We start from the raw sequence: 57671 nt of genomic DNA on the forward strand, positions 1-57671 counted from the left end.
ACCCTTGTCGCCGACGCCAGCTTCACGTGCTTCCTTGGCCAGATTTTCGACCCACTGGCCGAGATCGGTTTCGCATTCGGGCTTGGGCATGTTCACGGCAGTTTCAGCCGGAGCCGCAGGTGCCGGAGACGCACTGGCGGTCTGCGCATGCGACACAGCGGTCGAAGCGAGCAGGGCGGCTGTCATGATGGAAGCAACAAACTTCATCGGTAACTCACACTATTTTGCAGGGCACAGGCTTGCCCTTCCGGGAATTGTTAAAGCTATTGCCCCAACAAGACCCGGAAATGAAGCAAAACTTGGTGCGATCAGCCAAACAGGCCCGTCTTAACGGCCCTTGTTGCTTTCCAGCCACTTTTTCCATGTGGCGGCGTCGCCCGCGAAGACATTGATATCCGCGTCGCCCTTGATGCCCGGAATGCTGCCCGTGCCGGTATATTGCCAGAAAGTCCACGGATGCGGGCCGTATTTTTCGTCCGGGTGGCCCGCGACCGAACGCAGCCAGAACGGATAGTCTGGAAGCTGGCGCAGGTCGTTATCGTCGAAGAAATCTACGGTCGTGTAGATGATCGGACGCTTGCCGTAATGCTTTTCGAGCGCTGAAAGGAAGATGCGCATTTCCTTGCGCACAACCGCCGCATTGGGCCGCAATTTGCAGGTCGGCGATTGCGGGTTCCATTCCATGTCGAGAACGGGCGGCAGCGCGGACGGGTCGCGCGGCACGTTCTGAATATACCAGCGCGCCTGTTCGATGGCCGGACGGCAGAAATAATAGAAATGATAGGCGCTGCGGGGAATGCCCGCCTCGCGTGTGCCATTCCAGTGTTGGGCAAAGCGGTGGTCCAGACGGTCGCCGCCTTCCGTCGCTTTGATAAAGGCAAAGGAAATGCCGCTGGCGCGGACCGCGCTCCAGTCCACACTGGTCTGGTATTTCGAAACGTCAGTGCCGTGGATCGGATAGTGCCAGGGCGTCTTGCCGGTCCAGTCATGCGGATCGCGGTCGCCGAAGCGCGGCGCCTTCACCGATCCCGATGGAGGTGGGATGCGGGCGACCGTGCCGTTCTTTTTCACATCGGAAAAATCGTAATCCACTGTCGTACAGGCCGAAAGCAGAAAAACGCCCATGCAGGAGGCAAAGCAGGGGCCAAGAAAATTGCGGCTGGCCAGACGGCTCATGAGACGTTTCATGCAGGGTTTCCGGTGTCGCGAATCAGTCCCTACAACGGTTACGCGATCGGCACCCGGTCGTCACCAGCCTGTGGCGTTGTTGCTCCTAATTTTATGCAAAAGCCCGGATGACGGCGATCCACGCAAAGCCGCGATAAAGCACGCGGCGTTCCACTGTGAGGCCGCGTTCGGCAGCAAGCCGTTCGCACACGGCGAACATGTCCTGACGCGGCGTGACATGAAACCAGTCGAGCCATTTATAGAGCCCGCGCTTGAACCATCGGGGCAGGCGACTTTGATCGCCGAAATCGACGATATGCAACTCGCCTTGTGGCGCCAGATGGCGAATGCTCTCGCGGATGACCGATTGCCATTGCGGGATCATCGATATGGCATAGGAAATGAAGATACGGTCGAAGCCTGTTTGATGGAAAAGCTGTTCGGGATCGAACTGCGCCGCATCGGCGCGTTCCAGCCGGGTGCGGCTTTCGATGCCCGCACGTTTGGCGGCACTGCGGGCCGTTTCCAGCATTTCTGCTGAAATATCGATGCCATAGAGTTTTGCATCGGGGTAGTGTTCGGCCGTCTTGACGAGGTTGCGGCCCGTGCCGCAACCGATTTCCAGAACGCTGCCGCCTTCCGGCACATTGAGCGTCGCGATCATCTGGTCGCGGCCCAGCAGGTAATATTTGCGGGTCGCATCATAAAAGTGGCGCTGGCGGCGATAGACCCGGTCCATCAGCCGCGCATGACTTGCGCCCTGACTGTTGCCCTGCCTGCCTTCAGTATTTTGCAGCATGTCACGCGTCCTTCAGGACATAAAGGTGAAAGCCGCCATAAATCGACGAGCGGTCGCGGTCATGCAATGCGCGGGATTCGTCTTCGCGGTATTCCCAGTGGTCGAGAATTTCCGGCGCGACGCGACCGGGCAGCAGGCTCGGCTCGGCGGCAGTGCGGAAAATCACGCGAGCGCCCGGTGCGGCAGTGCGTGTGATTTCGCTCCAGACGGCATTGAGCTGGTTGTCGTTCATCCAGTCCTGCGCGTCGAGAAGAATGTAGCGGTCCACCGAACCGGCGGGCTTGGCGGCGAGGAAATCGGTATAGTTGGCGTTCTGCACCGTCATGCGGTCGGCGCGCGCGCGAACCGTTTCGAAATTGGCGCGCGACAGATAAGGCGGCAGCGGGCCGGTTTCTTCGTTGCCGCTATAGCCGCGTCCGAAAGCCTGCCAGGCAAAGTAGTTCTCCGTCAGCGGAAAGCCGCAGGCGAGCTTTTCAAGGCGGCGGCGCAGCACCTCGGCCATATTGCCGTTTCCGGCGGTGGCCAGCGCATCATATTGCTGGGGCGGAATGCCAAGACCGAACAGCGAGGATTTGCGTGCGGTTGCCCAGCGCACCATGCGTTTTTCGAACAAGGGCGCAAGTGCGGTGTCGAAGAAGCTGCGCTGTTCTTCCATGCTGCGCGATTTAAGAATATCGCGCGGATCAATGCCATAGAGCCGCGCCACGCGATGGCCCATGCCGATGAATACGCCGAGCAGGCCGTGACGGTAAAGATCGCGCCAGAAGATGGAAATGCGCTGGCGACCGTTCCACTTGCGCTTTTCCCAGTAAGCGCGGCTTTCGGCATCAAGATGCGGACGCACGAAGCGCTTATAGGCAGCCAGATTGGTCTTGTCGTCAGCCTTGCCATAGAAGCGGTAAAAGGCGCTGTAATCTGGCAGGTTCTTGAGCGCTGCAAGCTTCAGCCGGTTAAACGCGACATGAGCTTCGTTGAGATCGACGGCCTCGACGCGGGCCGGATCGGCGGTGAGGTAGGAAAGCGCGTTGCAACCGCCAGACGCGATGGTGACGATGCGATGGCCGGGCTGGATGGCGAGGGCTGCCATGTCCACATCCGGATCTTCCCAGATTTGCGGATAGACCAGCCCCTTAAAGAGCCAGGCAAACAATCGTTCCGAAAAACCTGCGCGGGAAAGCGCATGGTTCTGGGTTACTGCACGCTTCAGAATAGTACCGTCGGCTGATTGGTCGGCCATGAATTCCCCTTTGGGACGAATCCCGTGCTTGGTTTCAAAAAAGTTAAACACTGGGCATGACATCGCTGTGACATGGGGGATTGACGGATTAATGCGGGATTAAGTGTCTGCAATATTGGCGTTTTATTACGGACAGTAAGACTAATTGAGAGAACCTTTCCTTTGGTCTGCCGTTTTCTTCTGTGACGGTGGGTATCGACAGGAGTTCTGTGCCTGATCCAACCGCAAAAGTGCCCGACCGGTAAGGAGCCGGATGGACACGAAGAAAGCAATGAAAAGAGCAGAGGGGTGTCTGCGCAAACTGCGCCATGCTCAACAGGGATGAGCTCGGATCGAGCAACCCACGCTAGGAAGGAGAGCCAAAATGAAGAAGTTTCTGATTACATCTGTTGCCGCTGTATCGCTTCTGGGCCTTGCCGCCTGCAACGACAAGAAGGATGACGGCGCAAGCAACGCTCCGGCACCGGCCCCGACGACGCCGGCCGCACCTTCGAACAATGATACGAACACCACGCCTGCAACACCGGCTCCGGCAAATCCGGGCACGGGTACGGGCGGTACTGCGCCTGCTAATTAAGCTCGGGTGCTATTTTGTATCAATAAAGCGCGGGCAAGTTACGGCTGGTGAGCTGTCATAGACCCGTGTGGTAAACGTCATACGAATGGCGATCCGGGAAACTGGATCGCCATTTGTCCCAGAAGGAAGTGTAATGCATGAACGATCCCGCGGCATTTTACGGGAAAGACGGCGCGCAAGCGATTTCCGTGTTTAAACGCAGGCTGTCTTCGGTTATGGCTTTGGTCATGAACCGTAACACCCTGTTTTTCGTTGCCGCCATTGTTCTGGTTGCGCTTGCTGCTTGCGGCAAGGGCAATGAGGAAAAGGCTGCCGCACCGGCGCAGGACGGCGCTGCTGTTTCCCAGCCTGCCGCACCAGCGGAAGGCGCATCGGAGAAAAAGGGGCCGGATCTCGTCAAGGCACTGCGCGAGAACGCCGGTTTGACCACACCCGAGGAACAGGCAGCTGCCATCGAACGCGCCCGTACTAATGCCGAATCTGCCGCAAAGGCTGTCGGGCAAAATGCCGAGCAGGCCCAGGCCGCCGGAGAAGCTGCCGCCGCGACGGCACAACGCTCCTTCAATGAACGCCAGAACGCCGTTCAATCCAATTAATTGGGAACAGCGTTCTCCTTTTTTGGTTTACACCATAACAGTTCAGGGCATTTCTTATCACAGACCGGTGATAAGCGCATATAAATCATTGTTTTTTCGACTTCGCTTCATGCAGGCGGTTTCCAGCCGCGACGGAATTTTGTAGAAAAGCCCCATGTCGATTTGGGTTCGCATCGGTGAGTTTGTGGCGTCAGTGACGTCGAACGCCATTACAGGCGTTATCGAGGCTGTGCGCACCGTTTTTGAAGGCGATGCCGATACGCGCAGGCGGGTGGCCTTCTCGATTGCCATGATCGCGCTCTCCGCAAAAATGGCGAAGGCCGACGGCGTGGTCACGCAGGACGAGATACGCGCTTTCCAGGATATTTTTGCGGTGCCGCAGGAAGAAACCGCGCATGTCGCCCGGCTTTACGATCTGGCCAAGCAGGATGTGGCGGGTTTCGAAAGCTATGCGCGCCAGCTGGCCGGACTTTGTCAGGAAGGCCAGACCGAGTGCCATCTTCTGGAAGATATTCTCGACGGACTGTTTCATATCGCCAAGGCGGATGGCTATGTCCATGAAAAGGAATTGGCATTTCTAACCGAAGTCGCCGGTATTTTCGGCTTTGACGAAGTTGCCTTCGACCGCATCGCGATCCGGCATGTGCAGCGTGGCGAGGGCGATCCTTATGCTATTCTGGGTCTTGAACGCGGGGTGTCGTTCGATACTGCGCGCAGCCGCTACCGTTCGCTGGTCAAGCAGCACCATCCCGACCGGCTGGTTGCCGAAGGTTTGCCGCTCGAATTTATTGCTATTGCCAATGCGCGCCTTGCTGCCATAAACGCGGCTTGGGCGAGCATAGAAAAGCATTTGGAGGCTGCGTGATGCAGACGTCGAGCGACGCAACCGGATTTCAGGATGAGGAATTGGCGGAACTGGCGCTGGAAAAGCCCGATTTTCCCGATGCCACGCTCGATCCTTCGCCCAATTTCGGCCCGCGCCGTGACGGCAAGACGCCGGTTTTTCTGATCCAGCATTATACCGGCCTTGCGACCGCGCAGGAGGCGATCGACATTCTGAAATCGCCCGAAATGCAGGTCTCGGCTCACTATCTCGTTCTAGAGGACGGGAAGGTGTTGCAGATGGTTTCGGAAAAGGCCCGCGCCTGGCATGCGGGCAAGAGCTTCTGGAAGGGCGAGACCGACATCAATTCGGCCTCTATCGGCATCGAAATCGTCAATCCGGGCGTTCTGCAAGACTATCCGCCGTTTAAGGATGCGCAGATCGAGGCGGTGATCCGCCTTAGCCGCGATATTTGTGAACGCCACGCTATTGCGCCGGAGAACGTGCTGGCGCATTCGGACATCGCACCGGCGCGCAAGACCGATCCCGGCCAAAGCTTTCCGTGGAAACGTCTGCATGAGGCGGGTGTCGGGCATTATGTGGAGCCGACGCCGATCCGCGGCGGACGGTTTTTGGCGCGGGGCGAACAGGGGCAGCCGGTGGAGGCTTTGCAGTCCATGCTGGCGCTCTACGGCTATGGAATTGAGATCACCGGTATCTTCGATGAAGCCACGGAAATCGTGGTTAAGGCATTTCAGCGTCACTTTCGGCCACAAAATGTAGACGGTGTGGCCGATGTTTCTACCATAGATACCCTCTACAGGCTGATTTTTTCCCTGCAAAATGTTACCGCCTGAGCAAGCAGTATCCATCGGGCGACTTTCGCAATTTAATTAGAATTTCGTTCAAAATTTCAAAAATTTAGCCGAATCACCTTTTAGACCTCGCTTAAGTGAGGGGGCGTCGACTCACGTCCGATTGAGTCGGTTTTGTTACAACCTGTAAGACGATTTTACTTTTGCAACCAATCTTCGGCTGCATTTCCCCTTCAGATCATCGATCAATCCCAGCGGAAATGGGCCTTGAGAGCTCATACCGGACGGGACCCGAATAAACGGATCGTCTCCCCCCAAGACGGGCGGTCCCCCATAAGAAACGTTCCAAGACGGTAGGTTATGAAAGTAAAATTTGTTATTGTTAGCGCCCTTGTTGGCGCGATGAGTTCGTTTGGCCTGAATCCGGCGCTTAGCGCCCCTGCAAGTGAACCAACCAACCTCGCAGCACTTCTCAAGGCGCGTCAGCAGAACAAAGTTGCTGAGGCCGACAAGGCGAAGCCTTCGGTCAAAAAGGCGTCCGTCATCACCAACCGCGCAGCCCCCGCAGGCAAGGGTTCGCGTTCCGGTTCGTCCAAGTCCGGCGGCGCCAGCCGTTCGGTCAAGAGCGGCAGCGGCTACTCACAGATCATCAACCGCTACGCTTCCACTTATGGCGTACCGTCCTCGCTCGCTCATGCGGTCGTGCGTCACGAAAGCAATTTCCAGCCGAATGTGCGCGGTGCTGCAGGCGAAATTGGCCTGATGCAGATCAAGCTCTCGACGGCGCGCGCCATGGGCTATTCCGGCTCGGCCAAGGGGCTTTATGAGCCTGCCACGAACATCCAGTACGGCATGAAATACCTCGCCATGGCCCAGAAGCTTGGCGGCGGCAGCACCTGCGGCACGATCCTGAAATACAATGCCGGTCATGGCGCAAAGCGCATGAACCCGATCTCTGCGAAATATTGCAGCTCGGTGAAGGCATATATGGCCGGACTTTAAGCATCGCTTTTGGAGTTCGCTCCAGAATTTGCGTCGGCGGTTGCGTAGAGTTTCAAGCCGTTTGATGTGAACGAAAAGCCGGTAGCGGTTTTGCTACCGGCTTTTTTGTTGCTTTTTCGGGCAGAAGCGAATTTATACGCGGTGTCAGTCGGTCGGGCAGCCGCGCTTGTCATATGCCGAAAGGCGGCAGGTGAGGAAAGTCCGGGCTCCAGGGAAACACGGTGCCGGGTAACGCCCGGCGGGGGTGACCCCAGGGATAGTGCCACAGAAAGTAAACCGCCTCGTCTTCCGTATCGTTGTGCAGAAGCTGCAACGACAGGGATGACGAGGTAAGGGTGAAAGGGTGGGGTAAGAGCCCACCGCGTCTGCAGCAATGCAGACGGCACGGTAAACCCCACCGGGAGCAAAACCGAATAGGGACGGCGCGCCGGTTCGCAAGGACCGGCAATCGGTTTCCGGATCAGTCGTCCGGGTGGGTTGCAAGAGGCGGGTGGCAACATCCGTCCCAGATGAATGGCTGCCACGTCGGGCGAAAGCCCGGCCATACAGAACCCGGCTTACAGACCGGCTGACACTTCTTCGATAGCGAAAAAGCCCGGCTTTGAGCCGGGCTTTTTGCTTGTGCGCAGTTGCTTGGGAGGCGTTGCGCGGATCCTTCATTTTAACGCGCATCTTTTCCGAAAACCGTTTCACACTTTTCGGGATGCGCTGGATTAATCAGATCGGTACGCCGGTGAAGAAGTCATAGATGAGCTTCAGGTTCAAAACGACGATGATAATGGCAGTGATGGCGGCCAGAAGCGTGACCCAGCGCGGCGCGACCAGCGAGCCCATCTTCTTCTTTTCCGCTGTGAACATGACGAGCGGAATGACCGCGAAGGGCAATTGCAGGCTGAGTACAACTTGCGACAGGATCAGGAGTTCCGTAGTGCCCTGAGAACCGTACATGATTGTCACGGCGGCGGCGGGCACAATGGCCACAAAGCGGGTGATGGCGCGGCGCAGCCACGGCTTCAACCGGATACGGATAAAGCCTTCCATGACGATCTGCCCCGCCATGGTGGCGGTTATGGTCGAATTCAGGCCGCAGCACAGAAGCGCGATGGCAAAAAGCGTGGGGGCCAGCGATGATCCGAGCAGCGGGTTGAGCAGGGCATGCGCCTTGTCGAGGTCTTCCACGCCGGTATTGCCGGTCGCATTGAAGCTGGCTGCGGCGAGGATCAGGATCGATGCATTGACCAGCAGCGCGAATGTCAGCGCGATGGTGGAATCAAGCGTCGAATAGCGGATGGCTTCGCGCTTTTCAGCGGTCGTATGCCCATAGTCGCGGGTCTGCACGATGCCCGAATGCAGATAGAGATTATGCGGCATGACCGTCGCGCCGATAATGCCGAGCGCTATATAAAGCATGTCCGGGTTCCGGATGATCTCGACCGTTGGCGCAAATCCGAGAATGACCTCGTTCCATTTCGGCTGCGCCATCAGGATCTGGATCAGGAAACAGAGCGCGATGACGGCCAGAAGCGTCATGATGAGAGCTTCGACGCGGCGGAAGCCCTTATTTTGCAGATAGAGCACCAGAAGCACGTCGGCGGCGGTGATAATGACACCGAGTTCGAGCGGAATGCCGAACAGAAGGTTGAGGCCGATGGCTGTGCCAATGACTTCGGCAAGATCGGTGGCGCAGATCGCCAGTTCCGCCAGCAGCCAGAGCGGCCAAGCGAGAAAACGGGGATAGGCGTCGCGGCAGGCCTGCGCCAGATCGCGGCCAGTCGCGATTGCGAGCCGTGTGCAGAGCGCCTGCAACAAAACGGCCATCAGGTTGGACAGCAGCACGACCGACAGCAGCGCATAGCCGAAGCGGGAACCACCGGCGAGCGAGGTCGCCCAGTTGCCAGGGTCCATATAGCCGACGGCGACCAGATAGCCGGGGCCGACAAAGGCCATGGCCCTGCGAAAGCGCGAACCGGAGCGGTTGACCGCCACGGAGCGATGAACATCGGACATTGAGGCTTCGCCGCGATCCCGCCGCCAGCCTTCAAAAGTGACGTCATGACCTTCGGAGGGGCCCGCTCCATGGGGTGTCATGCTAAATACCTTTATTACCAATATGCACTTGCAAACTATTTGCATTTAATAATGGCAGACGGGTGGCGCGTCAATAGGGGGAGGAGGGAGGGCAGTAGGGGAATAGGGGAATAGGGGAATAGGGTAGGAACTCGTAGCCCCGAAAAAAACGCTTGCGCTGAAGAAGCGCCCGCGATCCTCTTCCCTTACTCCCCTCAATATTCCTGTGCGCTCATGTAAAGGATAACGCTTCATTAAGCTTAATATCCGATAACTGACGAACGAATCCGTCATGACGACAAATGGTCGGAATCCGCAGACAGAAAACAGGATAGCGGGGGCAACTCCCGGGAAAGGATCGGAATGATGGCGAGCCTCGGCGGAGACAAATCTCAAGCCGAAGGGGCTGAAGTCCGTCACGTTCCGGTGTTGATCTCCGAGGTGATTGACGCTCTCAAGCCCAAGCCCGGCGAAGTCATCGTCGACGGCACCTTTGGGGCAGGCGGCTACACCCGTCGCATATTGGACGAGGGCGCCGAAGTGATCGCGATCGACCGCGATCCGACGGCCATCGAAGCCGGACGCGCCATCGAAAAGCAGTTTCCAGGGCGTCTGCATCTGGTGGAAAGCCGGTTTTCGGCACTGGATTCCGCCGTTGCGCAAGTGAAGGGAGCAGGCAGCAAAGTGGATGGCGTTGTGCTCGATATCGGTGTTTCGTCGATGCAGATCGATGAAGCCGAGCGCGGCTTCTCCTTCCAGAAGGACGGGCCGCTCGACATGCGCATGTCCAGCAAAGGTCCCAGCGCTGCCGATGTTGTTAATCGCCTGAAGATGGGCGATCTGGCGCGCATTTTCAATTTCCTCGGTGAGGAGCGTCATGCAGGGCGCATCGCGCGGATGATCGAGAAGCGCCGCGAGGCGCAGCCGTTCACCCGCACGCTTGATCTCGCCAATGCGATTGAAACGCTGGTCGGTCGTAATCCCAAAGTGCCTATCCATCCTGCGACGCGCGTGTTTCAGGCATTGCGCATCTACGTAAATGATGAGTTGGGTGAACTGGCCCGCGCATTGCTGGCAGCCGAACAGGTTTTAAAGCCCGGCGGTCGGCTGGTGGTGGTGACGTTCCATTCGCTCGAAGACCGCATGGTGAAGCGCTATTTCGCGGATCGTGCAGGCGGCAGTGCGGGTTCACGGCATATGCCCGAAACCCATGTGCGCCATCCAAGTTTCACGCCCGCCGTCAAGGGCGCTGTCGGGCCGACGCCGGAAGAAGAAGCCCGCAATCCACGTGCGCGCTCGGCGAAGCTGCGCGCAGGAGTGCGGACTGATAATCCGTCGCTTGAAGATGATCTTTCGCTGTTCGGGCTTCCCAAACTGCCTGAAACGCATGAACTAAGCCGGAGTTGAACGAGTGCTGCGTACTTTTGATCTCATCATGATTGCGGCGATGTTGGTGGCAGCGGCTGTCACCTACACCATCAAGTATGACGCGGAAAAGCAGATCGCGGTCATTGCCAAGCTGACGCGTCAGATCAATTCCGAGCGCGACACGATCACGCTGCTGCGCGCCGACTGGGCGCTCATGACCCAGCCGGGCCGTCTGCAAAGCCTGACGGGCGTTTATGAAAAAGAACTGAACCTGCAGCCCATCGTGGCCGAGCAGCTCATTTTGAGCGCCGGTGACATTCCGGAGCGTCCGTTGGACGACATTCAGAAAATCATCTCCGGCACCGATGAACTGGTGGCAAGCGGCGTCCTCGAACAGGACAAGATCACGACCGGCAGCGTCAAGAAGAGCGGGGCAAAGCACTGATCATGCGGCTGAAACTCGGTCTTTCAAAAAAGAAAAAGCAGGATATGATGGACGGCATGGAGCCGGTCGGCGATGAAAAGCTGGCTGGCAACATGGCTTTTGTCGGGTCGCGTAAAAAGCACGGCAATCGTGCGCGCAACCGTTTGTGGATGGCGATTGCCTGCTTCGTCGGCATTTATGGCGTGATTGGCGGCAAGCTCGTCTATTTCGGCATGATCGGCGGTGAGGACGAAGATGCTTCCGGTCCAGCCGTGCAGCAGCTTGCCTCGCGCCCGGATATTCTGGATCGCAACGGCGAAATTCTCGCGACCGATATCAACACCGCTTCGCTCTACGCCGAACCGCGCAAGATCGTCGATCCCGACGAAACCATCGAAATGCTCTCCACGGTGCTACCCGATCTCGATTGGGAGGCGACCTATAAGCGCCTCAAGAGCGGCGCGGGCTTTGTCTGGGTCAAGCGCGGCCTGACGCCGAAGCAGCAGAGCCAGATCATGGCGCTGGGCGTTCCGGGCATCGGTTTCCGCACCGAAAAGCGCCGCTTCTATCCGGGCGGTCCTACCGCATCCCACATTCTCGGTCTGGTCAATGTCGATAATCAGGGCATTGCCGGTATGGAAAAATATATCGACAGCCAGGGCCTGACCGATCTCCGTCTTGCCGGTCTTGCGACCGGTCAGTCGCTGGAGCCGGTGCGCCTGTCCATCGATATTCGCGTGCAGCACATCATGCGCGACGTTCTGGTCAAGGCCATGGAGCGTTATCGCGCCATTGCCGCCGGCGCCGTTGTTCTCAACATTAAGACCGGCGAAGTCATCGCCATGGCCTCGGTACCGGATTTCGATCCGAACAACCCGGTCAATGCGCTCGACAAGGATCGTTTGAACCGCATGTCGGCGGGCACCTATGAAATGGGCTCGACCATCAAGACCTTCACGACGGCGATGGCGCTCGATTCCGGCAAGTTCACCTTGCAGTCGAAGCTCGATGCGACGCGTCCGCTGGTGTTTGGTCGCCAGACCATCCGCGACTTCCACGGCAAGGGCCGCTGGCTGACGCTGCCGGAAGTCTTCATCTATTCGTCGAATATCGGTTCCGGTCGCGAAGCCGATGCCGTCGGCATCGAAGGCCACCGCGCCTTCCTCAAGAAGATGGGTCTTCTTGACCGCATGCAGACGGAATTGCCGGAAGTGGCGCGTCCCGTTGAGCCGCGCGTCTGGAAGAAGGTCCATTCGATGACCATCTCGTTCGGTCACGGCATGATGACGACCCCGTTGCAGACTGCGGTGGGTGCGGCAGCGTTGATGAACGGTGGCAAGCTGTTCAACCCGACCTTCCTGATGCGTTCTCAGGCTGAGACCGTCGCGCTGGGAGAGAAGCAGGTCGTTCATCCACAAGTTTCTGCTGATATGCGTTATCTCTACCGCCTCAATGCCACGGCGCCGGGCGGTTCGGGCAAGCGCGCAGCCGTTCCGGGCTATCGTGTCGGTGGAAAGACGGGTACGGCTGAAAAGGTGGTTCACGGTCGCTATTCGAAGGATTCGCGCTTTAACGCCTTCCTTGCCGCGTTTCCGATCGAAGATCCGGCCTATGTGGTGCTGACCATCATTGACGAGCCGAAGCCGGAACAGGGCAAATTCGGCGCGACCGCGGGCTTCAATGCTGCGCCGATGGTCTATGAAATCATCAGTCGCTCGGCATCCTTCCTCGGGGTCAAACCGAACTTCGAACTGGATGCGCTACCGGCAACTGTTAGCAATGTAAGCGGCGGGCCTGATTTAAAACAGGAATTGCCGCCAGCAATGGTTTCCAACGAATACGACTGATTCGTGTGGTGCAGCTTCAGGCCGCGAGGCCACTTTGGGTACGACGCAACGGAATTTGGATTTGATTGCCATGAAACTGAAGGAAATCGCTCTTTTTAAGGAACTGGCCTCCGGCAATGACGGTGAGGTTGAAATCACGGGCGTTACCTCGGATTCCCGCAAGGTCGAACGCGGTTTTCTCTTCGCCGCGCTGAAAGGCGTGAAGGCGGATGGAGCGGCATTCGCTGCGGATGCGATCAAACGCGGCGCTGCCGCCGTCATCGCCGCCAAGGATGCAACCATCGCCGATGCGGGCGTGCCAGTCTTGCATGTAGACGATCCGCGTCATGCGCTGGCCACCGCTGCGGCGCAGTTCTATGGCAAGCAGCCTGAAATCATGGTTGCCGTTACGGGCACGAGCGGCAAAACCTCCGTTGCTTCCTTCACGCGTCAGATATGGGCCTATGCGGGCTTCCCTGCTGCAAACATCGGCACGACCGGCGTGTTTTCGCCGACCCGCAGCGACTATAATTCGCTGACGACGCCCGATCCGGTGGAGTTGCAGCGCGTTCTGACCGAACTTGCCGATGAAGGCGTGACCCATGCCGCGATGGAAGCTTCTTCGCACGGGCTGGACCAGCGCCGTCTCGACGGCGTGAAACTCGCCGCTGGCGCCTTTACCAATCTTGGCCGCGACCATATGGATTATCACGCGACCATCGAAGAATATCTCGGCGCGAAAATGCGCCTGTTCGATACGCTGCTGCCGAAGGGCGCGCCGGCGATCATCTTTTCGGACGATCATTTCTCGCAACAGGCCATCGATGCGGCGACCGCTGCCGGTTGCGATGTGAAGACCGTTGGCCGCAAGGGCAGTTTCATCAATCTGAAGCGCGTCGAGCATGAGCGATTCCGCCAGCATGTGGAAGTGCGCATCGGCGACGAAATCTTTGAAATTGAGCTGCCGCTGGCCGGTGATTTCCAGGTGGCGAATGCGCTGGTCGCAGCCGGTCTCGCTATGGTTACGGGCGTGCCCGCTGCCGCCGCCATGCGCGCGCTGGAACGCCTGAAGGGCGCACCGGGCCGTCTCGATCTGGTGGGTGCGACCGAAGACGGCGCACCGGCCTATGTCGATTATGCGCATAAGCCGGAAGCGCTTGAAAATGTTCTGACTTCGGTTCGCCCATTCACCACGGGCCGCGTGATTGTCGTGTTCGGTTGCGGCGGTGACCGTGACAAGGGCAAGCGCCCGATCATGGGCGAAATCGCCTCGCGTCTTGCCGATGTGGTGATCGTCACGGACGACAATCCGCGTTCGGAAGTGCCGGCGCAGATTCGCTCCGAGATCATGGCCGCGGCAACCGGAGCGACCGAAATCGGCGATCGCCGCGAAGCGATCTTCACGGCTGTGTCCATGATGATGCCGGGCGACACGCTGGTGGTTGCGGGCAAGGGACATGAGGAAGGCCAGATCGTTGGCAACATCACCTTGCCGTTCTCCGATCATGCGGAAGTCGCAGCCGCACTGGCTGCCCGTCTTGAGGAGCGTCAGGGATGAAAGACTGGCTGTGGTCATCGGCTGATATGGTTGAGGCCATGGGAGGCAGGCCCTTCGGCAAGCTCCCTAAAGGCATCACCGGCATTTCCATCGACAGCCGCACGCTGAAGCCCGGCGAGGCTTTTTTCGCCATCAAGGGCGACCTGTTCGACGGCCACGACTTTGCCACGGCGGCAATGGCGGCTGGCGCAGGTCTTCTGGTGGTGGCTGAGCATCGCCTGCCTGCTTTCGGCAATCTGAAAGTGCCGATGATCGTCGTGGAAGACGTGCTCGAAGCGCTGACCAAGCTGGGCATTGCATCGCGTGCGCGCTCGAAGGCCCAGATCATCGCGGTGACGGGTTCGGTCGGCAAGACGACGACCAAGGAAGCGCTGCGCCATGTCCTGTCCGGCGTTGGCAAGGTTCATGCCTCGGTCGCATCCTTCAACAATCATTGGGGCGTGCCGCTGACGCTCGCCCGCATGCCAGCCGATACCGATTACGGTGTGTTCGAAATCGGCATGAATCATCATGACGAAATTCGTCCGCTGGTGAAGATGGTGCGCCCGCATGTGGCCTTGATCACGCTAATCGCGCCCGCGCATCTTGGCCATTTCGCCAATCTGGAAGAAATTGCGGTCGCCAAGGCCGAGATTTTCGAAGGCATCGTACCGGGCGGTTATGCGTTGCTCAACCGTGACGACAAGCGTTTCAAGCAGCTGGAAGAACTGGCGGAGAAAGCTGGCGTCGAGCATATTTCAACCTTTGGCGAAAATGCGCGCGCCGATTATCGCCTGCGTGAAGTCAAGCTGCACCCGACATGCTCCTGCATGACGGTGAAGATCGGCAATCACGAAGCCGTCGTGAAGGTCAGCATACCGGGCCGTCATATCGTGCAGAACATGCTTGCCGTCCTTGGCGCTTGCGATCTCGTCGGCGCCGATCTCGCCAAGGTGACGATGGCGATGGCGACCCTTTCAGCAGAAGGCGGGCGCGGCGCACAGCATGTGCTGCAACATCCCGATGGCGGCACATTCACGCTGATCGACGAAAGTTATAATGCCAATCCGACCTCCATGCGTGCGGCGCTGGCATTGCTCCAGTCGTCCAAGCCGGAAGGTCCTAAGGGACGGCGCATCGCCGTTCTCGGCGACATGCTGGAACTCGGTCGTCAGTCGGGCAAGCTGCATGCCGACCTCGCGCGTCCGATCGTGGATGCCGAAGTCAGTTCACTTTTTATCGGTGGCCCTGAAATGTCGGTGCTTAAAAACGCCTTGCCGGTTGAAATTCACACCGAATACAGGCAGAGCACCGATGAATTACTGCCGCTGGTGATAAAGGCGGTCCGTCCCGGCGATGTCGTCATGGTGAAATCGTCCAAGGGAATCGGCTTCTCCAAAATCGTCAAGGCTTTCACTGCCCAGTTTCCGCCGGTCGAGCCGGCGGAATAGGCGATGGTCGAGGGAATTTTCTCCACATGCTGATGCTTCTCACCTTCTTCGCTGAACACATGACACCGCTCAACGTGTTCCGCTACATCACCTTCCGCACTGGCGGCGCGATGATTACCTCGGCGCTGATCGTGTTCCTGTTCGGCCCGACGATCATCAACTCGTTGCGCGTGCGTCAGGGGAAGGGGCAGCCGATCCGCGCCGACGGCCCGCAGACCCATTTCAAGAAAGCCGGTACGCCCACCATGGGCGGTCTGATGATCATGACCGGCATTCTGATTTCGTGCATGTTGTGGGCCAATCTCTCCAGCGTCTATGTCTGGGTGGTGCTGCTGGTCACCGTGGGCTTCGGCGCCATCGGTTTCTATGACGACTATCTCAAGGTGACGAAGCAGTCCGACAAGGGCTTTTCCGGCAAGGCGCGTCTGGGCATCGAGTTCCTGATCGCAGCGATTGCCGCTTTCGTCATCATGCGCGCAGGGCAGGAGCCTTTCTCCTCCTCGCTGACCTTCCCATTCGCCAAGCAGTTCGTCATCAATCTGAGTTGGTTCTTCATTCCCTTCGCCGCCTTCGTGATGGTCGGCGCGGGCAATGCCGTGAACCTGACAGACGGTCTCGACGGTCTGGCTATCGTGCCGGTCATGGTTGCCGCTGCTTCCTTCGGCTTCATCGCCTATCTTTCCGGTAATGCGATCTTTGCAGACTATCTGCAAATCCATTTCGTGCCGGGCACGGGTGAACTTGCCGTGGTGTTAGGCGCGGTGATCGGTGCAGGCCTTGGCTTCCTGTGGTTCAATGCGCCGCCTGCCGCTATCTTCATGGGCGATACGGGTTCGCTGGCGCTGGGCGGCATGCTCGGCACCGTGGCCGTTGCGACCAAGCATGAAATCGTGCTCGCCATCATCGGCGGTCTGTTCGTCATGGAAGCGCTTTCGGTCATCATTCAGGTTGGCTCTTTCAAGCTGACCGGCAAGCGCGTCTTCCTCATGGCGCCAATTCACCACCATTTTGAAAAGAAGGGCTGGACCGAAAGCCAGGTCGTGATCCGGTTCTGGATCATCGCCATCATTCTCGCAATGATCGGCCTTTCCACCCTCAAGCTCAGATAGTCACAAGACCAGTATCGACAGGCAAGAAGAATGATCCCGATCACCGCCCTTAAAGACAAGACCGTCGCCCTCTTCGGACTGGGCGGGTCGGGCATCGCCACAGCCAAGGCCATCGTGGCCGGAGGGGCGAAGATCATTGCCTGGGACGATAATCCCGACAGTGTCGCGCGCGCGCAAGGCACAGGCATTGCAACCGGCGATCTGAGGCAGGCGGACTGGTCGCAGTTCGCCGCCTTTGTGCTTTCGCCGGGTGTTCCGCTGACCCATCCGAAGCCCCATTGGACGGTCGATCTTGCCCATGCGGCAGGCGTCGAAATTATCGGCGATGTGGAGCTTTTCGTGCGCGAGCGCAATCATATCGCACCCGATTGCCCGTTCATCGCCATTACCGGCACCAACGGCAAATCGACCACCACCGCGCTGATCGCCCATATCATCAAGGCGTCGGGCCGCGACATGCAACTCGGCGGCAATATCGGCACGGCAATCCTCACGCTGGACTCGCCAGCGGCCAACCGTTTCTATGTGGTTGAATGCTCGTCCTACCAGATCGATCTGGCACCCTCGCTGAATCCGACTGCCGGAATTTTGCTGAACCTGACGCCGGATCACCTCGACCGTCACGGCACGATGGAAAACTATGCGGCCATCAAGGCGCGGCTGGTTGCGGCCAGCGGCACCGCGATTATCGGCGTTGATGATCTTTACTGCACGGCGATTGCTGAAAATCTGGCGGCGAACGGCGTCAATGTTGCGCGGATTTCCAAGGAAAAGCACCTCGACAACGGCTATTTCGCTGATGGTCCGACCTTGATTCATGCCACCGATGGCAAGGATGAGGAACTGGCCTCGCTCGCCGGGATCGGTTCGCTGCGCGGCGCGCATAATGCACAGAACGCGCTCGCAGCCGTGGCGGCCTGCCTCGCTGTCGGCCTGTCGCTCGATGAAATTCGCGCCGGTCTGAAAAGCTTTCCGGGTCTGGCGCACCGCATGGAGCAGGTGGGGCGGCGCGGCAAGGTGCTGTTCGTCAATGATTCCAAGGCGACCAATGCCGATGCGACCGCACCGGCGCTGTCGTCCTTTCCGCAGAACATCTACTGGATCGCTGGCGGCGTGCCGAAAGCAGGCGGTATCGAGTCGCTCGGCGGGTTCTTCCCGCGTATCGCCAAGGCCTATCTGATCGGCGAAGCGGCGGCGCAGTTTGCTGCGACGCTGGGCGACAGCGTGCCGTTCGAAATTTCCGATACGCTGGCCGTGGCCGTCGATCATGCCGCGCGCGATGCGGGCAATGATGCAGCCGCAGAGCCGGTGGTGCTGCTTTCGCCAGCCTGCGCCAGCTTCGATCAGTTCCAGAATTTTGAAAAACGCGGCGATGCCTTCCGCAGCGCCGTATTGGCCCTTCCCGGTATCATGCCAATTGGAGGAGAAAGCTGATGGTAAGCCGTGTCGATCGCGGTCCTGTCGCCAACTGGTGGTGGACAATAGACCGCTTCTTTCTCGTAGCCTGTCTTGCCCTGATGGGGCTTGGTATTCTTCTGTCCTTTGCGGCAAGCCCGGCTGTGGCTTCGCGCATTGGTCTCGACAGTTTTCATTTCGTCGAGCGTCAGACCATCTTCATGATCCCCGCGGTTATCGTCATGGTGGGCGTGTCGTTCTTTTCGCCACGGCAGATCAGGCGTTTCGCACTGATCCTGCTCGCCATTTCCATGGTGCTGATGGTTGCGGCGCTCTTCTTCGGTATCGAAGTCAAGGGTGCGCGCCGCTGGGTCAATCTGGCGGGTATTTCCATCCAGCCATCCGAATTCATGAAGCCCGCTTTCGTGGTCGTCTGCGCATGGCTCTTCTCCGAGCGCGAACGTGGCGGCGACATGCCGGGCTATTTCCTCGCCATGATGCTGTTCTGCACGGTTGCCGGTCTTCTGGTGTTGCAGCCCGATCTGGGCCAGACCATGCTGACCACCGGCACATGGGGCGCGATGTTCTTCCTCGCGGGCTTGCCGATGTTCTGGATTCTGGTTCTGGGCGGGCTTGCGGTTTGCGGCGGCTTTAGCGCTTATTTCGTGTTCGACCACGTGGCCGGTCGTATCAACCGCTTCATGACGGGCGAGGGCGATACGTTCCAGGTCGATGCCGGACGCGAAGCCATTCTGCGCGGCGGCTGGTTCGGGCAGGGGCCGGGTGAAGGCACCGTCAAGCGCATCATTCCCGACAGCCACACCGACTTCATCTTCTCCGTGGCTGCGGAAGAATATGGCATCATCCTGTGCATGATCATCATGCTGCTATTTGCCTTCATCGTGGTGCGTGGGCTTTCCATTGCGCTCAAGGAACGCGATGCGTTTACGCGTCTTGCCGTGTCTGGCATCGTCATCCTGTTCGGCTTCCAGTCGATCATCAACATGGCGGTGAACCTGCACCTGATGCCCGCAAAAGGCATGACGCTGCCGTTCATTTCCTATGGCGGCTCGTCGCTGGTGGCGATTGCCATCACCATGGGCATTTTGCTGGCGCTCACCCGTCGCCGCCCGGAAGCGCGCATGACGCACACGGTTGGGCATATCGGGTCAAATCGGGGCGAACGCATTCCGGCGCTGTGAGGGATTGATGGCTAAAGGTGTTATCGTATTGGCCGCCGGGGGAACGGGCGGCCATCTTTTTCCGGCGGAAGCGCTGGCGCATGAATTGAAGTCTCGCGGCTGGGATGTACATCTGGCGACCGATGCCCGGGCGCAGCGTTTTGCAGGCGCTTTCGATGAAAGCCATGTGCATGTGATCCGTTCTGCGACCATTGCGGGCCGCAATCCGATTGCGCTGCTCAAAACATTCTGGTCGCTGTGGCAGGGCAATCTCGATTCACGCAAATTGTTCCGCCGCTTGAAGCCGCAGCTTGTCGCTGGTTTCGGCGGTTACCCGACCTTGCCGCCGCTTTATGCGGCCAGCAATATGCATATTCCGACGCTGGTGCATGAACAGAACGCCGTGATGGGCCGCGCCAACAAAGGCCTTGCGGGGCGCGTCAAGGCGATTGCAGGCGGGTTTCTGCCGGAAACAGGCGGTGCCTTTGCCGACAAAACGGTCACGACCGGCAATCCGGTGCGCCCGCCTGTGTTGGCGGCAGCCGCCACGCCTTACAAGCAAGCCAAGCCGGACGAGCGGTTTCGTCTTTTGGTTTTCGGCGGCAGTCAGGGTGCGCAGTTCTTCTCAAACGCGATACCGGCTGCTGTTGCTCTTCTGCCCGAGAAGGAACGCGCGCGACTTCTGATCACCCAGCAGGCGCGCAAGGAAGACGAAGCTTCCGTGCGCGAGGCCTACAAGAAGCTTGGCATTCCAGCCGATGTGGCCCCGTTCTTCAACGATATGCCGGCACGCATGGCGGATGCGCATTTCGTAATTTCGCGCTCCGGCGCATCGACGGTTTCGGAAATAACGGTGATCGGTCGTCCGGCCATTCTGGTGCCATTCCCCCATGCGCTTGATCACGATCAGGCGGCCAATGCCGAAGCACTTAGCCGTGCAGGCGGCGGCGAGGTCGTGCGACAGGCTGAGCTTTCGCCTGAACGCCTCGCGCAAATCCTGCAATCGGCGATGAATGAGCCGGAAAGGCTCGAAAATCAGGCAAAAGCTGCAAAAAGCGTCGGCAAGCCGGATGCTGCGCGGTTGCTTGCCGATCTGGCAGAGGCTATTGCAACTGGCAAATCAGTTCACGAATTCAAAGAAGGAACTCGGCCATGAAAATGCCGCTGAACATCGGGCTCGTCCATTTCATCGGAATTGGCGGCATCGGCATGAGTGGCATCGCCGAGGTGCTGCATAATCTCGGATACAAGGTCCAAGGCTCGGATCAGTCGGACAGCGCCAATGTGCAGCGTCTGCGCGAGAAGGGCATCGAGGTTTTCGTCGGCCACAAGGCAGAGAATCTCGGCGATGCGGAAGTCATCGTCGTTTCGACCGCAATCAAGAAGACCAACCCGGAATTGGCCGCTGCCCGCGAAAAGCTGCTGCCCATCGTGCGCCGCGCTGAAATGCTGGCCGAACTGATGCGCTTCCGCCGCGCTGTTGCCATTGGCGGCACGCATGGCAAGACGACCACCACTTCCATGGTGGCAGCGCTTCTGGATGCAGGGCATCTCGACCCGACGGTCATCAATGGCGGCATCATCAACGCCTATGGCACGAATGCCCGCATGGGTGACGGCGACTGGATGGTGGTGGAAGCCGACGAAAGCGACGGCACCTTCCTCAAGCTGCCCGCCGATATCGCGGTCGTGACCAATATCGATCCGGAACATCTCGACCATTACGGCAACTTCGACAATGTGCGCGCCGCTTTCGCGCAGTTCGTCGAGAATGTGCCGTTCTACGGTTTTGGCGTCATGTGCCTCGATCATCCGGAAGTGCAGGCGCTTGTCGGCCGCATCGAGGATCGTCGCATCATCACCTATGGCCAGAACCCGCAGGCGGAGGTGCGTTTTGTCAATCAGCGCATGGAAGGCGCTGCGAACCTGTTCGACGTGGTGATCCGTTCGCGCAAGGGCGATGCCGTCGAGATCAAGGATCTGCGCCTTCCGATGCCGGGCCTGCACAATGTTTCCAACGCCACGGCGGCGATCGCGGTCGCGCATGAACTGGGCATTTCCGCTGACGATATTCGTCGCGGCCTTGGTTCATTCGGTGGCGTGAAGCGCCGCTTCACCCATACGGGTTCGTGGAACGGCGTCGAGATTTTCGACGATTATGGCCATCACCCAGTGGAAATCCGCGCGGTGCTGAAAGCCGCACGCGACGCAACAACTCAGGCAGGTGGTCGCGTGATCGCCATTGTGCAGCCACACCGCTACACCCGCCTGCACAGCCTGTTCGACGAATTTGCCGCATGCTTCAACGATGCCGACACGGTCATCGTCACGCCGGTCTATACGGCGGGCGAAGACCCTATCGAAGGCGTGAACTCCGAAACGCTTGTCAGCCGCATCAAGACGGCGGGCCATCGCGATGCGCGCTACGCCAGCGGGCCGGAAGCTCTGGCCCCGCTCGTTGCCTCCATCGCGCAGCCGGGCGACTTTGTCGTCTGCCTCGGCGCGGGCAACATCACGCAATGGGCCTATGCGCTGCCCAAGGAACTCGCCGAACAGGGTAAGAAGTAATGGACTATCACCCGATGGAAAGCGGCGAGGCGCTTCTGAAGAAGCTTGACGGCAAGCTGTCGGGCCTGCGCGGGCGTCTGACGCCCGATACGGGCATGGACAAGATCACCTGGTTTCGTGCCGGTGGACCGGCACAGGTTCTGTTCCAGCCCGCCGACGAGGAAGACCTGTCGAATTTCCTGAAGGCAGTGCCGGAAGAAATACCGATCCTCGTGGTTGGTATCGGTTCCAATCTGCTCGTGCGTGACGGGGGCGTTCCCGGCTTTGTCGTCAGGCTTTCCGCAAAGGGGTTTGGCGAGGTCGAGCGCGTTTCCGAAACGCAGCTCAGGGCAGGCACAGCGACGCCAGACAAGCGCGTGGCAGCGGCGGCGCTGGAAGCGGGCCTTTCGGGCTTCCATTTCTACCACGGCATTCCTGGTGGCATCGGCGGGGCGTTACGCATGAATGCGGGCGCCAATGGTGTGGAAACGCGCGAGCGCGTTGTGGAAGTTCGCGCACTCGACCGTAAGGGCGAACTGCATGTGCTTTCGAATGCCGATATGGGCTATGCCTATCGCCATTCTTCGGTATCGCCGGAGCTGATCTTCACCTCGGCGCTGTTCGAGGGCGCTCCGGGTGACCGCGAGGATATCCAGCGCGCCATGGACGAGGTGCAGCACCACCGTGAGACGGTGCAGCCTGTGCGCGAAAAAACTGGCGGCTCAACTTTCAAGAATCCTGAAGGCACGTCTGCCTGGAAGGAAATCGACAAGGCGGGCTGCCGTGGATTGCGTATCGGCGGTGCCCAGATGTCGGAGATGCACTGCAATTTCATGATCAATACCGGCACTGCGACCGGGCATGATCTGGAGACTTTGGGCGAGACAGTTCGCGCAAAAGTTTTTGAGTCGTCAGGGATTCGCCTCCACTGGGAGATCAAGCGTCTCGGTTTGTTCCGCGACGGCGAGCGCGTAGAAGAGTTTCTCGGCAAAGTTTAATAAAAAAATTGCCCGGATTTTCTGCCTGAAATTCCGGGCTTTTTTGCCTTCGCAAGCGACGCGTAAGGTTCGTCCCTTTTGATAGGGTCTTGTCACGGAATCAATCCTCTGATTCTTTATGGTTAACCACACAGTGATTTGATTCGGCAGGATTTTCCTGCCGTGGACGTCTGCGGCCCGCGCCGCTGGGCTACTCGGACTCTGTTCTTGATTCACCGCGCAGGGGATTGCGCAGAGGGGATGCTTAACATGACGGGAAAACACGTCGCCGTTTTGATGGGTGGGTTCTCCTCCGAGCGTCCTGTCAGCCTGTCGTCCGGCGCGGCCTGTTCGGCGACCCTGGAAAAGCGCGGCTACCGTGTGACCCGCATCGATGTGGATCGCAATGTCGCCAGTGTTCTCGCCGAGCTGAAGCCTGATGTCGCCTTCAATGCGCTGCACGGCCCATTCGGTGAGGATGGCGCCATTCAGGGCATCCTCGAATATCTCCAGATTCCCTACACCCATTCCGGCGTTCTCGCTTCCGCGCTCGCCATGGATAAGGATCGCGCCAAGAAGGTTGCTGCGGCGGCTGGCGTGGCCGTCGCGCCGTCGCGTCTGATGAACCGTTTCGATGTCGGTTCCGAACATCCGATGGAGCCGCCTTATGTGGTCAAGCCGGTGCGTGAAGGTTCAAGCTTTGGCGTTGTGATCGTCAAGGAAGACCAGACCCATCCGCCGCAAATCATCGGCTCTGCGGACTGGAAATATGGCGACGAAGTTCTGGTTGAAAGCTACATCGCTGGCCGCGAATTGACCTGCGCCGTGATGGGCGACCGCGCCATGGATGTCTGCGAGATCGTTCCGGTCGGTCATCAGTTCTACGATTATGATTCAAAATATGTTGCAGGCGCATCAACTCACGTGTGCCCGGCAAAAATTTTACCAAATATTTACCAAAAAATACAAACAATGGCCCTTACGGCGCATCGGGCAATCGGGTGTCGGGGCGTAAGCCGGTCGGACTTCCGTTTCGATGATCGTTTTTCAGAAGAAGGCGAAGTTATCTGGTTGGAAGTTAACACCCAGCCGGGGATGACGCCCACCTCGCTCGTGCCTGATATCGCCAAAGCGGCTGGTATCTCTTTCGGTGAATTGTTGAGTTGGATGGTGGAGGACGCGTCTTGTTTGCGTTGAACGGCAGAAATGATGGATATAGGCGCTCGGGCGCGATGCGAGACGCATCGGCGATGAATGTCGCATTCGTCCTGCCGCGCTTTCTGCGCAAGCCGTTTCGCTTCGCTGCCCGTCTGTTTCAGGGCAATGTCAGCATTCCACGTCATGCCGGAACCATTGGCATGCTGGGCTTCCTCGGCGCCACCGGCATTTACGGCATGGTTGTTGGCGGTCACTCGCAGGATGTGGTGAAGGCTACGGCCTCGACGCTCGGTTTCGCCATCGAGGATGTCAAGGTCGTCGGCAATCACGAGACCTCCGATATCGATATTCTTGGGCAGCTTAACCTTGATGGCGAAACTTCGCTGGTCGGCCTGAACGCTGAAGAAGCGCGCGCCGCCATCGCACAGCTGCCATGGGTGCAGAGCGCCGAAGTGCGCAAGGTTTATCCGGGTACGGTTCAGGTTGCGTTGCATGAACGTCAGGCCTTCGCCATCTGGCAGAACGACAAGGAATTGTCGCTGATCGATGCCGAAGGCGACACCATCGTGCCTTTCCGCGCCGGGCGTTACAACACGCTGCCGCTTGTGGTTGGCGACGGCGCTGAAAAGGTCGTTAAGGGCTTTGTCGACGAGGTCGCAAACTATCCGGCGCTGGCTGGCAAGGTTCGCGCTTATATCCGCGTCGCTGACCGTCGCTGGGACCTTCTTCTGGACAATGGCGTGCGCATCATGCTCCCGGCGGAAGATCCGCTGAAAGCGCTCGCACAAATCCAGAAACTCGATGAGGAAAAGCAACTTCTCACCCGCGATATCATGGCGGTCGATCTTCGTCTGGATGATCGTGTGACCGTTCAGCTGACGGCAAGCGGTATGGAACAGCGCCAGAAGTTCCTGGCGGAGCGTAAGAAAGAATTGGCCCGCACGGGGAAGCGCGTATGAGTATTCTGGGCGGTAAGGGATCATCTCAAGGCGGAACTGCAGGGCGCAAAGTGCGCCTGCTCACGGTTCTGGATGTTGGCTCAAGCAAGGTGTCCTGCGTCATCGCAAGGTTGCGTCCGCATGAAGGCGGCGCGCTTCTGCCAGGCCGCACGCACCGCATGGAAGTGCTGGGTATCGGTCATCAGCGTTCGCGTGGCGTGAAATCCGGCGTGATCATCGATCTCGATGCCGCCGAACAATCCATCCGTCTCGCCGTCGATGCCGCAGAGCGCATGGCCGGTCTGACCGTCGATAGCCTGATCGTGAATATTTCGGCCGGCCGCCTCAAGAGCGAAACCTTCACCGCGAGCGTCAATCTCGGCGGTCATGAAGTCGAACAGACCGATATTCGCCGCGTTCTCGCAGCTGGCGCGAAACAGGCTCTGGCCGCTGAACGTCACCTCGTTCACTCGCTGCCGATCGGCTACACGCTCGATGGCGAGCGCGGCGTTCGCGACCCGCAGGGCATGCTGGGCGACAGCCTCGGCGTTGACATGCATGTGCTGACGGCTGATGCCGCTCCGCTGCGCAATCTCGAGCTTTGCATCAATCGCTGCCATCTGTCGGTCGAGGCCATTGTTGCGACGCCTTATGCAAGCGGTCTGTCTGCTCTGGTCGGCGATGAAGCCGAAATGGGTGCGGCCTGCATCGACATGGGTGGCGGCACCACGACGATTTCTGTCTTCTCCGAAGGCAAATTCATTCACGCCGATGCAGTTGCCATCGGCGGCAATCACGTCACGATGGATGTGGCGCGCGGTTTCTCCACTCGCATGGAAGACGCCGAACGCCTGAAGGTCATGTATGGCTCGGCGCTGCCAAGCGCTGCCGACGACCGCGATCTCATCTCCGTCTCGCCGATTGGCGACGACGAGCGTGATGTACCCAATCAGTATCCGCGGTCGGTTTTGACGCGGATTATCCGTGCAAGAGTGGAAGAAACGCTGGAACTGGTTCGCGACAGGCTGAACCAGTCGGGTCTCGGACACATTGTCGGCAAGCGTGTGGTTTTGACCGGCGGCGCAAGCCAATTGCCGGGCATGCCGGAGGCCGCCAGACGAATCCTTGCAAGAAATGTACGAATCGGGCGTCCTCTAGGAATAGCGGGATTGCCTGAGGCGGCTAAGGGGGCAGCTTTTGCCGCGACCGTCGGACTTCTGATCTACCCGCAGGTGGCCGGGATAGAAGAGCGGTCGGTAAAAGCAGCTTCCTCCGGTCTTATGACCGGTACGGGTGGGCGCATTCAACGTGTCAGCCAATGGCTGAGGGAGAGTTTCTGAGTAACCGATCTTTGAGTGAACAGTCGAATTTTCCGGGACGTGACCATCTGGGTAACAACCAATCAGCACCGCAGCGGCGAAAAGCGGTGACGGGCTTTAAGAGGAACAAGGACCAATGACTATCAATCTGCAAAAGCCGGACATCACCGAGCTGAAGCCCCGCATCACCGTTTTCGGTGTCGGCGGTGGCGGCGGCAATGCAGTCAACAACATGATCAATGCCGGTCTTCGCGGTGTGGATTTTGTTGTGGCCAACACCGACGCGCAGGCTTTGACCATGTCGAAGTCCGACCGCATCATCCAGCTCGGCGCTGCCGTGACGGAAGGTCTCGGCGCAGGTTCCCAGCCCGAAGTCGGTCGTGCCGCTGCTGAAGAATGCATCGACGAAATCGTCGATCACCTCAATGGCACGCATATGTGCTTCGTCACCGCAGGCATGGGCGGCGGCACCGGCACCGGCGCAGCTCCAGTTGTTGCCCGCGCAGCACGTGAACGCGGTATCCTGACCGTCGGCGTCGTGACCAAGCCTTTCCATTTCGAAGGTGCGCGCCGCATGAAGACGGCCGATCTCGGCATCGAAGAACTGCAGAAGAACGTCGATACGCTTATCGTCATTCCGAACCAGAACCTCTTCCGCATTGCCAATGACAAGACCACCTTCGCCGACGCTTTCGCGATGGCCGATCAGGTGCTCTATTCGGGTGTTGCCTGCATCACCGATCTGATGGTCAAGGAAGGCCTCATCAACCTCGACTTTGCTGACGTTCGCTCGGTCATGCGCGAAATGGGCAAGGCGATGATGGGCACCGGCGAAGCTTCCGGCGAAGGCCGCGCAATGGCTGCCGCCGAAGCTGCCATCGCCAACCCGCTGCTCGACGAAACCTCGATGCGTGGCGCCAAGGGCCTGCTGATTTCGATCACCGGCGGTCGCGACATGACCCTGTTCGAAGTCGACGAAGCTGCAACGCGTATCCGTGAAGAAGTTGATCCGGAAGCAAACATCATCCTCGGCGCAACCTTCGACGAAGGTCTCGAAGGCGTCATTCGTGTATCCGTGGTTGCTACCGGCATCGACAAGCAGATCGGAGATGCGGCGCCTGCGCCGCTGGAATTTCGCCAGCCAGTAAAGCAACCGACCTCGCAGGCCAAGCCTATGGCTCCGCATGGCGCTCTGCGTCCTCCGGTCGTTGAACAGCCGCGTCAGGCTGACCCGATTGCGCAGGCAATCCAGTCTGCCGAAGTCGATATGCCGATTGCAGCTGCGCCAGCCGCACCTGCTGCATCCGCAGAGCCTGATTTCCGTCCGCAGAGCCGCATTTTCCAGGCACCTGCACCGGAAGCCTTCGAACGCGCACCGGTTGCTCGCGCACCGATGCCTCAGGCTCACGCTGCTCAGGCCGCTCAGCCGCAGGCTTACCAGCAGCCGCAGCAGATGCATGCAGAACCGGCCCGCGAACCGCGCCCGGCTCCACGTATGCCAGCCGTTTCGGATTTCCCGCCGGTTGCACAGGCTGAAATCGCCGCCCGTCGCGCTCCGCAGCAGCCACAGCCTGCTCAGGAAGAGCCACGCGGCCCGATGAGCCTTCTCAAGCGCCTGACCCACGGTCTGTCGCGTCGTGAAGAAGAGCAGCCTGCAGCCCGTCTGGAGCCTGCGCAGCATCGCGAACCCGGCATGCGTCCGGCTGAACGCCGCCCGATGCAGCAGGACGGCTCGATCTACGCACCGCGTCGTGGCCAGCTCGATGATCAGGGCCGCCCGCAGCCGCGTGCAGCTTCGGAAGACGACCAGCTCGAAATCCCGGCCTTCCTGCGCCGTCAGTCGAACTGATCGAACACCGACATAAAATTTCAGAAAGCCCGCCTGTCTCAGGTGGGCTTTTTGTATTTTGCGGGAAATGCTGGAATAAAACGGCTTTTATGGTAATAGAGCGTAAGAAAGCGTGATTTTGTCCGAACGTTCCGGCTCACTATTTTATATGTGGTCGGTTGTTTTGGGGCTCACACGGGGTTGTGATTCTTTTTGTCTTCCCTGCCGCTAATTTTGCCATATCTAACAGATTAATCCGTTTGAGGATTAGATGTGCGATTGCGGGAGCAGGGTACGCCAGCGAGCAAGTGCGGCCTGTTTACGCCTGCGCGTATATTCTTGATTATGAATAGATTGGAACAGTCTTGAGCGCTTATCAGAAGACAATTGGTCGTGCGGTGACCCTCTCCGGTGTGGGTGTCCATGGTGGCGCTCCGGCTTCGGCCACGTTTCTTCCTGCCGATGCGGATACGGGTATTGTCTTCCAGCGCTCGGACCTGAAAACCAGCGCGCGCGAAATCCGTGCCCATGTTTCGGAAATCGGCGCGACTGACCTGTGCACCTCGCTTGGACCGAAAGAAGCGAAGATCGATACGGTCGAGCATCTGATGGCCGCTATTGCAGCGCTTGGCATCGACAATCTGATTGTCGAGGTTGATGGCCCGGAAGTGCCTATTCTTGATGGCACCTCGGCGCGCTTCATCGAAGCGCTCGATGAGGCGGGCATTGTCACGCAGCAGGCCAAGCGCCGTTTCATCCGTATTCTCAAGACGGTTCGTGTGGAAGCCGGTGGCTCCTGGGGCGAGTTCCGCCCGTTCTCCGGCACGCGGTTTGAAGTGGAGATCGATTTCGAATGCCCGCTGATCGGTCGTCAGAAATTTGCCAATGACATGGACGAGGCGGTGTTCCGCAAGGAAATTTCCACTGCACGCACCTTTGGCTTCATGAAGGATGTGGAGCGTCTTTGGGCCTCCGGTCATGCGCTGGGCTCATCGCTCGACAATTCTCTGGTCATCGGCGACGACAATTCGGTCATCAATCCGGGTGGTCTGCGCTTCAAGGACGAGTTCGTACGTCACAAGACGCTGGATGCGGTGGGTGATCTGGCGCTCGCCGGTCTGCCGTTTATCGGCTGCTTCCGGTCCTATCGCAGCGGTCATCGCCTGAATGCAGAGACGGTGAAGGCGCTTCTCGCCGACAAGAGCGCTTTCGATATCGTTGAGGCATCCGGCGTGCGTCGCAATGCGAAGAGCTCGGATTTCGTTGCGGTGAAGCCGAATATCGCGGCACCCTGGGCGCTTTAAACCTCTCGCAGCATCGTCCACAATAATTTGGATGATCCCGGCGCACGGCCTTAATTGAGCCGTGTTCACCGGTTCACCATTGCGATGCGAGTCGCCTTCCGTTTTGCGGCGGGTCGATCAGGGGACCAATCTTCACGGTTCACAGGATGCGAAGGAGCCGTCCGGACAGTGTTTCGGCCAAAATCTGGCGATTGTAGAGCTAGACGATTGCGCCTGCATGTGGTTTATGGACGGCCAAAACAGCCTTGGCACTGTTTAATCTTTGCCAAAGTTGAATGATTTGGATGGATGAAGCACGGTTGCAATGCTACAAGCGCGCACGTTGCTTCAAACAGGAATGACGCTGCCAGAAGGCCGGAGACCGCATGACGAGTTTCAAATTCACGGGTGTGACGAAAACTGCGCTGTTGACTGGCGCTATCGCCGTTCTTATCCCGCTCGCCGGTTGTGCCAGCAAGGACGACGATATCGATCTCACCAAGTATGTTGAGACGATCGATCCTGCCGACAAGCTCTATAATGAAGGTCTGGCCAATCTGGATGCAGGCCGTCTCGACGAAGCCTCCAAGAAGTTCGCTGCCATCGACCGCCAGCATCCCTATACGGAATGGGCACGCAAGGCGCTCGTGATGGCTGCCTTCACCAATTACCGCAAGGGTAACTACGAAGAAGCGATCAGCATGGCGAAGCGTTACAACACGCTTTACCCGACATCGCCCGAATCGGCTTACGCCTATTACATCATCGGTCTTTCCTACTTCCGCCAGATTCCGGACGTGACACGCGATCAGGCTGCCAGCCGCCGCGCCATTGCCGCGATGCAGGAAGTGGTCGATCGCTTCCCGGATTCGGAATATACCGACGATGCGAAGGCCAAGATCCGCTTCGCCCGCGACCAGCTCGCCGGCAAGGAAATGCAGGTCGGCCGCTATTATCTGGAACGCAAGGAATATCTGGCCGCCATCAAGCGCTTCCGCGGTGTGGTCGAGGAATATTCCAACACCCGTCAGGTGGAAGAAGCGCTGGCGCGTCTGGTCGAAGCCTATTATGCGCTCGGCCTGACCTCGGAAGCCCAGATGGCCGCTTCGGTTCTCGGCAAGAATTTCCCGGACAGCCAGTGGTACAAGGACAGCTACAAGCTCTTGCAGAGCGGTGGTCTGGAACCACGCGAAAACGGTGGTTCATGGCTGGCCAAGGCTTCGTCGCTCATCACGGGCGGCGGTTCATAACAGTTTGAGCCCGACATGCTGTCGCACCTCTCGATCCGCGATATTGTCCTGATTGAAAGGCTCGACATCGAGTTCAAGACCGGCTTGTCCGTGCTGACGGGCGAGACCGGCGCCGGTAAATCCATCCTGCTTGATTCGCTGTCGCTGGCGCTCGGTGCGCGTGGCGACGCTTCACTGGTTCGCCACGGGGCGGATCAGGGGCAGGTGACGGCGGTATTCGATGTGCCGGGCGGTCATCCGGCCCGACTTTTCCTTCGCGAAAATGGTTTTGACGATGACGGCGACGTCATCCTGCGTCGCCTCCAGATGGGCGATGGGCGCACGCGCGTCTTCATCAACGATCAGGCGGCAAGCGTTGCACTGTTGCGCGATCTGGGTCGCAGGCTGGTGGAAATCCACGGCCAGCATGATGACCGTGCGCTGATCGATACCGATCTGCACCGGACATTGCTGGATGCTTTCGGCGGTCTCGACGCCGAGGCGGTCGTAGTGCGCGAACGGCACAAGGCGTGGCGCGATGCGGAAACCGCCTTGTCGCGTCATCGCGCTCGCGTGGAAGCAGCCGAGCGCGAAGGTGACTATCTGCGCTCTTCCGTGGAAGAATTGACCAAGCTTGATCCGCAGCCCGGCGAGGAAGACGAACTCGCCGAACGTCGCGCGGTGATGATGAAATCTGAAAAGATCGCCGGTGATGTGAACGAAGCGGGCGAGCTTCTGTCGGGCAATGGTTCGCCAGTGCCGACACTGGCAAGTCTGGTGCGCCGTCTGGAACGTAAAATCCCGGAAGCGCCGCATCTGCTGGAGCCGGTCTGCAAAGCCATCGATGAAGCACTGAACAGTCTGGCTCTGGCGCAGGACGGAATCGACCACGCCATGCGGGAGATCGATTTCGATCCGCGCGTGCTGGAACAGGTGGAAGAGCGCCTGTTCGCGCTGCGTGCGGCTGCGCGCAAATATTCGGTCGCTGTGGAAGGCTTGCCTGCGCTGCGCGACAAGATGGACGCCGATCTAGCCGAGCTGGACGCAGGCGCGGAAAAGCTGGTGCAGCTTGAAGCGCAGGCGACCGAGACACGCGCTGCCTATGACGCGGCGGCGGCGGAATTGTCCGCCCGGCGCAGAGATACCGCGGAGCATCTGAAAGATGCCGTCATGGCGGAACTGCCCGCGCTCAAGCTGGAACGCGCTGAGTTCCTCGTGGAGATGATCACCGACCCGCAAGCGCGCGCTGCCGAAGGTATCGACACGGTGGAATATTGGGTGCGCACCAATCCGGGCACGCGCGCCGGTCCGATGATGAAGGTTGCTTCCGGCGGCGAGCTGTCGCGTTTTCTTCTGGCGCTGAAGGTGGCGCTGGCGGATCGCGGTTCCGCGCCGACGCTGGTTTTCGACGAAATCGATACGGGTGTGGGCGGTGCCGTGGCGGATGCCATCGGCCAACGTCTGGCGCGGCTGTCGTCGCGGGTGCAGGTGCTTTCGGTCACCCATGCGCCGCAGGTGGCGGCCCGTGCATCGACGCATTTCCTGATTGCCAAATCTGCAACCCATGAAGACCGCATGTCGACATCGATCCGGTCCATCGGCGTGGATGAGCGTCAGGAAGAAATCGCCCGTATGCTCGCCGGTGCCAGCATCACCGATGAGGCGCGCGCGGCGGCGGAGCGACTGCTCGCGGAAAACAGCGCTCTGGCCTCCTGACAGCTATCTGACAGTATCCTCTGTTCGTAAAGTCAGGCGGCTGTAGGCTAAATGACTTTTCTTGGATATGTTTCTGGTCGATTCAGATAGCCAGGATGCTTGTCGCATATGTCCGAAACTCCCGTTGAAAAACTGACCGACCTTGAAGCTGCTGCCGAACTGGAGCGACTGGCGCGTGAGATTGCTCATCACGATGAGCTTTATCATGCCAATGACAGGCCGGAGATTTCGGATGCCGATTATGACGCGCTAAAGCGGCGTAATGAGGCGATAGAAGCGCGTTTCCCGAAACTGGTGCGCGATGACAGCCCTTCGCGCCGTGTGGGCGCAGCGCCTCTGCTGGCGACTTTTGCACCTATCGTGCATTCGCGGCCCATGCTGTCGCTGGACAATGCCTTTTCGGACGAGGACGTGCGCGATTTCGTCGGCAGCGTCTATCGGTTTCTGGGGCAATTGCCGGACAGTTCCATCGCCTTTACCGCCGAGCCGAAGATCGACGGGCTTTCCATGTCGATCCGCTATGAAAACGGTGTTCTGGTCAGCGGCGCAACGCGCGGCGACGGTACGACGGGCGAAAACGTGACCGCCAATATCCGTACCATCGGCGAGATCCCAAACCGGCTCCCGGCGGGCGCGCCATCGGTGGTGGAAGTGCGCGGGGAGGTCTATATGGCCAAGAGCGACTTTCTGGCGCTCAACGCCCAAATGGAAGCCGAAGGCAAGCAGACCTATGTGAACCCGCGCAACACGGCGGCTGGTTCGCTGCGCCAACTTGACGCCAAGGTGACGGCAAGCCGCAAGCTTCGCTTCTTCGCTTATGCCTGGGGCGAGATGTCCGATATGCCAGCCGATACGCAGCTTGGCATGGTCGAGGCTTTTCGCAGCTGGGGTTTCCCCGTCAATCCGCTGATGAAGCGCCTGTCGAGCGTCGATGAACTGATCGCCCATTACCGTGCCATTGGTCTGGAGCGCCCCAATCTCGACTACGATATCGATGGCGTGGTCTATAAGGTCAATCGGCTCGATCTGCAGACGCGGCTTGGTTTCCGCTCGCGCAGCCCGCGCTGGGCGATTGCGCATAAGTTCCCGGCGGAACAGGCGACCACCATTCTGCGCGGCATCGATATTCAGGTCGGGCGCACCGGTGCGATGACGCCAGTAGCGCGACTGGAGCCGATCACCGTCGGCGGCGTGGTGGTGACCAATGCCACGCTGCACAATGAGGATTACATCAAGGGCATCGGCCAGAAGGGCGAGCCGATCCGCGAAGGGCGCGACATTCGCATCGGCGATACGGTGATCGTGCAGCGCGCTGGCGATGTCATTCCGCAGATCGTCGATGTGGTGCTGGAAAAGCGGCCCGCCGGTGCGGTGCCATTTCCGTTCCCGCACCAGTGCCCGGTCTGCGGCAGTCATGCCGTGCGCGAGGAAGGCGAGGCCGTCTATCGTTGCACGGGCGGGCTGACCTGCGCTGCGCAGGCCGTTGAGCGTATTCGCCATTTCGTGTCGCGCAATGCCTTCGACATTGAGGGTCTGGGCGAAAAGCAGGTCGAGTTTTTCTTCCATGCCGAAGATGAGAGCCTGAAGATCAAATCGCCTGCCGATATTTTCACGCTGCAAAAGCGTCAGGCTGCATCGCCACTCAAGAAGCTGGAAAACATCGAGGGTTTTGGAGCAACTTCGGTGAAGAAGCTCTATGACGCGATCAATGACCGCCGTGAAATTGCGCTGAGCCGCTTCCTGTTCGGCCTCGGTATCCGCCATGTCGGCGAAGTCAACGCTAAGCGTTTTGCACGCGCTTATCTTTCCTATGCCGCTTTTGAGAAAGCGGCTCTGGAAGCTCAGCCTCCCAAAGGTGGCGACCGCACCGACAAGGGTAATGATGCCTGGCAGGATATGCTGGCCGTCGAGGGCATCGGCTCCATCGTGGCGGAAGCGGTGGTGGATTTTTACGGTGAGCCGCATAATCGCGACGTGCTGGCCGCTCTTCTGGCGGAAGTGACCCCGCTTGACGAAGCGGCGCGTGTCGCCACCGGCTCGCCGGTGGAAGGCAAGACGGTGGTGTTTACCGGCAGTCTGGAACGCATGTCCCGCGACGAGGCCAAGGCCATGGCGGAGCGCTACGGCGCGAAGACCGCCGGTTCCGTCTCCAAGAAAACCGATCTTGTGGTGGCGGGTCCGGGTGCTGGCTCCAAGCTCGCAAAAGCCGCAGAGCTTGGCATCGAAGTCATCGATGAAGACGCCTGGTTCACGCTCGTCGGGGAGGGCTGATCGAATGGCACCGTTCAAGGGGTTTGGCGACAAGGCTATTCCATTTTTGAAGGCGCTCGATTTCCACCAGAACCGGGAATGGTTTGTGGAGAACAAGGATCTCTTTGAGGAACACCTGAAAGAGCCGCTTGGCGATCTGATTGAAGAACTGAGCGCACGCTTTGAAAAAGCGGGGCTTGGCTTCAAGGGCGACCGCGTCAAATCGCAGTTCCGCATCAAGCGCGATACGCGGTTTTCCAAGGACAAAGCGCCCTATAACCGGCACCTTTCGGCGCTGCTTTCACGCTCCGGTACCAAATGGGACGAAAGCGGCTGTTTTTATGTCTGCATCGGTCTGCCCGGCGTGCGCGATTGCTATGCCGGTGTTGCCTGGTGGGGGCCAAAACCGAAGCTTCTGCTGGCCATCCGCAAAGCGATTTCCGAGAAGCCCCAAGAATATCGCGCCGTGGTCGCAAAGCTGAAAAAGAACGGCTTGCAGATCAGCAGTAACGACCGCCTGAAACGGACGCCACGCGGCTTTGAAAGCGTGACGGAACCCGATCTCGTGGAGGCGATTCGCAATCGCCATTTCGCCGTGCGCATGGAGATCGATCCGGACAGCATCACTGAGGTAGCGCTTGCGGACCGGCTGGTTGACTTTGTCGAGCGCGCGCGGCCTCTGGTTGACTGGATCAGAAAGATTGAAGGCACCCTGCCGCCCGATCAGCCGGATTGATCGCCACATCAATTATCTGCATGAGTGGTGCCTAAATGTTGCGTCAGTCAGATAAACTGACCGCACCGTCTCTATTTGTATGATTTTTACCGGAAACGTATTCCAACACGTCATGGAATTGCCTAAGAGCCTGTTCCAAAAGTCGTCCTGTGTGGCTGCAAATGGCAATTTTCTACGTTCCGGTGCTCACGTACCTTAAGTACGCTCCGCTCCGGTACTCGAAAATCACCATTTTCGCACACACATGCCGCTTTTTGATTCAGGCTCTAATGGCTCCTTGGCTGAAGGAGGGGATTCCGTGGACCAGGGTTTCAGGCCTGCAAAGGTCTCTGCGAGCAGCGAGTTTATCGAAGGCGCGAAACGTGCAGTGCCGATTGTGCTGGCGGGTTCACCTTTCGGCGTGTTGTTCGGTGCGGTCGCTATCGATAATGGCCTGTCCGTCGGCGAAGCGGTGTTTATGAGCGCATCGCTCTATGCCGGCGCCAGCCAGATGGTTGGCCTCGACCTGTTCGGGCAGAATATCACACCATGGATGATTGTTCTCTCCATCTTCGCGGTCAATTTCCGCAATGTGCTCTATTCCGCGACAGTAGGGCGGCGCATCCGCCACTTTTCATTCTTGCAGAAGGCCGTCGCCTTCTTCGTGCTGGTCGACCCGCAATATGCGGAGGTGGAGATTCGCAGCGAAGCAGGCAAGAAGATCAGCTTCTCGTGGTATATGGGGCTGGGGCTGACGACCTATATTTGCTGGATTCTGGAAACATGGGTTGGCGCGATGTTCGGCGACCTGATTTCCGATCCTTACGCGATTGGCGTCGACTTCCTGCTGCCGATCTACTTCCTCGGCATGGTGATGAGTTTCCGGCATCGCAGGCATTGGTGGCAGGTGGTTGTCGTCAGCGCGATTTCTGCCATCGCCGCCTATAAATTCGTCGGTTCGCCCTGGCATGTAACGCTTGGGGCCGCCGGGGGCGTGTTGCTTGCCGCGCTTCTCGCTAAGCCGCAGAATGCGAAGGTTTGACGCCCATGGATACCACGACCTGGATCATCATTGCCGCAGCCTTCTTCACCTATCTGACCCGTATTGGCGGGCATCTGGTTTTGTCGCGTTTTGAGCGTTTGCATTATCGTGTGGAAGCGGCGCTGAATGCAGTGCCTGCGGCTGTGCTGACGGCGATTGTCGCCGCACCCGCATCCGATCATGGCTGGCGCGAACTGCTCGTGCTGGCCGTTTGCGTCATCCTGTCCTTGCGGGTCAGCATGATGACGATGTTCTTTGCTGGCGCAGCGCTATTGATTGCGCTACGCCATTTTTTCCCCATTTGAACTTATAGCGGGGCGGTGGCGGTCTCCAGCCACTTGCGTTCCGCATCCTTCAGATGGCCTGACAGCTTTGTACGCACGCGGGCGTGGTAATTGTTGAGCCAGTCCAGCTCTTCCTGCGTCAAAAGCGCCTTGTCGATCAAACGACGATCAATCGGGCAGAAAGTCAGCGTTTCGAAGCCCATCATCGGAATGTCACCGCCTTCCGGCAGTTCCGGCTCGGTGACGATGATAAGGTTCTCGATACGAATGCCGAACGAGCCCGGCTTGTAGTAGCCCGGTTCGTTGGAGAGGATCATACCCGGCAGAAGTTCCTGCGAACCCGTCTTGGCGATCCGCTGCGGTCCTTCATGCACCGAGAGATAAGCGCCGACGCCATGGCCGGTGCCATGGGCATAATCGAAGCCGTGCTTCCACAGCGCGATACGGGCAAGAACATCAATATCCTGCCCACGCGTGCCTGCCGGAAAGCGTGCTGTGCTGATCGCAATCACGCCTTTCAGAACGAGTGTGAAAGCCTTGATGGTTTCTGGCGCGATTTTGCCCACCGGAACCGTGCGGGTGATATCGGTGGTGCCGTCGCGATATTGTGCGCCGGAATCAACCAGATAGAGTTCACCATCCTGCAGAGTGCGGTTGGTATCGGTATTGACGCGATAATGGATCACCGCGCCATTGGGGCCAGCGCCCGAAATCGTGTCGAAGGACACGTCTTCCAGCGGCATCTGGAAGTCACGTCCAGCGCTGGCGCGTGATTCTTCCAGCTTTTGTGCTGCGCCGATTTCATCCAGCGTACCGGGCTTTTGCGCATCGACCCAGGACAGGAAATTGACCATCGCCACGCCGTCGCGCTCATGCGCGGCACGTGAACCGTCAAGCTCGGCTTTGTTCTTTACCGCCCGTGGAATGCGGGCAGGGTCTTTGCCTTCGATCACAATGCCGCCTGCGCCGGTGACAATCAGGCGCAGTTTTTCTGCCGCAAGTGCGGGGTCGAGCAGAATGGCTTCACCCTTTGCGGCGCGTGCGCTGAGATGGCCTTCCAGATTGCTGGGAGCCGACAGCTTGGCAAGCTGGGTGAGATAGGCACGGGGCTCAATGGCAAGCTTGGCTTCGTCGATGAATATTTCCGGTTCGCCCTTGGCCGGAATGATGGCGAAGCTCAAGGGCAGGGGCGTGTTGGAAACATCCTTGCCGCGGATGTTGAACACCCATGCGACCGACGAGGGATCGGTCAGAACGGTGGCCGTGGCGCCGCTGGCAGTGACCGCCTTCTGCATGTCCCTGATCTTGTCTGCGGCTTCATGACCCGCAAAACGTGCGGGCTGGATTGTCACGGCAGCGGTTGGCGCGGCGGGCTGATCGTCCCACACCGCATCGACCAGATTGGTTTCGACCGGAACCAGCGTGCCGCCCTGCTTTTCCAGCGCCTCGCGAAGCGCATGGGCTTCGGAAATGGTGTGGAGCCATGGATCGAAACCGATAGTCAGGCCCTTGCCGTTTTCGGCCAGCCAGACGGATGGCGGCGTGCTGACCAGACTTTCATAGGAAAAGATTTTCGAGTCGGTCTGCGCGCGCACCTGCAATTCGTAACGTCCGTCGATAAAGACATAGGCCGACTTCTTCAGGATCAGGGCCGCACCTGCCGAGCCGGTAAAGCCGGTCAGCCAGGCGAGGCGCTGAGCATGAGGCGGCACATATTCGCCCTGATGTTCGTCGGCGCGAGGCACCAGAAAACCATCGAGGCTGAGGGCCGCCATTTTCTCGCGCAGCTTCGCCACGCGGGGCGCGCCATTGGCCGGATTGGTGGTGACGTCAAAGGACTGAAAAGCCATGGGTCTAACTCACAACAGATGGAAGATAACCGTTCTTGCGTCCCGTCTCCGGGATCACATTATTTCAGATGGATCGCCACCCAGCCTTCGCGATGCAGCGTCTTTTGATGCGTCAGGCCCTGCGCCTGATAGGCGGCGAGCACTGCATCATGCTGGCTCTCCAGAATGCCGGAGAGGACAATCGAACCGCTCTGAGCCAGATGCTGTTTCAGCGAGGGCGCAAGTTCGATCAGCGGATTGGCGAGAATATTCGCGACGATCAGATCGAAAGGCGTATAGGAGCGGAAGATCGAATGGTCGAAACCTTCTGCCGTCGCCGTGATGACATGCTCGGCAACGCCATTTTTGGCGGCGTTTTCTGCCGCGACGGTGACAGCAATCGGGTCGATGTCGGTGGCAAGGACCGGGATCGGCGCGAGCTTTGCAATGGCGATGGCTAGCACGGCGCTGCCGGTTCCAAGATCGAGCGCATTGGTTGGATGTTCGTTCTCAACGACTTCCTCGATCAGTTCGAGGCAGCCAGCGGTGGTGCCATGATGGCCCGTGCCGAAGGCCAGACCCGCATCGATCTCAATCGGAATGTCGTTCGGTTCTATTTTGTCACGGTCATGCGAGCCATGGACGAAGAAACGCCCGGCGCGAACCGGCTTCAGACCTTCCAGCGAATGGGTGACCCAATCAATATCCGGCAGTTCCTCGGTTTCGAACTTGTCGGCGCCGACAAGCTCATCCACACGGGCCGCGACCTCTTCAGCGCCGTCCTCGACATAGACCGAAACTTCGAAAATCTGCCGGTCTTCATCAATTTCGGTGATGGCGATGGGAAAGCCGTCATCCTCGAAAGCCTGCTCGAGAATATTGTAAACGCGCTCGGCTTCCGCCTTGTTCGCCGAAAAGAAAAGTCGTGACTGGGCCATGAGGTAAAAAGCTCTCTAAAAGTTCAAGAGCTTCTGTTTAGCTGTCAGAGCGCCGCGCGTCCATCCGAACACATAAATGGCGCTTCGAATCTTTGGGATTTACGTGCCCGCCAAAGGGCGGTTGCCAAAGAAAGCAGGGGGCGGCTTTGAACTAGTGGATTGAATTTGACGTTTGAATCCCGGCTGACATAGATGCTGTTTCAAACGTCAAATTCGAAAAATCCACTAGATACATATTCTTGCTAGTGGTTTTTTGATTCCAACATTTGCTCAGCGCGTGAACCGAGGGATGCAAATGTTGGAATCAGACCACTAGCCGGCGGAAGCGCCCTTGGCGAGGTTCTTCAGCTTTTGCAGCGCGGTGTCCGGGTTTTCCTGATAGGCGATGGTGCTGCGGAAACGTCCGCCCTTGTCGAGCAGGAAGACGGATGCCGTGTGATCCATGCTGTATTCGCCGTCTTCGCCCGGAACCTTCTTGGCGTAGACATGGTACGACTTGACCATGTCGGCGATATTTTCCGGCGTGCCGGTGATGCCGACAATGCGCTTCGAGACATTGCCGACATAGGTTTTCATGATGTCCTGCGTGTCGCGCTCAGGATCGACGGTGATGAAATAGGCCTTGAGGTCCTGACCTTCGGCACCCAGCTGGTTCAGCCAGCCGTCAAGCTCGTAAAGCGTGGTGGGGCAGACATCCGGGCAATGGGTGAAACCGAAGAAAATGACCGAAGGCGTGGCGCGCAGGTCTTTTTCGGTAAAGGGCTGTCCATCCATCGTGACGAGATTGAGCGGTCCGCCGAAGGGTTCCTTCGCCGCCTGACGGTCCCGAAACATGTTGAAACCAGCAGCGCCGACAATCACGACGATGAAGGCAATGATGAAGATGGGCAGAAATTTTTTCATGTCCGATGAACCCTGCATTTCTGAGCGCGCCTTCGCGTGCTCTACAATCACGCACTTCTAGAGCATTTCCAGCAAAAGTGCGTAGCGGCTTTGCGTAGGATAATGCGTAAAAATAAATAGATAGAGCGGTTGCCCGATACCGTTTTAACCGGAACCGCTCTAAGTGGGCCTAATCTACGGTTCTTTTCTCAGTTTTCAATAATTTCTGAAATTTTTGTTCAATCATTTTGTTTGCCGGACAACCAAAGTTGAACGCGGAAGTCTGCTATTTCGTTTGGTATCGACCGGTGGATTGTTATATTTCAGTTATAAAACTGCAATACTTCAAGAGAACCGCATTGGAAATCGATTACGTAATCGCGTGGGTGGATGGTCAGGACCCGGCGCATAAGGCCTCGCGGCAGAAATTTGCGCCAGATTCCGAAAAGACCCATTTCGAAGCGGTAACCAGCGAGCGCTACTTCGACAATGGCGAAATCTATTACAATATCGCCTCGGTGATTAAGTTCGCGCCGTTCATACGGCGTATCTTCATCATCACCGACAATCAGAAGCCGCGGCTGCTCGATGCTTTCGCGGCCGAGGGAAAATGTGATCCGTCCTTCATCCAGATTGTCTCGCATGACGATATTTTCAAAGGTCTGCCCGCAGCACGTCCGTCCTTTAATGCGAGAGCCATCGAAGGTGCGGTGTGGCGCATACCGGGCCTTTCGGAACATTTCATCTATTCCAACGATGATTTCTTTCTGAATGCCCCGTTGGACGTGTCCGACCTTTATGAAAACGGACGCCCCAGATTGCATGGCGACTGGGTGCGACCAGAAAATTCCCGCTGGAAGTACAAGCTGCGGCGCTTTCTCGGAAAGATTTCCCGATACGAATATACGTTCCCGAAATTCCGCCTTGCGCAATGGAAAGGCGCTGTCACAGCCGGGGTGAAGGACAGGTTCCTGAGCATCCATCACCACCCGCATCCGCTGAGACGCAGCACGCTGGCCTCGTTCTTTGCCCAACGCCCCGATGTCCTGAACCGGCAGGTGGGGTTCCGCTATCGCAATATCGAACAGTTCAACACTGTTTCGCTCGCCAACCATCTGGAAATTGCGGAGCATAACACGCCCGTCCACCCGGCACGGGAACTGGCTTATCTCGACTTTGTGCAAGCCAAGCATTGGGGCGAGGAGCTGGACAAAATCCGAAACGGTTCGGCTCCGTTCGGCTGTGTGCAGGGCTTCGAACGGTTCGAGCCGCAGTTTCAGGCGCAAATTCATGCAGCGCTGCTCGCAAAGTTTGACGATGTGCTGCCGAATGTTATCAAGGCATACTTATCGAGCGAACAGAGTTCGCAGCAGGCGGCTTAAGTCGCCTTCAAAACCCTGAGACTTTTGATGGCCAATTCCGACGATCTTCGTTTCCAGAACAGCGAGCCGCGCATTCATTCAACCGCGCAGCTCAAATCCTCGAAGCTCGGACGCTATGCTGATATCGGCGAGCGGGTCATATTGCGCGAAGTGACAGTCGGCGACTTCACCTATTTCGAGCGCAACGGCGAAGGCATTTATGCCGAGATCGGCAAGTTTTGCTCCATCGCGGCCAATGTGCGGATCAATGCGCTGGAACATCCGATGGAACGGTTGACCACGCATAAGCTGAGCTACCGCCCCAATGAATATTTCCGCTATCTCGGCGTCGATGGCGATTTTCGCGCGCGCCGTCAGGCGAAACGGGTGGTGATCGGCAATGATGTCTGGATCGGCCATGGCGCGGTTATCACGCCGGGCGTGACGGTCGGCCATGGCGCAGTGATCGGCGCGAATGCGGTCGTGACCAGGGATGTCGCGCCCTATACGGTGGTCGGCGGCGTTCCGGCCAGACTTATTCGCCCGCGTTTTGACAATGCCACTATCGAACGCCTTCTGAAACTTTGCTGGTGGGACTGGTCGGTTGAAAAGCTCTATGAGGCTGTGCCCGACATTCAAGCCATGGCAATCGGCGATTTTCTGGACAAATGGGAAGAGGGTGGTCGTTGACGGGCGTGTTTCAGTAACCTCTTGCAAAGAGGGGCAAGCTGCGCCACTTCTCCTGACAGGATTTCAAGGAGACCGAGATGAAGCAGACTTTCGCCGCTTTGGCTTTTTTGGGCGTTTCGATCCTTCCAGCCGCTGCCGAACAGGTCGGCAAGGTTGGCGTGGACTGGGTCGGCAACGACATCGTCATCGATGCGGTGCCCGATCCGAAGGTCAAGGGTGTGACCTGTCATCTCGCTTCCTTCTCGCGCAGCATGATCGACCGTCTGCAAAAGGGAAAATGGTTTGAAGACCCGTCCAATGCCTCGATTTCCTGCGAGCAGACCGGGCCGATGATCATTGGCGATATCGAACTCAGCCAGAAGGGCGAGCGCGTCTTTTCCGAGCGTACCAGCCTGATCTGGAAGAAGCTCGTCATCACGCGCATCTATGACAAGCAGAACAATACGCTGCTTTATCTGGCCCACGCCAGTCAGGTGCAGGACGGTTCGGCCAAGACCTCGCTCTCGACCGTGCCGCTCTTCAGGGGCGATGTGACGTGGGAAAAAGGCAAGCCGGAATAATCCGGCTCGCTGCATTTCGTATTAGGCTGGCTGGACGAAGCTGTCGAGCACGCGTTTCTGTCCGGCCTTGTCGAAGTCGATGGTCAGCTTGTTGCCGTCGACGACGGCGACCTTGCCATTGCCGAATTTCAGATGGAACACGCGGTCGCCGACCTTGAAAGCCGATGGCTTGTCGGCCACCGATTTCGCGACCAGTTCGCCTTCGATGGTGCGGCCCTTGACCGAACCGCGTCCGGCGCCGAAACCGGAATCGGTTTCGCCATAGCCGACGCGCTCGACGCGGCTGCCGGAGCGTGAACCCCAATTGTTGCGGGTGGCGTCCGAGCGGTTCTGCTGCGCGCGCTGCCAGCCCGGCGTCGAATAGCTATTCTGGAACGGATCGGCCCGGTCGAAGCGGGACTGGCCGTAACCACCACCATAGCCGCCGTAATTGCCTTCCAGCTCGGCGACCTCGACATGGGCTTCCGGCAGTTCTTCCAGAAAACGCGACGGAATGGTCGATTGCCACATGCCATGAATGCGGCGGTTGGACACGAACCAGATATGCAGGTTTTTCTTGGCGCGGGTGACACCGACATAGGCGAGGCGGCGTTCTTCCTCCAGCCCGGAGCGTCCGCCTTCATCGAGCGCGCGCTGGTGGGGGAACAGGCCTTCTTCCCATCCGGGCAGGAATACGGTTTCGAATTCCAGACCCTTGGCCGAATGCAGCGTCATGATGTTGACGGCATCCATATCTTCATTCTGTTCGGCATCCATCACCAGAGCGATATGCTCAAGGAAGCCGCGCAAGCTTTCATAATCCTCCATGGAACGGATCAGTTCCTTGAGGTTTTCCAGCCGTCCGGGCGCTTCCGCCGACTTGTCGTTCTGCCACATCGCCGTGTAGCCGGATTCGTCGAGAATGGTTTCGGCCAGTTCCGTATGCGGTGTGTTGTCGAGCAGCGACTGCCAGCGGAGGAAGTTTTCCACCACTTCGCGCAAGGCGGAGCGCGGCTTTGGCTTCAGCTCTTCCGTTTCGATCAGGTCACAGGCGGCGGCGAACATGGAAATGTCACGCGCGCGGGCATAGTCGTGAACCTGACGGATGGCCGCTTCGCCCAGACCGCGCTTCGGTGTATTGATGATGCGCTCCAGCGCCAGATCATCGGCTGGCTGCGCGACGACGCGCATATAGGCCAGCGCATCGCGGATTTCGAGCCGCTCATAGAAGCGCGGGCCGCCGATAACGCGATAGTTGAGACCAAGCGTCACGAAGCGGTCTTCGAATTCGCGCATCTGGAAGGAAGCACGCACGAGGATCGCCATGTTGTTGAGCATATGGCCCTGACGTTGCGCCTGTTCGATCGCTTCTCCAACGGCGCGGGCTTCTTCTTCCGAATCCCACGCTGCATGCACTTTCACGCGCGGATCGTCGGGATTTGGCGCTTCGGTGAAAAGCGTCTTGCCCAGACGGCCTTCGTTGTGAGCGATCAGATGCGCGGCGGTGCCAAGAATATGTGCGGTCGAGCGGTAGTTGCGCTCAAGCTTGATGACAACCGCGCCCGGAAAATCCTTGTCGAAGCGCAGGATGTTGTCCACTTCCGCCCCGCGCCAGCCGTAAATCGACTGATCGTCATCGCCAACGCAGCACAGATTGACGCGCGAACCCTCACCCTGAGGTAAGGAAAGCGGGGTACGGCTATCAGGAGCGTTTCTTGGCTGCGGTCGTTGTGCGAGCAGGCGCAGCCAGAGATATTGCGCGGTGTTGGTGTCCTGATATTCGTCCACCAGAATATAGCGGAACTTGGCGTGATACTCGCGCAGTATATCGGGATGGTTGCGGAAGATGCGGATCGGATGCAGCAGCAAATCGCCGAAGTCGCAGGCGTTGAGCGTGCGCAGGCGCTCCTGATAGGCCTGATACAATTCGCGGCCCTTGCCATTGCCGAACGAGCGCGCATCGCCTTCCGGAATGTCGGAGGGACCAAAGCCCTTATTCTTCCAGCCGTCGATCATATTGGCGAAAGTGCGCGCAGGCCAGCGCTTGTCATCCAGACCTTCCGCCTGAATGAGTTGCTTGATCAGCCGGATCACATCGTCAGTATCGAGGATGGTGAAATCGGATGTGAGATTGACCAGTTCCGCATGGCGGCGCAGCAATTTCACGCCGATGGAGTGGAACGTGCCAAGCCATGGCATACCTTCCACCGCGCCGCCGACCAGATGACCGATACGCTCCTTCATTTCGCGCGCGGCCTTGTTGGTGAAGGTCACGGCGAGAATCTGGCTCGGATAGGCAAGGCCGGTGGTGATGATATGGGCGATGCGGGTGGTCAGAACACGGGTCTTGCCGGTGCCCGCACCCGCAAGCACCAGAACCGGGCCTTCGGTCGTCAGCACGGCCTGTCGCTGTTCCGGGTTCAGCCCTTTCAGGTAGTCAGGCTCGCCACGCTGTTGGTTGCGCGCGGCCATGGCGCGCGCCGCAATACCGCCGGTAGCTGGCGCGCGGCCAGCCGGTGCATCATCGCCGAAAAACGGCATATCGTCGGGAAAATCGGACATCTGACCCCGAATGTAATGATTCGTGGCTGAAAGACCAGCGAAACGGTTAAAATATTCGACTACTCTAATTGAGTAACGCGCCGGTCCGTGAAGTTTAGGCGATGGGCGGCCAGCGCTTCCACAAGGCCGCGCAGTTCCGGCTCGCGCTGCAGCAGGTCATCCAGCTCCGTCATCTGGTTCATGGCGATCAGCCGCAGGATATCGTCGCGAATGGTGCCGTCTTCACGACGCGGCAGGTGCGCGACCGGCTGGATCAGCTCCACCTTCTGGCTTTTCAGACGCGCCCGCAGGCTTTTTTCGTCCGCATCCAGCGTTTCCACGAAAGCATAGAGACCCACGCCCTTGGCTGGCAGCGAATAAAGCGCCAGCGCCACGTCCTTGACGCGCGGATCAGACTTGAGTGCGGCCAGAATCGCCGGGCCTTCATTGTCGATACGGTCGCCCGTGCCTTCACCATCCGACCAGCTGAAAATGCCGCGTGTGATGAAGTTGTAGACCTTCTTGCCGGTGGCGAGCCAGATGCGCGAGGGCAGCGAACGGCGCGCCAGAATGCGCTTTTCCGTCGGCGTCATCAGATCCTTGGCGAATGCCCGTTTCTGCTTGATGAGGTGGCGGAAGTCTTCATACGCCATCAGCCGATAGAGCGCGCCACGACGACGATGGACGCTGGCAAGCTGGAAGTCGATTACCGCGGCTTCGCCTTCCGGCGTCATCAGCCAGTTTTGCGGCTTGGCAAGATCGTTATGCGTGACGCCAAGACGGCGCATATCGCGTAAGATTCGATGCGCGGTGCGATACCATTTCGGATCGGACGGGCGCGCAAGATGCAGCGGCGTGCCTTCCGTCCACGAACGATAGAGGCCGTCGCGATCCGTTGCGATCAGCTGCGGCACACCTTCAATGCCGCGCACGGTCTTCAGACCGCGAATTTCGCGCCGGGCGAGAATCCATGCAAGCGGGCTCGACCACCAGGGAGCAGCGCTCACCACACGGCGGATAATGCGCGTGTCGGGATCGTTCGCAAAATAGCCCGCGCGCGTTTCGGAAAACACGTCGCGCTTAAACACGGCTGTCTCCACAAACGGGGGAATTTGGTCGCCCTTCAAAGGCACATCGATATTGGGGTTCTGAGCCATAAGGTTCCACTAGCGTCTTGTGTACCATCAATCAAGTTTGGCGATGAACGTCGGTGGATATCCGCTGTTGCAAACATGTGAATGAAGGGGCACAAGAAACCCATCTGAGTTTCCATGGAGCGATAAACGTGGCGCAAGGCGACGACACCAAATTGGCGATCGGGCAGATCATCCGTCAGGAACAGGCACTGATTTTTCCGTCTTTCGACGAGAACGACGCTTTTGCGCTCGGCCATAGAATTCGCGATATCGCCGTGAAGGAAAAGCTCGGCGTGGGCATCGATATTTCGCTGTGGGACCGACGTTTGTTCTTCGCGGCGACTATCGGCACCACGGCGGATAATTCTGAATGGCTGCGCCGCAAGTTCAATGTCGTGCGCCGTTTCCATGCTTCGACCTATCGTCTGGTTCTGGAACAAAATCGTGAAGACCGGATGTTTGCGCCGCATAAGGCGCTGGATGTAACTGATTACGCGCTGGCGGGCGGTGGATTCCCGATCCGCGTTGCGGGCGTTGGTGTGATTGGAGCCGCCATCGTTTCGGGCTTGCCGCAGCGCGAGGATCACAATCTCGTCGTGCGCGCCATCGCCTTGCAGCTGGGGCAGGACCCGGCAGCATTGGCTCTTCCTGCTGTTTAATATTCCGGAGAATGAACAATGTCGCTTGAGCATGTGATCGCGCTTCCACGCAATGAAGAGGGGATCGCCGCTGTTGTCGGTATCCTCAAGCAGCGTTTTGGCGAGCGGGCGCAGACCGGGCAGGCCATGCGTGAGCAGCACGGCCACACCACCAGCTATGTGCCGACGCAGGCGCCGGATATCGTGGTGTTCGCTGAGAATACGCAGGACGTGCAGGATGTGGTGCGCATTTGCGCCGAACATCGCGTACCGCTGGTGGCTTTCGGCGCTGGTTCGTCGCTGGAAGGTCAGGTCAATGCGGCGGCGGGCGGCGTATCGCTCGATCTGACGCATATGAACCGCATTCTGGCCGTCCATGCCGAAGATCTCGACTGCGTCATCGAGCCGGGCGTCACGCGTAGGGAACTTAACGAATATCTGCGCGATACCGGCCTGTTCTTCCCCATCGATCCAGGCGCCAATGCGACGCTCGGCGGCATGGCCTCGACACGCGCATCCGGCACAAATGCGGTTCGCTATGGCACCATGCGCGAGAATGTTCTGGCGCTGAAAGCCGTCATGCCGGATGGTCGCCTGATCGAAACGTCCAAGCGCGTCAAGAAGACCGCCGCCGGTTATGACCTCACCCGCCTGCTGATCGGCGCGGAAGGCACGCTCGGCATCATTACGGAGCTGACCTTGAAGCTTCAGGGCATTCCGCAGGCAATTTCCGGCGGCATCTGTCCGTTCCCGGATGTGGAATCGGCCTGTCGCGCGGTGATCGATACGATCCAGATGGGCGTGCCGGTGGCGCGTATCGAGCTGGTCAACAAGTTGCAGATGGAAGCGCTGATCCTCTATTCGAAGCTGCCCTACGAAGCGCAGCCCTATCTGTTCGTGGAGTTCCACGGCACGGAAACCGGCGTTGCGGAACAGGCCGAGATTTTCGGCGAAATCGCCGCCGGACATGGCGGCGGACCGTTCCACTGGACACAGGACGCCGAGGAGCGTGACCGTCTGTGGCGGGCACGCCATGACGCCTATTTCGCCTCGTCGCTGCTGCGCCCCGGCTGCAAGGGCATTTCGACCGATCTCTGCGTGCCGATTTCGCGTCTGGCCGATTGTATCACCGAGACCGAACGCGATCTGGCGGAGAGCAACATCATCGCGCCGATCGTCGGTCATGTGGGGGATGGCAACTTCCATCTGCTTCTGCTGCTCAATACGGAAGACCCGGAAGAAATGGCGCGGGCAGAAGCTTTTATGGACCGGCTCGTGATGCGGGCGCTGGCCATGGAAGGAACCTGTACGGGCGAACATGGCATCGGTCAGGGTAAGATGAAATATCTCGCCATGGAGCTTGGTGAAGCGACCGATTATATGCGCATGATCAAAAAAGCGCTCGATCCGCTCAATATCATGAACCCCGGTAAAATCCTGATTTCCTGAATCAAATCAGCCTTTTGCGCCGCTCGGCTCAGAGGGTGATTCAGCGAGCGGACCTATTTGGATCGGTTGGGCGGCAGCTTGCCTTGTTGTCGCCGAACCGATGCTGTTTTTTGTTGCCGCGCAATCCTGAAAACCGCTTCGCACTTTGTGCGATGATGCACTATGTTGCGTTGGTAAATATGGCGTGATTCACCTGTTGTCTCGCGCCTGACCGAATTCACCTGACTGACCGGAGCTGCTTCTTGGGCCGCATATTCGTCATTGTCGGCGGGCTTCTGGTGCTGCTTTTGACAGCGGCGCTGGTGGTGCCGCCTTTTGTCGACTGGAGTGGCTATCGGGCCGATTTCGAGCGCGAGGCGAGCCGCATTCTGGGACGTCCTGTCAAGGTGGCGGGCGATGTGAATGCGCGGCTGCTGCCGTTTCCATCTGTGACCTTTTCCGATGTCCGCGTCGGGGCCGATGCAACGCATCCGGTGATGACGCTCGCCCGGTTTTCGATGGATGCGGAACTGATGCCTTTCCTGCGCGGTCAGGTGCTGATTTTCGACATGCGCGTCGAGCGTCCGCGCGTTTCGATCTCGCTGGATAAGGACGGCAAGGTGGATTGGGCCATTCGTCCGTCCACGCCGCTCGATCCATCGCAGATCAAGGTCGAACGGCTGTCGATCAGCGACGGCACCGTGACGCTGCATGACTTGGCAAGCGGGCGCGTTCATGAGGCCACGGGCCTGAATGCCGTGCTGTCGGCCAACAGCCTCGCGGGGCCATGGCAGGCGCAAAGCAGTTTTAGCCTTGCGGGCCGCAAGCTTTCCGTCGATCTGACGAGCGGCGAGGCGAAGCCTGACGGTTCTCTGCGATTGCGGGCGCGTGTTTCGCCGGAAGCTATTCCCGCCGCATTCGAAACCGATGGCGATATCGTCCTCAAGGACGGCCGGTTGAATTATGCGGGCGATTTTTCGCTGCGCTCCTCCGATATGGTGGCGCAAAACGCCAAAAGCCAGAAAGACGCGTCCGCCGACAAGCCGTTTTTCAGTGGCCTGCGCCTCACCGGCAAGTTTGCCGCCGATACCGACCGCTTCGATGCAAGCGAATTCCGCATGGAGCAGGGGCCAGCCGACAATCCTTACGTGGTCAATGGCAAGGCGCTGATTGATTACGGCAATGTGCCGCGCTTTGAAATCAGCGCCGATGGGCAGCAGATTTTTTGGGGCCCAAGCGAGACGGCGGAAGACCAGCAGGTTGCTTCCGCCATGCCGCTGACGGACCGCATCGCCATTGCGCGCCGCGTTCTCGAACAATTGCCAATCCCGACCATACCGGGCCGTATTGACCTTCGTTTGCCAGCGGTCGTTGCCGGTGGAACCACCATTCGCTCCGTAACGATCAACGCCGAACCCGATGGCGGCGACTGGAATATTCGCCAGTTCGCGGCTGACCTGCCGGGGCGCACCAAGGTCGAGGCCAAGGGCAGGCTTTCGGTTGGCGATGATTTCGGTTTCAAGGGTGAGATGCTGGTGGCATCGCGCCAGCCATCCGGTCTTGCCACCTGGCTCAATGAGACCGTGGATGAATCGATCCGCGCGCTCGACGGGGCCGGCTTCTCCGGCAAGGTCGATTTGCGCGACGGCATGCAGCGCATCGACGATCTGGAAATCGGTCTGGGCAAGACGTGGCTCAAAGGATCCCTGCTGCGGCAGGTCAATGGGGCGGCGCAGCCGACCATCGACGTCAATCTCCAGGGCGGCGCGGTGGAGAGCGATGCCTTGCAGGCTTTCGTTTCGTTCTTCTCCGGCGGCGAGGGGCTGGCGCTTCTCGATGCGCAAACGCTCAATGTCGGCTTCAAGGCCGGGCCTGTGCGGTTCAAGGATATGGAAGCGGCCAATGTCGATCTGGCGATGCGCCTTCACGATGGACGCTTCGATTTCGACCGGCTGATGATCAGCGATGTCGCCGATGCGACGCTGACGGCAACCGGCGCCTATGAGCCTTTCGCCAATTCACCGTCGGGCAAGCTCGACGCGACGATCCTTTCGGGCGATCTGTCCCGCTTTATCGCGTTGATCGCGAACCGTTATCCGCAGTTGCCGCTGTTCCATGCCTTGTCGGCGCGCGCGGCCAATTTCCCCGGTCTGTTTGAAGACAGCGAGATCAACGTGATCGCCAATGCGGTTGCGCCGGTCAGGCCGGAAACGCAAGCCAATCCCGTGAAGAACGGCGCAGCCAAGGGTAAAAGTGCGCGACCAGCCGAGACTAGGCCCAAGACTTCGCCCGGCAGCGGCGAGTTCTCCTTCAGCGTCACTGGCAAGACCGGTGGGATGAAGCTCGACCTGTCGGGAACGGCCAGCGGTGGCGAGACGGAAGCAGACCCGTTGCAGATGCAGATGAACGGCACGGCTAGTTCCGAGCAGGGAGAGGCAGTGCTGGCGCTGATCGGCCTGCCGTCGCTGCCATTGGGCCTTGCCGGTGAACTTACCGCCGATCTGACCATGCAGGGCGCGCCAAGCGCCGGAATGCGGACGCTTCTCAAGCTGACGGCGCCGGATGGCACGGCTTCGGCTGACGGGGTGATTTCGCTGATCGGCAACGATATTGCCGCAAGCGGCAAGGCGCAGGTCAAATCAGCCGATCTGCAGCCATTCATCGCGACAGCGGGCTATGCATTGCCGGGTTATGGCGCGGGGCTTTCCGCTGAGCTTTCCAGTGATTTCCAGTTTGCCAAAGGCATTTTGCGCTTTCCGAATTTTGCTGGCCAGTTGGGTGGCGAAGATGTTTCGGCGCGGCTGGAGGCGAACTTTGCCGATAGCGGATTGCCGCAATTGAAGGGCGAAGCGAAGCTCGCTTCGCTTGAAGTCGATGGTCTGGCGGCCATCATGCTCGGTCAGGACGCGTTTGAACCAGCCAAGCCGACAGAAAAGTCCATCTGGCCGCGTGGGGCCTTTGCGGTTCGTCCGTCGCTGCCGCTGCTGATCGATGTGAAGTTGAATGTTGCTGAGGCGCATATGCAAGGTTTCGGCACGGCGACCGAGTTTTCGACGCGGCTGCAAAAGACGATCGATAGTCTGAGCCTCACCGAACTGACCGGAAACTGGGCAGGGGGTTATCTCGTCGGCACCCTGTCGTTGCGCAACAGCGACAAGAATGCGCTGCTTTCGACCGATCTGAAATGGAGCGGTGCGGACCTCGCCAATTTCTACCATCTGGAAGATGGTTCGGCCCCGCTGGGTGGTGTCGTCAAGGCTGCGGTGACGCTGAATGGCAGTGGCGAAAACGCTGCCGCGCTGGTCGGTTCTCTGGCGGGAACCGCGACCGTGGATGTCGAGAAATTCGCGGTCGCTGGTCTTGATGGTGCGGCGCTGCCTGCCATGGTCGCAGCCGCTGACGGCATTGGCGATCAGCCTGCGGGCGACGAAAAACTGGATGCGAAGCGGTTTGCCGCCATTGCCGACAAGGCCGTCGCCCCGGATGCGCGGTTTACGCCCGGCGACGCGCGTTTCGAATTCACGGTAGCGGGCGGTACGGCGCGGATGTCTGCCGCCAACCTGTCGGACGGCAACGCAGCTTTGTTGAGCGATTTGCAATTCGATCTTTCGACGCTCGGCGTCGGGGGCAGCGGAACTTTTACCTTCCAGGGTGATGAGGGCGCGCAGACCGGCCTTGCGCCGCAGGTGGCCTTCACCATCGGCGGAACCTATGACCGGCCAGAAGTGAAGCTCGACCGGCAGCCGCTTGTGCAGTTCCTGACCCAGCGCGCATTGGAGCGCGAGCAGGAACGCGTCGAGGCCATGCAGGCCAGTCTAATGGAAAAGCAGCGTCTGCGCCGTCAGCTTGGCGTATTGGAAGCTGATGCGGCGGAACGTGAACGTGCTCAGCAGGAAGACGAGACGCGCCGTCGTTCCGAAGCGGCGGCACGGGTTGCAGCAGAAAAACAAGCTGAGGAGAAGAAGCGTCGCGAGTCGGAGCAGCCGCGGCCAGCCAATCCGGAAGGCGGGGCCGAAAATGGCGCGGCGATGCCGTTGGCCAGCCCACAAGGTGGACAGTCGCTGAATGAATTCCTGAAAAGTCTGGAGCCAGCACCGAGCGCACCCGTGCCGCAGCCCTGATCGGTTTGCTATCAGCTGGCTGGTGGTATCTGCGATTTGAGCCAGTTCAATACGTGGAGCCGCAGCGCCGATGAGAGGTTGGTGGTGCGCTCACGCTTGCTGTCCACCTCGGCCACCAGTGATGCAATCGACTGGCCGCGCATTTCGGCGATCTGGTGGAGAATCTCGAAGAATTCGTCTTCCAGCGTATAGCTGGTCGCATGGCCGCGAATGCTGACCGAGTGCTTGCGCAGGCCGCCGGTGCTCAAAGCTCACCATCCGCGTCGTCTTTGCGCTCCAGGCGATTCACGTCCAGAAAGCGTTCGCTCTTGCGGGTCTCTTCGCGCGCGAAGTCTTTTTCCACTTTCGTTCGTCCGAAAAGAATGCGGTTTTGATCCGCCTGCTTTTCCTTGGCGTCACGCGCTTTCTTTTTCTTGAACTGCCGCAGATTGACGATGTCGCTCATGTCGATGTCTCGGATGGCTTAGAGCGCGTTTCGATCTGATTGCATCAGATCGGCGCTCTAATTCTTTGTTTTAACGCGCATCTAACCCGAAAACCGTTTCACACTTTTCGGGATGCGCTCTTAGTGCGTTGACACACGCTTTTATAACGCGGCGCTCCGACGGGCTGCAAGCTGTCGGCTTGGCTTACTGTCTCGGTTCCTTGGGATTGGTGAACCACCAGATCGCGACTGAAACCGCGACGAGCAGCAAAAGGCCGATGGTCATTTGCCAGAGGGGAAAGTTCGGCGCGTCGCTCGCGATGAAAAACGCAGCGATAACGCCGCTTATCCAGAGAACTGCCTGCGCTAACAAACGGACCATGAGATTCCCGCCTTGATTTCCACTGCCGTAATGGCCGCTATCCTATCATTTTAAAATTCGGTTGCCTTGATCGAAGTCAAAACGAATGGTCTGGTCAGTACGATACTATGAAATAACGCCCTGTCTGACGACAGTTTTATACGAACGGTTTTTGGCCACAGCAACATACTCGCAGCGCAGCCAAAGCCTTTATGAAATCATGCAAAGTTGGGAAGAAGATTTACTTCTTGCGGAAAGCGTCCAGCGATACCACGTCGGCGGATGGCTTCGGCGTATCTTCGCCCTCAGCATTATCTTTCGCGGCTGCTGCCTGCTTTTCAGCAGCAGTCTTGCGCGACTTCGCCTTGGGCTTTTCCGGCTTTTCGGGCGCGGTTTCCACCGGCATCATCTCGATTGGCGCGATATTGTGGTCTTCGTCATTGTCGCTGGTCGGCTGAACTGCCGCAACATCGAACTCAAGTTCGAAATTGACGGACGGGTCGTAGAAACCACGCACTGCCGAGAATGGTATCACCAACTTTTCGGGAATATCACCGAAAGACAGGCCAACTTCGAACAGCTGATCGGTGACATTCATGTCCCAGAACTGATGCTGCAACACGATTGTCATCTGCTCGGGATATTTCTCTTTCAGGCGCGTGGAAATACGCACGCCCGGCGCTCCGGTGAGGAACGTGATAAAGAAATGATGATTGCCCGGCAGGCCAGCCTTGGCCACCTCCGCAAGAACCTTGCGGATGACGCCACGAAGGGCTTCCTGAGCGAGAATGTCGTAACGGATCAGATCCTGTACCATGGGTTTCTTATCCCACGGATTCGCAGGCAGATGTCAAGTTCGTTCTCGCAGGAAACGATGATATATATCGCGAAAGTGCGGCAGCACTGCTCGATCTGTCAGGGGAGAGGGGCAGCTTGCGGCGACGAAGCGGTCCCGCCAAATGCCAGCAGAAATGTCCTGACGCCATTGATGGCGCTGCGTTCGATGATGTCGTCATCGATTGCGCATCCGTGCAAGGCGTGCAGCTGCGTATCGGCGCTGATCAGGGCCATGAAATGCAGTGCCGCCAGATCAGGATCATTGAGGCGCAAATGTCCCGCCAGCGCCAGACGGGACAGGCACGCGGCAATGGCCGGGACAGCCTGCGCCGGACCCTTGGTCTTGCAGATATAGCCCGCGAAAGACATGTCGGGCGTACTCGACTGCAAAAGCTTGCGCAGAAAAGCACCCGATGGATCGTAAACGCAGTTCCGACTCATGCGGATCGCGAAGGCCGTCAGATCCCGCTCAAGATTGTCACCGCTCTGTGGAAAAGTGGACAGCACGGCAAACAGGCTTGCATTCATGCGGTCCAAGGCGTCTTCAACCACAGCGGCAAGCAAAGCTTCCTTATCGCGGTAGTGGTTATAGATGGTCTGGCGCGAAACGCCGGCCTCGTTTGCAATCAGATCGATGCTGGCGCCCTGAAACCCGTCGCGCGAGAAAACACGCGCCGCAGAACACAGGATGAAATCGCGCTTCATGCACTGCCCAGGCTTCATGGCGGCAGTGTTTGCAGCGGCATTCAGCCCTTTTCCGGTGGTGCTACGCTTCACCGGCGGGGCGGCCATTTCGATTATGTCAGTAGGTTTCATAAGCCCAACATAAGATGACTTGACGTTTTGGACAATGGTGTCTAATTTGACATCAATGTCAAATTCCTTTTGGCATTTCGTCTAGACAAGAGACTGTGACAGTCATTTCAGAAGTCTGGTTTGCCCGTTTAAGCGCGTATATCCCGGATATCATCTGAAAAGCCATAGCAGTTACATAGAGTTATTCAATCCAGTACCGGTTTTGCGAGCCCAGCGATCCACCCTCCCAAGCGAAGTTGGCGATCCGAAACCGGTGCGGGCACCTCACGAAACATTGATGAAAGCGCGTCTCCCATGGCTTCGAGGTTTGTGCGCAATGCGATTGTTCTTGGTCTTCTTTCCGCCGTCGGTCCCTTCGCGATCGACATGTATCTCCCTGCCTTGCCGACGATTGCCGCCGACCTCCATGCGGAAACCGGCGCGGTGCAGATGAGTCTGCTTGCCTTCTTCATCGCCTTGGCGATTGCCCAACTTTTCTGTGGGCCTCTGTCGGACATGGTCGGGCGCAAAGTCCCGCTTTACGGTGGGCTGATTCTGTTCGCCATCGGCAGCGTCGGCTCCGCGCTGGCGACCAACATTGATGTGCTGGTGCTGTTTCGCTTCCTGCAGGGGTTGGGTGCTGCGGCGGGCATGGTGATTCCGCGCGCTGTGGTGCGTGATCTGCATACCGGCGTCGAAGCGGCGCGGCTGATGTCGCTGTTGATGCTGGTCTTCTCCATTTCGCCGATTCTGGCGCCTCTCACGGGCTCGGTCATTATCAGCTTCTTTGGCTGGCGCGGCGTGTTCTGGGCTGTTCTGGTCGCGGCGATTATCGGCCTTGTGCTGCTTGCGACGGCCCAACAGGAAACGCGAACGCGTGAAGCGCGGCTTGAAAGCAGCGTTGGGAGCGCGCTGCGCGGCTATGGCCGCTTGCTCAAGGACCGCTATTTCCTAGGGCTGGTTTTCGTCGGCGGCTTTGGCATTGCCTCGTTCTTCGTTTATCTGGCCAATTCATCCTTCGTGCTCATCGATCACTACGGTCTGACCCCGAACGAATATGCGCTGGCTTTCTCGGCCAATGCGGTGTCGTTCTTCGGCGTTTCCCAGCTGAATGGTTGGCTGGGTGCGCGATTCGGGCTGCGCCGTGTAATGCGCTTTGCCGTATCCGGTTTCGCTGCCGCCATGCTCGCTATGTTCGCAGCCGTACTGATGGGGCATCAATCGCTCTGGCTGATCGCAAGTTTCCTGTTCGTCGGTTACGGCTTCCTCGGGCTGGTTATACCGACCACGGCGGTTCTGGCGCTGGAAGATTATGGCGCGATTGCCGGTACGGCTTCGGCGCTGATGGGAACGCTGCATTTTGTGATTGGCGGTCTGGCGATTGGCATTACCGGTTCGTTCTTCGACGGAACGGCTGTGCCTATGGTCGGCGGAATCGCCGGTTGTGCGCTGACCGCATTCGTGCTGACGCAGATCGTTCTCTCCCGCAAAGCGAGCGATCTCGATACGGAAGCAGCAGCAGCCTGAATTGAAGAGGGAAAGTGGAGGCTTCTGTTGCCAGGTGCCTCCGAACCCCGCCTTAAGGTGCTAACCCTAAGGGCTTTAGAGTGGGTTTCCCGCACCGCCATTAGGCAGCGAGAGCATAACCCTGAGCTTTGTTGTCATTTGCAACTACTCAATTGACCCGATAACGGTGGTATCATGCCGAGTAAAAGAGCGATCTTTACACCCTTGTCGATCCTATTTCGCCCCCGCCACAGCACAGACCAATCATAGAGCCTGTGTTCTGGTGGAGGCGCCGGGTACCGCCCCCGGGTCCAATGGGTTTATTACACCGTCCGTTTATCACCATAGCTGGCTTGCGCCAGCGAGACGTATATAGGCGCGGTCGATCCATATTGGAAGAGGGGCGGTTATATTTGTCAGGGGCAAATTTACTCCTGAATTTTCTGAAATATGAATAGGGCAGCTCGTTTCGTCGCTTCGGGAAGCGAAGCAACTTCAAGCGTTTCATGCTCGGTATGTGCGCCCGAACCCCATGGCCCCAATCCGTCAATGCCCGCTTTTACATAAGGCGTGATATAGGAAATATCCGCGCCGCCACGCTCATCAGGGGCTACAGCCTTCAGCGCAGGGCCGCCAAGTTGCTGCGATATGGCGCTATATTGCAAGAGCAACGCATAATTGGCGTTGGTTGCTGGCATTGCTGGCATGATATCCTGAAACTCGACCTTGCTGTGTGTCCCGGAAAGCGGCTGCGCTGTGATCTTTTGCAGGGAGGCTTCAATCGCGTCACGTTCATCCTTCGTCATGAAGCGCAGATCGCCATGCGCCAGTGCATTGGGCGGAACGATGGTCTTGCGCCCGCTGGCGGTCCCGGTTCCCTGATCAATATCCTCGTGGACCTGCTGCCCGCCGAGGAGAAGCCCTACATTCATGGTGATATCGGGCGTTTTCGTTAGTTCCATACGCAATGCATCAATCACTCTGG

Annotated in this window: 49 protein-coding genes, 2 other RNA genes and 1 pseudogene (2 of these 52 running past the window's edge); 35 read left to right on the forward strand and 17 right to left on the reverse strand. The window is 58.6% G+C overall.

The features are described from left to right. From WIX40_RS00585 to WIX40_RS00600, 4 genes are all read right to left on the reverse strand, one after another. On the reverse strand, positions 1-207 hold the beginning of the coding sequence (locus tag WIX40_RS00585; protein WP_109369427.1) for a lytic murein transglycosylase. The gene continues 1032 nt to the left of window position 1, outside the view; only the first 207 of its 1239 coding nucleotides appear in the window; it begins with the start codon at positions 205-207; its stop codon lies beyond the left edge, outside the window. Between the two features lie 120 nt (positions 208-327). Beyond that, positions 328-1176 carry a glycoside hydrolase family 25 protein gene (locus tag WIX40_RS00590; protein WP_339440898.1) on the reverse strand — a complete coding sequence of 283 codons (849 nt, stop codon included), beginning with the start codon at positions 1174-1176 and terminating at the stop codon, positions 328-330. Positions 1177-1279: 103 nt separating this feature from the next. Beyond that, a complete protein-coding gene (locus WIX40_RS00595) occupies positions 1280-1966 on the reverse strand; it encodes a class I SAM-dependent methyltransferase (protein ID WP_339437961.1) in 687 nt (228 codons plus the stop codon). A gap of 1 nt (position 1967) precedes the next feature. Continuing rightward, complete coding sequence (locus WIX40_RS00600; protein ID WP_339437963.1) at positions 1968-3203, reverse strand: BtaA family protein; 1236 nt, start codon at positions 3201-3203, stop codon at positions 1968-1970. Between the two features lie 364 nt (positions 3204-3567). On the opposite strand from WIX40_RS00600, the gene WIX40_RS00605 reads away from it, so the two are divergent. From WIX40_RS00605 to rnpB, 6 genes and pseudogenes are all read left to right on the forward strand, one after another. Beyond that, positions 3568-3780: a hypothetical protein gene (locus WIX40_RS00605; protein ID WP_339437965.1), complete on the forward strand. Its 213-nt coding sequence runs from the start codon at positions 3568-3570 to the stop codon at positions 3778-3780. 144 nt (positions 3781-3924) lie between these two features. Next, positions 3925-4376, forward strand: a pseudogene (locus WIX40_RS00610) (antifreeze protein). A 154-nt stretch (positions 4377-4530) separates the two neighbouring features. Continuing rightward, positions 4531-5241, forward strand: a complete 711-nt coding sequence (locus WIX40_RS00615) for a J domain-containing protein (protein WP_109369422.1) — start codon at positions 4531-4533, stop codon at positions 5239-5241. Beyond that, positions 5241-6056, forward strand: coding sequence for an N-acetylmuramoyl-L-alanine amidase (locus WIX40_RS00620; RefSeq protein WP_339437967.1), 816 nt, complete (start codon positions 5241-5243; stop codon positions 6054-6056). Before WIX40_RS00615 ends, WIX40_RS00620 begins: the two co-directional genes overlap by 1 nt. 318 nt (positions 6057-6374) lie before the next feature. Beyond that, the gene (locus WIX40_RS00625) at positions 6375-7016 is read left to right on the forward strand and encodes a lytic transglycosylase domain-containing protein (protein ID WP_109369420.1); all 642 of its coding nucleotides are present in this window, start codon (positions 6375-6377) and stop codon (positions 7014-7016) included. 144 nt (positions 7017-7160) lie between these two features. Continuing rightward, an RNA gene (gene rnpB / locus WIX40_RS00630) (RNase P RNA component class A) lies at positions 7161-7592 on the forward strand. A gap of 141 nt (positions 7593-7733) precedes the next feature. Here the strand turns inward: rnpB and WIX40_RS00635 are convergent. After that, positions 7734-9104: an Nramp family divalent metal transporter gene (locus WIX40_RS00635; RefSeq protein WP_339437970.1), complete on the reverse strand. Its 1371-nt coding sequence runs from the start codon at positions 9102-9104 to the stop codon at positions 7734-7736. 342 nt (positions 9105-9446) lie between these two features. On the opposite strand from WIX40_RS00635, the gene rsmH reads away from it, so the two are divergent. The 22 genes from rsmH (at position 9447) to WIX40_RS00750 (ending at position 36681) form a co-directional block, all read left to right on the forward strand. Further along, a complete protein-coding gene (gene rsmH, locus WIX40_RS00645) occupies positions 9447-10490 on the forward strand; it encodes a 16S rRNA (cytosine(1402)-N(4))-methyltransferase RsmH (protein ID WP_171318237.1) in 1044 nt (347 codons plus the stop codon). 4 nt (positions 10491-10494) lie between these two features. Then, complete coding sequence (gene ftsL / locus WIX40_RS00650; RefSeq protein ID WP_109369417.1) at positions 10495-10896, forward strand: cell division protein FtsL; 402 nt, start codon at positions 10495-10497, stop codon at positions 10894-10896. A 2-nt stretch (positions 10897-10898) separates the two neighbouring features. After that, positions 10899-12722 (forward strand): peptidoglycan D,D-transpeptidase FtsI family protein, encoded by a 1824-nt coding sequence (locus WIX40_RS00655; RefSeq protein WP_109369416.1) that lies wholly within the window; start codon positions 10899-10901, stop codon positions 12720-12722. Between the two features lie 64 nt (positions 12723-12786). After that, positions 12787-14259, forward strand: a complete 1473-nt coding sequence (locus WIX40_RS00660) for a UDP-N-acetylmuramoyl-L-alanyl-D-glutamate--2,6-diaminopimelate ligase (protein ID WP_109370265.1) — start codon at positions 12787-12789, stop codon at positions 14257-14259. Then, positions 14256-15689 carry a UDP-N-acetylmuramoylalanyl-D-glutamyl-2,6-diaminopimelate--D-alanyl-D-alanine ligase gene (locus WIX40_RS00665; RefSeq protein WP_109369415.1) on the forward strand — a complete coding sequence of 478 codons (1434 nt, stop codon included), beginning with the start codon at positions 14256-14258 and terminating at the stop codon, positions 15687-15689. The genes WIX40_RS00660 and WIX40_RS00665 overlap by 4 nt, the downstream gene beginning before the upstream one ends. Before the next feature lie 26 nt (positions 15690-15715). After that, positions 15716-16798, forward strand: coding sequence for a phospho-N-acetylmuramoyl-pentapeptide-transferase (gene mraY, locus WIX40_RS00670; protein WP_109369414.1), 1083 nt, complete (start codon positions 15716-15718; stop codon positions 16796-16798). 30 nt (positions 16799-16828) lie between these two features. Beyond that, the gene (gene murD, locus WIX40_RS00675; protein WP_339437976.1) at positions 16829-18232 is read left to right on the forward strand and encodes a UDP-N-acetylmuramoyl-L-alanine--D-glutamate ligase; all 1404 of its coding nucleotides are present in this window, start codon (positions 16829-16831) and stop codon (positions 18230-18232) included. Next, a complete protein-coding gene (ftsW, locus tag WIX40_RS00680; RefSeq protein ID WP_109369412.1) occupies positions 18232-19395 on the forward strand; it encodes a putative lipid II flippase FtsW in 1164 nt (387 codons plus the stop codon). The genes murD and ftsW overlap by 1 nt, the downstream gene beginning before the upstream one ends. Positions 19396-19402: 7 nt before the next feature. Beyond that, entirely contained in the window at positions 19403-20530 is a 1128-nt protein-coding gene (gene murG / locus WIX40_RS00685; RefSeq protein WP_339437979.1) for an undecaprenyldiphospho-muramoylpentapeptide beta-N-acetylglucosaminyltransferase, read from the forward strand. Continuing rightward, positions 20527-21942 (forward strand): UDP-N-acetylmuramate--L-alanine ligase, encoded by a 1416-nt coding sequence (murC, locus tag WIX40_RS00690; RefSeq protein WP_140024179.1) that lies wholly within the window; start codon positions 20527-20529, stop codon positions 21940-21942. The genes murG and murC overlap by 4 nt, the downstream gene beginning before the upstream one ends. 14 nt (positions 21943-21956) lie before the next feature. Further along, on the forward strand, positions 21957-22919 hold the full coding sequence (murB, locus tag WIX40_RS00695) for a UDP-N-acetylmuramate dehydrogenase (protein WP_339440899.1): 963 nt from the start codon (positions 21957-21959) through the stop codon (positions 22917-22919). Between the two features lie 249 nt (positions 22920-23168). After that, complete coding sequence (locus WIX40_RS00700) at positions 23169-24095, forward strand: D-alanine--D-alanine ligase (protein ID WP_339437983.1); 927 nt, start codon at positions 23169-23171, stop codon at positions 24093-24095. Next, entirely contained in the window at positions 24083-25015 is a 933-nt protein-coding gene (locus tag WIX40_RS00705; protein ID WP_109369409.1) for a cell division protein FtsQ/DivIB, read from the forward strand. Before WIX40_RS00700 ends, WIX40_RS00705 begins: the two co-directional genes overlap by 13 nt. Then, a complete protein-coding gene (gene ftsA, locus WIX40_RS00710; protein WP_109369408.1) occupies positions 25012-26334 on the forward strand; it encodes a cell division protein FtsA in 1323 nt (440 codons plus the stop codon). The genes WIX40_RS00705 and ftsA overlap by 4 nt, the downstream gene beginning before the upstream one ends. Positions 26335-26449: 115 nt before the next feature. Then, complete coding sequence (ftsZ, locus tag WIX40_RS00715; RefSeq protein ID WP_109369407.1) at positions 26450-28162, forward strand: cell division protein FtsZ; 1713 nt, start codon at positions 26450-26452, stop codon at positions 28160-28162. 344 nt (positions 28163-28506) lie between these two features. Continuing rightward, complete coding sequence (gene lpxC, locus WIX40_RS00720; RefSeq protein WP_121536396.1) at positions 28507-29445, forward strand: UDP-3-O-acyl-N-acetylglucosamine deacetylase; 939 nt, start codon at positions 28507-28509, stop codon at positions 29443-29445. A gap of 365 nt (positions 29446-29810) precedes the next feature. Continuing rightward, complete coding sequence (locus WIX40_RS00725; protein WP_109369405.1) at positions 29811-30674, forward strand: outer membrane protein assembly factor BamD; 864 nt, start codon at positions 29811-29813, stop codon at positions 30672-30674. A gap of 15 nt (positions 30675-30689) precedes the next feature. Continuing rightward, positions 30690-32369, forward strand: coding sequence for a DNA repair protein RecN (gene recN / locus WIX40_RS00730; protein WP_140024178.1), 1680 nt, complete (start codon positions 30690-30692; stop codon positions 32367-32369). A 108-nt stretch (positions 32370-32477) separates the two neighbouring features. After that, entirely contained in the window at positions 32478-34640 is a 2163-nt protein-coding gene (gene ligA / locus WIX40_RS00735) for an NAD-dependent DNA ligase LigA (protein WP_339437990.1), read from the forward strand. A gap of 4 nt (positions 34641-34644) precedes the next feature. Continuing rightward, positions 34645-35355: a DUF2461 domain-containing protein gene (locus WIX40_RS00740; protein WP_121536390.1), complete on the forward strand. Its 711-nt coding sequence runs from the start codon at positions 34645-34647 to the stop codon at positions 35353-35355. Between the two features lie 298 nt (positions 35356-35653). Then, the gene (locus WIX40_RS00745) at positions 35654-36376 is read left to right on the forward strand and encodes an AzlC family ABC transporter permease (protein ID WP_121536388.1); all 723 of its coding nucleotides are present in this window, start codon (positions 35654-35656) and stop codon (positions 36374-36376) included. 5 nt (positions 36377-36381) lie between these two features. Beyond that, entirely contained in the window at positions 36382-36681 is a 300-nt protein-coding gene (locus tag WIX40_RS00750; protein WP_121536386.1) for a branched-chain amino acid transport AzlD family protein, read from the forward strand. Positions 36682-36683: 2 nt separating this feature from the next. Here the strand turns inward: WIX40_RS00750 and WIX40_RS00755 are convergent, their stop codons facing one another. The 3 genes from WIX40_RS00755 to WIX40_RS00765 form a co-directional block, all read right to left on the reverse strand. Continuing rightward, positions 36684-38510: an aminopeptidase P family protein gene (locus WIX40_RS00755; protein ID WP_121536384.1), complete on the reverse strand. Its 1827-nt coding sequence runs from the start codon at positions 38508-38510 to the stop codon at positions 36684-36686. Positions 38511-38569: 59 nt separating this feature from the next. After that, on the reverse strand, positions 38570-39427 hold the full coding sequence (locus tag WIX40_RS00760; RefSeq protein ID WP_121536382.1) for a 50S ribosomal protein L11 methyltransferase: 858 nt from the start codon (positions 39425-39427) through the stop codon (positions 38570-38572). Positions 39428-39739: 312 nt separating this feature from the next. Continuing rightward, entirely contained in the window at positions 39740-40330 is a 591-nt protein-coding gene (locus WIX40_RS00765; protein WP_121536620.1) for an SCO family protein, read from the reverse strand. 338 nt (positions 40331-40668) lie between these two features. On the opposite strand from WIX40_RS00765, the gene WIX40_RS00770 reads away from it, so the two are divergent. From WIX40_RS00770 to WIX40_RS00780, 3 genes are all read left to right on the forward strand, one after another. Then, positions 40669-41691, forward strand: coding sequence for a stealth family protein (locus tag WIX40_RS00770; protein WP_121536380.1), 1023 nt, complete (start codon positions 40669-40671; stop codon positions 41689-41691). A gap of 27 nt (positions 41692-41718) precedes the next feature. Further along, positions 41719-42360 carry a DapH/DapD/GlmU-related protein gene (locus WIX40_RS00775; RefSeq protein WP_109369396.1) on the forward strand — a complete coding sequence of 214 codons (642 nt, stop codon included), beginning with the start codon at positions 41719-41721 and terminating at the stop codon, positions 42358-42360. A gap of 77 nt (positions 42361-42437) precedes the next feature. Then, positions 42438-42920: a CreA family protein gene (locus WIX40_RS00780; RefSeq protein ID WP_109369395.1), complete on the forward strand. Its 483-nt coding sequence runs from the start codon at positions 42438-42440 to the stop codon at positions 42918-42920. Between the two features lie 21 nt (positions 42921-42941). Here WIX40_RS00780 and WIX40_RS00785 read toward each other — a convergent pair whose 3' ends face one another. After that, a complete protein-coding gene (locus WIX40_RS00785; protein ID WP_109369394.1) occupies positions 42942-45461 on the reverse strand; it encodes an ATP-dependent helicase in 2520 nt (839 codons plus the stop codon). Between the two features lie 59 nt (positions 45462-45520). Beyond that, entirely contained in the window at positions 45521-46597 is a 1077-nt protein-coding gene (locus WIX40_RS00790) for a serine/threonine protein kinase (RefSeq protein ID WP_109369393.1), read from the reverse strand. A gap of 128 nt (positions 46598-46725) precedes the next feature. Between WIX40_RS00790 and WIX40_RS00795 the strand changes: the two genes are divergently transcribed. The 3 genes from WIX40_RS00795 (at position 46726) to WIX40_RS00805 (ending at position 52763) form a co-directional block, all read left to right on the forward strand. Continuing rightward, a complete protein-coding gene (locus WIX40_RS00795; protein ID WP_109369392.1) occupies positions 46726-47235 on the forward strand; it encodes a heme-degrading domain-containing protein in 510 nt (169 codons plus the stop codon). A gap of 18 nt (positions 47236-47253) precedes the next feature. Continuing rightward, entirely contained in the window at positions 47254-48663 is a 1410-nt protein-coding gene (locus tag WIX40_RS00800) for an FAD-binding oxidoreductase (RefSeq protein WP_109369391.1), read from the forward strand. A 242-nt stretch (positions 48664-48905) separates the two neighbouring features. Then, positions 48906-52763, forward strand: a complete 3858-nt coding sequence (locus WIX40_RS00805; RefSeq protein ID WP_339438000.1) for an AsmA family protein — start codon at positions 48906-48908, stop codon at positions 52761-52763. Between the two features lie 11 nt (positions 52764-52774). On the opposite strand, the gene WIX40_RS00810 is transcribed toward WIX40_RS00805, so the two are convergent. From WIX40_RS00810 to WIX40_RS00830, 5 genes are all read right to left on the reverse strand, one after another. Further along, complete coding sequence (locus tag WIX40_RS00810; protein ID WP_109369389.1) at positions 52775-53011, reverse strand: ribbon-helix-helix domain-containing protein; 237 nt, start codon at positions 53009-53011, stop codon at positions 52775-52777. Beyond that, positions 53008-53208, reverse strand: coding sequence for a DUF4169 family protein (locus WIX40_RS00815; protein WP_109369388.1), 201 nt, complete (start codon positions 53206-53208; stop codon positions 53008-53010). Before WIX40_RS00815 ends, WIX40_RS00810 begins: the two co-directional genes overlap by 4 nt. A gap of 184 nt (positions 53209-53392) precedes the next feature. Next, positions 53393-53569, reverse strand: a complete 177-nt coding sequence (locus WIX40_RS00820) for a hypothetical protein (RefSeq protein ID WP_167836041.1) — start codon at positions 53567-53569, stop codon at positions 53393-53395. A gap of 220 nt (positions 53570-53789) precedes the next feature. Beyond that, entirely contained in the window at positions 53790-54365 is a 576-nt protein-coding gene (locus tag WIX40_RS00825) for an SspB family protein (protein WP_109369387.1), read from the reverse strand. Positions 54366-54463: 98 nt separating this feature from the next. After that, the gene (locus tag WIX40_RS00830) at positions 54464-55201 is read right to left on the reverse strand and encodes a TetR/AcrR family transcriptional regulator (protein WP_109369386.1); all 738 of its coding nucleotides are present in this window, start codon (positions 55199-55201) and stop codon (positions 54464-54466) included. Positions 55202-55495: 294 nt separating this feature from the next. Between WIX40_RS00830 and WIX40_RS00835 the strand changes: the two genes are divergently transcribed. Then, positions 55496-56707, forward strand: a complete 1212-nt coding sequence (locus WIX40_RS00835) for a multidrug effflux MFS transporter (RefSeq protein ID WP_339438007.1) — start codon at positions 55496-55498, stop codon at positions 56705-56707. Positions 56708-56720: 13 nt separating this feature from the next. On the opposite strand, the gene ssrA is transcribed toward WIX40_RS00835, so the two are convergent. Both ssrA and WIX40_RS00845 read right to left on the reverse strand, forming a co-directional pair. Further along, positions 56721-57088: a transfer-messenger RNA gene (gene ssrA, locus WIX40_RS00840) on the reverse strand. A gap of 26 nt (positions 57089-57114) precedes the next feature. Beyond that, positions 57115-57671: the final stretch of a M20 family metallopeptidase gene (locus WIX40_RS00845; RefSeq protein WP_209445957.1), read on the reverse strand. The gene runs 619 nt beyond the window's last position; 557 of the gene's 1176 nt are visible here — the last part of the coding sequence; its start codon lies off the right edge, out of view — the gene reads right to left on this strand; its stop codon occupies positions 57115-57117.

The organism is Ochrobactrum teleogrylli, assembly GCF_037482325.1.
In the GTDB taxonomy this organism is placed as follows: Bacteria; Pseudomonadota; Alphaproteobacteria; order Rhizobiales; family Rhizobiaceae; genus Brucella; species Brucella teleogrylli.

Excerpts from the sequence above, each read along its gene's own strand:
- ftsA (WP_109369408.1), top strand. The coding sequence starts at position 25,012 with ATGAGTATTCTGGGCGGTAAGGGATCATCTCAAGGCGGAACTGCAGGG.
- WIX40_RS00605 (WP_339437965.1), top strand. The coding sequence starts at position 3,568 with ATGAAGAAGTTTCTGATTACATCTGTTGCCGCTGTATCGCTTCTGGGC.
- WIX40_RS00775 (WP_109369396.1), top strand. The coding sequence starts at position 41,719 with ATGGCCAATTCCGACGATCTTCGTTTCCAGAACAGCGAGCCGCGCATT.
- WIX40_RS00815 (WP_109369388.1), bottom strand. The coding sequence starts at position 53,208 with ATGAGCGACATCGTCAATCTGCGGCAGTTCAAGAAAAAGAAAGCGCGT.
- WIX40_RS00635 (WP_339437970.1), bottom strand. The coding sequence starts at position 9,104 with ATGACACCCCATGGAGCGGGCCCCTCCGAAGGTCATGACGTCACTTTT.
- WIX40_RS00835 (WP_339438007.1), top strand. The coding sequence starts at position 55,496 with ATGGCTTCGAGGTTTGTGCGCAATGCGATTGTTCTTGGTCTTCTTTCC.
- ftsW (WP_109369412.1), top strand. The coding sequence starts at position 18,232 with ATGGTAAGCCGTGTCGATCGCGGTCCTGTCGCCAACTGGTGGTGGACA.
- ftsZ (WP_109369407.1), top strand. The coding sequence starts at position 26,450 with ATGACTATCAATCTGCAAAAGCCGGACATCACCGAGCTGAAGCCCCGC.
- WIX40_RS00780 (WP_109369395.1), top strand. The coding sequence starts at position 42,438 with ATGAAGCAGACTTTCGCCGCTTTGGCTTTTTTGGGCGTTTCGATCCTT.
- WIX40_RS00595 (WP_339437961.1), bottom strand. The coding sequence starts at position 1,966 with ATGCTGCAAAATACTGAAGGCAGGCAGGGCAACAGTCAGGGCGCAAGT.
- WIX40_RS00615 (WP_109369422.1), top strand. The coding sequence starts at position 4,531 with ATGTCGATTTGGGTTCGCATCGGTGAGTTTGTGGCGTCAGTGACGTCG.
- WIX40_RS00760 (WP_121536382.1), bottom strand. The coding sequence starts at position 39,427 with ATGGCCCAGTCACGACTTTTCTTTTCGGCGAACAAGGCGGAAGCCGAG.
- WIX40_RS00700 (WP_339437983.1), top strand. The coding sequence starts at position 23,169 with ATGACGGGAAAACACGTCGCCGTTTTGATGGGTGGGTTCTCCTCCGAG.
- mraY (WP_109369414.1), top strand. The coding sequence starts at position 15,716 with ATGCTGATGCTTCTCACCTTCTTCGCTGAACACATGACACCGCTCAAC.
- murB (WP_339440899.1), top strand. The coding sequence starts at position 21,957 with ATGGAAAGCGGCGAGGCGCTTCTGAAGAAGCTTGACGGCAAGCTGTCG.
- WIX40_RS00820 (WP_167836041.1), bottom strand. The coding sequence starts at position 53,569 with ATGGTCCGTTTGTTAGCGCAGGCAGTTCTCTGGATAAGCGGCGTTATC.
- WIX40_RS00620 (WP_339437967.1), top strand. The coding sequence starts at position 5,241 with ATGCAGACGTCGAGCGACGCAACCGGATTTCAGGATGAGGAATTGGCG.
- WIX40_RS00590 (WP_339440898.1), bottom strand. The coding sequence starts at position 1,176 with ATGAGCCGTCTGGCCAGCCGCAATTTTCTTGGCCCCTGCTTTGCCTCC.
- WIX40_RS00755 (WP_121536384.1), bottom strand. The coding sequence starts at position 38,510 with ATGGCTTTTCAGTCCTTTGACGTCACCACCAATCCGGCCAATGGCGCG.
- murD (WP_339437976.1), top strand. The coding sequence starts at position 16,829 with ATGATCCCGATCACCGCCCTTAAAGACAAGACCGTCGCCCTCTTCGGA.
- WIX40_RS00600 (WP_339437963.1), bottom strand. The coding sequence starts at position 3,203 with ATGGCCGACCAATCAGCCGACGGTACTATTCTGAAGCGTGCAGTAACC.
- ligA (WP_339437990.1), top strand. The coding sequence starts at position 32,478 with ATGTCCGAAACTCCCGTTGAAAAACTGACCGACCTTGAAGCTGCTGCC.
- WIX40_RS00765 (WP_121536620.1), bottom strand. The coding sequence starts at position 40,330 with ATGAAAAAATTTCTGCCCATCTTCATCATTGCCTTCATCGTCGTGATT.
- WIX40_RS00625 (WP_109369420.1), top strand. The coding sequence starts at position 6,375 with ATGAAAGTAAAATTTGTTATTGTTAGCGCCCTTGTTGGCGCGATGAGT.
- WIX40_RS00825 (WP_109369387.1), bottom strand. The coding sequence starts at position 54,365 with ATGGTACAGGATCTGATCCGTTACGACATTCTCGCTCAGGAAGCCCTT.
- WIX40_RS00740 (WP_121536390.1), top strand. The coding sequence starts at position 34,645 with ATGGCACCGTTCAAGGGGTTTGGCGACAAGGCTATTCCATTTTTGAAG.
- rsmH (WP_171318237.1), top strand. The coding sequence starts at position 9,447 with ATGATGGCGAGCCTCGGCGGAGACAAATCTCAAGCCGAAGGGGCTGAA.
- WIX40_RS00790 (WP_109369393.1), bottom strand. The coding sequence starts at position 46,597 with ATGGCTCAGAACCCCAATATCGATGTGCCTTTGAAGGGCGACCAAATT.
- WIX40_RS00750 (WP_121536386.1), top strand. The coding sequence starts at position 36,382 with ATGGATACCACGACCTGGATCATCATTGCCGCAGCCTTCTTCACCTAT.
- WIX40_RS00725 (WP_109369405.1), top strand. The coding sequence starts at position 29,811 with ATGACGAGTTTCAAATTCACGGGTGTGACGAAAACTGCGCTGTTGACT.
- murG (WP_339437979.1), top strand. The coding sequence starts at position 19,403 with ATGGCTAAAGGTGTTATCGTATTGGCCGCCGGGGGAACGGGCGGCCAT.
- recN (WP_140024178.1), top strand. The coding sequence starts at position 30,690 with ATGCTGTCGCACCTCTCGATCCGCGATATTGTCCTGATTGAAAGGCTC.
- WIX40_RS00800 (WP_109369391.1), top strand. The coding sequence starts at position 47,254 with ATGTCGCTTGAGCATGTGATCGCGCTTCCACGCAATGAAGAGGGGATC.
- WIX40_RS00655 (WP_109369416.1), top strand. The coding sequence starts at position 10,899 with ATGCGGCTGAAACTCGGTCTTTCAAAAAAGAAAAAGCAGGATATGATG.
- WIX40_RS00830 (WP_109369386.1), bottom strand. The coding sequence starts at position 55,201 with ATGAAACCTACTGACATAATCGAAATGGCCGCCCCGCCGGTGAAGCGT.
- WIX40_RS00785 (WP_109369394.1), bottom strand. The coding sequence starts at position 45,461 with ATGTCCGATTTTCCCGACGATATGCCGTTTTTCGGCGATGATGCACCG.
- WIX40_RS00665 (WP_109369415.1), top strand. The coding sequence starts at position 14,256 with ATGAAAGACTGGCTGTGGTCATCGGCTGATATGGTTGAGGCCATGGGA.
- murC (WP_140024179.1), top strand. The coding sequence starts at position 20,527 with ATGAAAATGCCGCTGAACATCGGGCTCGTCCATTTCATCGGAATTGGC.